Origin of the sequence: Paraburkholderia unamae (genome assembly GCF_003096875.1) — a bacterium.
Taxonomy (GTDB): domain Bacteria; phylum Pseudomonadota; class Gammaproteobacteria; order Burkholderiales; family Burkholderiaceae; genus Paraburkholderia; species Paraburkholderia unamae.
On the sequence record NZ_QEOB01000009.1, the window covers coordinates 341,037 to 385,146 of the forward strand.

Genomic DNA, 44,110 nt, shown 5'->3' on the forward strand with positions numbered 1-44,110 from the left:
GGTCCGGGGCGGCGACAATCTTGCCGTTCAGCCTCGCTAGAACCAGTTTTTCACCGAGCAGCGTGACGGCCATTGGTCCGTGGCCAGATGCGTTGGACCGCTCAAATTCGTCGAGGGTACAGACTGGGTGCCAGAAATGCCGAAGATAGGACTTGTCTTCCAGAAGTGGCTTGTACTGTTCACGCGCACTCATTCAATGCTCCTGTGGGTAAGGTGATACGTTCTTGAAATCTAAGACGCCAAAACACAAATCTGGTATACCAAAGTAGAGCGCAAAAAAAACGGATGCAATCAGGGATTTCCTGCATCCGTGGCAATTGGGGCTTCGGAGATACATTTTTCGTGCCAGCTACTCGTTACTCCCAATATGCGCTGTAGCCGCTTTCGTAGCAAAGGGCGCTAAAATGCGTATCCAGATAGCCAGCGGCGTCGCACGGTGCATTTTCGTGCGACTTTGGTGCATCGGGTTCATTTTGGTGCCAAAACGCCCATCTGGAGTACCATGGCATTGGTTGTTGAATTCCAACACTCACGCGCGGGCTCGCGCCTTTCCAGAACATGCTGACCCAGAAGATAGTAGGCGCAATCTCGGATGCAATCTATCATCGAAGACTACCGCCAGGCGCCAAACTGAATGAGCGCGACATCGCGGAGCTCTATGGCGTGAGCCGCACCGTGGTGCGTCAGGCTCTGATTCGGTTGTCTCAGGACGGCCTGGTTGAGATTTCGCCAAAGCGTTCCTCATCTGTCTGGCGCCCCACGTTCGACGACGCATTTGAGCTGTACCAAATGCTGCTCGTGCTCGAGAGTGGCGTAATCGACCAGTTGACCAAAAGCATTACGGCAGACCAGTTGAAAGCCTTGAGGGCGCACACGACGAAGGAGAAGGCCGCTTTCGAAAAGGGCAAGCATGACCTTGGCGATAGACTCGGACGAGAGTTTCATGAGTTGCTCATTTCCTTTCTGAACAACGCGACGCTGAACCAGATTCACCATCAGCTGAGGCGCCGCGAGGCACTTATCAATGCGATGTTCCGCGTGGGCTTCGACTACTGCCAGCTGCGCGACGAGCACTCACAACTCGTTGAATGTTTGGAGAACAGGGATGCAACGGCGGCTAAGGCGCTTCTCGCATCCCACTACAACCTCGTCATCCGGGGCTATCGATTCGACGCCATGGCTACACCGGAAGTAGACCTCTCGCTCGCACTAGCGCACTAAACGGCGCTCACACATCGGCCTGCGTTCGCGGGCCGAAAATCCCCTCCGCGGACCTTCTGAAGCGCACTCGCGTTTCGCCTCAGTGTTATCCCCGACAAAAAAACGCTTGGCGTCAGGAAATTTTTTAGTATAGATTCTGGTATACCAGATTGTGAATCTGACAAGCCAACGTAGGAGATACACGTGAATTTTGAGCAGCAACTGTTCGATGACTGGCACCCTGTGGCGGCGCTCGACGACATCGTGTCGGGTCATGTTTTCCATACGCGCCTGCTTGGTCGCGAGGTGTCGTACGAGAAGGTTGGAGACGTTGTCGCCGCGAAGTGGAACGACAATGGAACGCATAGACCGCTCTATGCGAAGGAGCGGTATGGAACTCTTTGGCTTTCCTTTGCCTCGAATCCGAGGGACCTCTTCCTAGTCCCTGAGTTTTCTGAAAGCGACCGCCGTATCGTTTCTGCCGGGTCGGCTCGCGTAAATACATCGGGGCTGCGAGCCATCGAGAATTTCCTCGATATGGCGCATTTTCCGTTTGTGCACACAGACATCCTCGGGGCGGAACCGTTTACTGACGTCGCGCCGTACAAAGTGACGCACGACGAGCAGGTCGATGAAATTATCGCCACCGAATGTCGATTCCCCCAGCCGCGAGGCTCGGCTACGGCCACCGAAGCGATTGACATGGAATACATCTATCGCATCACGCGGCCTTACATCGCGATTCTTTACAAGACCTGTCCGCTGGACCCTTCGCGCTGGGACGTACTCTGCCTCTTTGTTCAACCGGTAGATGAAGAATGGTGCGTCGCGCATACGTTGATGTGCTACGTCGACGACGTTAACAGTGACGAACAGTTGCGGCATTTCCAGCAGACCATTTTCGGCCAGGATTTGATGATTCTCATCAATCAGGTGCCGAAGCGACTGCCGTTGTCGGTCAACCGTGAGACTCCGGTCCGGGCCGACGTCCTTGCAACGGCATATCGCCGCTGGATGCGCGAAGGCGGCTTGAAATACGGCGCAATTGTGGATTGATATAGGGACTTCAGATTCATGACTTCTTTCGATGGAAACCGCTGGTACCCCGTTACCAGCGCCGAGGCTCTTAGCCAGCGTCACGTCTTTCAGGCATCACTCGCAGGGCAGGAACTCGCTATTTGGCGCGACGACAATGGCATCGTCAATGCCTGGGAAAATCGCTGTCCTCATCGCGGCCTGAGGCTTTCTCTTGGCGTGAATGTTGGCCACGAGCTTCGCTGCCAGTATCACGGTTGGACATATGAAAGCGGCTCTGGAGGTTGCACCTTCGTGCCGGCTCATCGGGACGCAACTGAGCCGAGCAAGGCCTGTGCGAAGACGTTTGCCGTTCGTGAATCTGCGGGTTTGATATGGGTCTCACTCGGAACCCCGGTCGGTGACCCTCCCATCATAAAGACACAAGTGGACGGCGTATCTGCAACTTTTCTGAGAAGCCTGCCGTTCAACGTTCCTGCACAAGAGGTCGCAAAAAGCCTTCTCGAAGATGGGTTGTGCTTTGATGAATGCTTCGGTGGCGAATCGAAGAGCGTTGGCTTTCGCCGGTATGGCGATGACATTGTTGAAATATCGACAGGGCAGGATGGTCAACCAGGGCTGCATTTCTATATTCAACCGCATTCGCAGGACAAAGCAGTGGTGCATGCGATGGCCGCGCGCATGCCATCCATCACTCTTGACTTCCTGACTCGCTTCTCACACGTGCTTGGAGAGTTCAGACGTGCGCTTGAGCGGGCAAACGCCAAAGAGCCTGTGAAGAAGGGCATTGTATCGGCAAAAGCTGCGCCTATTCCCGTGCAAGTTCCCGTCGTGGTCGCGACACCGCAAGCTAATTCAGCCGAGTATCGCTGTACGGTGAGCTCGCGCGTGCAGGAAACCGCAGACATTGTTTCGTTTGGTCTTACGCCTGTCGGCCGGCCGCTGCCTCAACTCACTCCCGGGATGCATGTGAGCGTGACGACGCCAGTCGGGCTCGTTCGGCAATATTCAATCCTCAATGCGCCCCACGAACGTGAGTCGTTTCTGATTGGCGTCAAGCGAGAGGTGCAGTCGCTAGGTGGTTCGCGTTCGATGCACGACGATGTGCAGGACGGCGTTGAACTCAAAATCACGGTTCCCCGCAATGGCTTCCCGCTGCGTCGGAACGGTCGTCGACCTGTCCTGATTGCCGGTGGCATCGGTATTACGCCTATCCTTTCGATGGCTCAGGCACTCAATGCGAGCGGCGATTCGTATGAGATGCACTATTTCGTTCGCACACCTGAGCATACTCCGTTCCGCGAGCGACTGCGCTCTCTTGGGAAAAACGTATATCTCCACACTGGACTCGACGCGTACGGAACCCGACAGCGACTCGAGGAAATTGTCGAGTTGCTTAATCCAGAATCGGCGGAGATATACACATGCGGCCCCGGGCCCATGATTGATACGGTGAAGGAAGTCGCAGTCGGACGCGGTTTCCCGGAGGAGTCGGTGCGCTTCGAGTACTTCAAGAACACAGACATCCCCACTGGCGGCGAGGCTTTCGAGGTGACACTCGCGAAGTCGGGCAAGACCGTCACTGTGGCAGCCGGGCAGACGCTTTTGCAGGCTTGCTGGGATGCTGGCGCACCCATTGAGGCGTCATGCGAGCAGGGTGTTTGTGGTACATGCATGACGGCAGTGCTCGATGGGGAACCGGAGCATCACGATACTTACTTATCAAAGCAAGAGCGTGCCAGCGGCAAGTGGATTATGCCGTGCGTATCCCGATGCAAGAGCAAGAAGCTCGTGCTCGATATCTAAAGTGAGTCTCACATGATAAAGCTCTACGATTACGAACTTTCCGGCAACTGCTACAAGGTACGGCTCCTGCTTAACATCCTTGGCGTGGAACACAAGCTTGAGCCCGTCGAGTTCTATCCGGGCAGAGAGCACAAAACCGACGTGTTTCTGAGAGTTAATCCTCTCGGGCAGCTTCCCGCGCTCATTGACGACCACGTGACGTTGCGTGACGCACAAGCGATTCTGGTCTATCTGGCGTCTCGATACGATACGGCCGGCACTTGGTATCCGGCATCGAATCCGCAACTCATTGGCGAAATTCAGATGTGGCTTTCGTTTGCCGACAGCCTCACTGGTTCTATCTCTGCGGCGCGTTTGCACGACCTGTTCTTCTTTGATTTCGACGACGACGCGTGTCGAAAGCGCGCGCACGAATTGCTGAGAGTCTTGGACGAGCATCTCTGGCTCCGCGAAAAGACGGGGGGGGAGTTCCTTTGCAGCCCATCGCAACCGACCGTCGCCGACATTGCCTGTTTTCCCTACATCGTATTGGCAGACGAAGGTGGAGTCTCGCTCGCAGACTACGGCGCAATCCGCCGCTGGACCGACCGCGTCAAACGCATACCGGGCTTTATCGTGATGTCCGGTGTCTTTCCCGCCTCGCCCTTGCCCACGTGACCGGGGCTGCGATTGCTTCAAGCAGCGAGTTGAAGCGATTGGCAGCCGCGGATTTGCCTGGGCGGCGGCCCCAGATTTTGCAGCCTCTTACTACCCCCTGAAGGGCTTGATACATGAAGACGAAAGCAGCTATCGCATGGAAGGCCGGTGCACCCTTGACCGTTGAAGAAGTAGACCTCGAAGGGCCGCGAGCAGGAGAGGTCCTGATTGAGGTGAAAGCTACCGGCATCTGTCACACCGACTATTACACGCTCTCCGGAGCTGACCCGGAGGGCCTTTTCCCCGCCATTCTCGGTCATGAAGGCGCCGGTGTGGTCGTGGATGTGGGTCCGGGTGTCGGCACGCTGAAGAAGGGTGACCACGTCATCCCCCTCTACACGCCTGAATGTCGTCAGTGCAAGTTTTGTCTGTCGCGCAAGACGAATCTATGCCAGGCCATTCGTTCGACACAGGGCAAAGGCCTCATGCCGGATTCGACGTCGAGATTTTCGCTCGATGGCAAGCCGCTGTTCCATTACATGGGTACATCAACTTTCTCGAACTACATCGTGGTACCCGAAATCGCGGTAGCAAAGGTGCGCGAAGACGCGCCGTTCGACAAGATTTGCTACATCGGTTGTGGCGTGACGACGGGCGTCGGTGCGGTGGTTTATTCGGCGAAAGTCGAAGCGGGCACGAACGTAGTTGTGTTCGGATTGGGTGGCATCGGCCTGAATGTAATTCAGGGCGCGAAGATGGTAGGCGCCGACAAGATTATCGGTGTTGATATTAATCCGGGGCGCGTCGAACTCGCGAAGAAGTTTGGCATGACCCACTTTATCAACCCGAAGGCGGTCGACAATGTTGTCGACCACATTGTGCAGTTGACCGATGGTGGCGCCGACTACTCGTTCGAATGCGTTGGCAATACCACATTGATGCGCCAGGCGCTCGAATGCACGCATAAAGGCTGGGGGCAGTCGTTTATCATCGGCGTCGCTGCCGCCGGTCAGGAAATCAGCACGCGGCCGTTTCAACTAGTGACAGGTCGCGAGTGGAAAGGCTCCGCTTTCGGTGGCGCGCGCGGTCGTACAGACGTTCCGAAAATCGTCGACTGGTACATGGAAGGAAAAATCAATATCGATGACTTGATAACGCATCACCTTCCTCTCGAACGAATCAACGAGGGATTTGACCTGATGAAGAAGGGTGAGTCCATCCGCTCGGTCGTAATCTACTGACAAGGAGGATTCATGCTCGATATTGTTGAATCACATCGTTGCTTTGGCGGCACGCAGGCGGTCTACAAGCATTCATCGAGCACGGTAAGCATGCCGATGAAGTTCTCGGTTTTCTTGCCCCCTCAAGCGGCTTCCCGAAAAGTACCCGTCCTCTTCTATCTTGCCGGCTTGACGTGCACGGAGGAGACTTTCCCAATCAAAGCGGGAGCACAGCGATACGCGGCAGAGCACGGAATTGCCTTGATTGCTCCCGACACCAGTCCGCGGGAAACCGGGATTCCATGGGAGAACAGTTCTTGGGAATTTGGGACAGGTGCGGGATTCTATGTTGATGCTACTGAATCGCCGTGGTCCAAGCATTTCCGGATGTACTCCTACGTTCGGGATGAGCTGCGTCGGCTAGCTATCGAGCACTTCCCGATTGACGGAACGAAGATAGGAATTTTCGGACACTCGATGGGAGGGCATGGCGCGCTGATTCTCGCGTTGCGGAATCCACATATTTACAAGTCAGTTTCAGCGTTTGCGCCAATTGCGGCACCGATGCGATGCGATTGGGGCCAAGGCGCATTCGCCGGATACCTCGGGCGGTTTCGGGATACCTGGAAGCAATACGATGCAAGTGTGCTGATGCAGACGATGCATAGCCCTTTCCCCACCGGGATTCTTATCGACCAAGGATTGGACGACAAGTTTCTAACGGATAAGCAGCTGAATCCTGAGATGTTTGAGGAGGCTTGCTTATCTGCTAAGCAGCCGCTGACGCTGCGTAGACATGAAGGTTACGACCACGGATATTATTTTATTTCCACGTTCATGGCCGACCATATTGCACATCACGCCAAGATTTTGAATGGTAGTGGTGCGGAAAACTGAGTTGTTAGGCGGGCGTCAACGCCCTTGGGGTGCGTTTCAGCTCCTGTCTCGCACCCTTTTTCGCCCCGACGTGTCGGGGCTTTTTTTTTCGTCCATGAAATTAATTGGAAGTTGGGCCCGTGGAAAAGACACGATTCAATCCCGTGCTTCCCGAGTGGTCGATGGCAGATAGGACATCTCCAGTGGGCAGGATTATGCGCGCGACGCTTGACCCATCGCGAATAGCCGACTTATAGATGCGCATCGACCCACGCGCGCGCCCATGCGAGACCCGCCTGCTCTGCTTCCTCCATAGTCTGGAATAAGCCGAGTACCCCGGAGGCTTCGACCAGCTTCTGTTCGCGAGTGATGGTCCCGCTCGAAGCAAACCGCCCCTGTTCAAGTAGTTCCTCCTGTTGCGCGATGGCATGTCCCCACAACACGCAGCCTTTGTACGTCTCTCTGTCCATTGCAGAACCACAGTCCTCGTGCGTCGTATTGACGTGTCGTGATTCTATGTGAAGCTGACGCCTAACGCCGCATTCATATGTCGCCGGCGATTCGCTTTGCACGTAGCGCGGTGTGCGTTTGCCGTCCGCGGCTATCGGTCGCGCCGCGCAGTCAAATTGACACAATCGTGGCATTGTCTGGATATTCGTCTAAAGAATGCCGGCGTTATCGCCGTTAGTGGTCTTCAAGGGACGCTGTAGACACCAAGACGAGGCGATTCTCGGTCGCTACACCTTCGCACAAGTGAGATTGATGGACCCATACGAAAACATTGTGATTGGAAACTTTCTTTACACCTTCGGGTTGTGCATCGGGCAACTGAGTGAAGAATCCGTGCGGCCGATGTGTGTGAATCTGCTACAGCAGTCACCGATTGACCAGGCGCTCGGTGACCTTATGGTCGCGAATACCGGTGTAACGCGGTTGATTGAGTTCAAGCGCGAGAGGAATGCCTCGGAAAAGGAAGAGACGAAGCGGCAGCTACTGTCGCGGGCATTGGTCGGAAATCCACATCTACAGGCGATTTCGCGAGAGATTCATTGGTATATCGAGACGTCGGATGAGGCGAATAGCCTGGTTTCGAGAGTTGTGCCCTACCTCGATTTTGCCGACACGCGAGCTGAGGCGACGACTATCGAGCATTTCACAGCTTCGAGTGCCGCTGATGCCGTGGCTAGGGTAATTGATGCGGAGACGCAGGCGGCATACAAGCAGTACGTGAATTTGGTCGCAGTGTCGCAGGGAGGCTTGCAGGGTGCATCGGGTGGACTAATCGTCAACTACAGTCAGAAGGATGGTCTCCGCTATGTCTTGGTGGCGGATATCCGAGACCTGCTCTTAAACCATCGCTTCGTCCGAGAGGCCTACTTCGAACAAGTGAGGCAACAGGCCATCGAGTTGAAACGTGAACAGGCCGTGAGGGAGCAGAGACTATCGCGAGGAAGGGGGAGGTAGCTGCCATGGGTTTGCGCTCTGATTCTGAAGGTCTCAAATACTCCTACGACGTCCTTGGGTCGTTGCTGGAGGCAGCTATCCGCGACCAGAAGCTTACAGGTGACGCCATCGTGTCTATGCAGCGCGTGTCGAACGAACTCGCGCAACACGGCAGTCGGTTGCCTGGAACGGTCGCCGCAGCCGTGAATAGCAACCTAAAGCAAACGATAGACAGCGCGGCGGAGGTACTGACCGAGCGGGTCAAGGACGCCAACGTGGAGGCTGACCGCGCGGCAGATGCATTTCGAAGGGCGACAAGACGAGCCACATTCTTTGTTTGCATTCCGGCGGTGTTCGCCACCGCGGCGCTTATGGCTACTTGGTATGGAGTTACCGCCCATTCAGTACACCAGCTAGAACAGGAGAAACTGAGTCTCCAACAAAGAGTGGACTATCTCTACAGTCAGGGCGGACAACTGGATGTTCGCAGTTGTCCTCTTTCCGATGGCAGGGCCGTTCCTTGCATACGAGTAGAGTCAAAAGGGCAAAACGGATACCACGTTCCCATTTGGGTGAGATAGGGCAGTTCGCGGAGTTGTCCTCCGCGTTGTTGCGCAAGAATCTGTGCGCTTTTAGCATTGAGAGGTAGCGCGGGTTTCTCAAGTTCGAGACGGTAGTGCTGACATTGGCTTCGCCTGCCGGCCTTCACGTGTGGCATAGTGCTTGAACTTCCCCAGTAAAGTGAAAGCAATGACCACACTTCAGTCTGTTCAGGCAAAAATCCTGAAGCTCCAGGCACAGGCGCAGGAACTCGCCGCTACGAAAAGCAAGGTCGGTCTCGAAAAGATTAGCGCGTTGATGGAAAAGCACGGCGTCACTGTCGCTGACATCGAGGCGTTTGTTGGCAAGCGACGTGGTCGTAAACCTCAATCAGGCATCGCAGCAAAGCAAGGCGGCGCCGCTGCGAAGTACGTTGACCCCAAGTCTGGTGCGACTTGGTCCGGCCGCGGCCGGGCGCCGGCGTGGATTGCAAACGCGAAAGACCGGACGAGGTTTCTGGTTGGAGGCGGCGCGGCGTCGAGCAGCGCAAAAGCAAAGGTACCGGCGAAGGCGGGCAACTACGTTCGTGGCCCGCAGCCAGCCCTATACCAGGACCCGGAGTCCGGCGCTACGTGGAGTGGCCGAGGACGCGCTCCAGCTTGGATTGCGGGGGCGAAAGACCGCTCCCGCTTTTTGATTGTGAAACCGTAAAGCAACGGACGCATTTGAATGGCGAGCGGACCTAGGTGGCTCCCCTAATCGTTGGGGACGAGTGAGCGTCGTTGTTCCACTTCCATCTGTCCGGACCACATCGATAACCCTTCGCGTCGCTATCAGTACATGTTTGACCTAGACTCCGTCCATACAGAATTGCTTTTTAATGCGCATATCGATGAGTTCCATGTTGTGGACAAGGACATGCTCTTCGGTGAATTGTCCAAAGGTAACTTTACGGATTTTCATCGAACTAGGGCGAGTGTGTACTTCCTGGCGAAGACACGGCGAGTTAAATTCTTGCCTGAGACGTTCGTTGTCGAGTCAGGCTTTTGTCTGAGTGGGAAGGTAAGGATTGGCAGTCGTGTCGAGACGGTGCGATTCAACGTCGCAAAGATTCTTTTTGAAGCAAGCGGAGTAAAGGAAGGCTTCACTTCTTGGGAGCATTGGGCTACCGAGGTAATGTCGGGCTGGGACGTGAGCGGTGCTTCGAACTTACCGGTAGACGAGATATATAGAAGGTTCAGTTCAATCGACTTTGAGCTATCCAGCGGCGCTTACTTGTACATTGATTGTAAGCTCCTGCAAGGTGCTAAGGGCGGTGAGTTGAAGGCTCGCACTGTCGTCAATCCGGTTCAGCTTGCCCACATGTTTGACTGGGACGTTTTCGACGACATCGAAGTCTTATATATTGGCAAAAGCAAGGGCAGCGTTCTCAATCGAACGTTGAACCACAACAAATGGGGGGCTATTACGAGTGCGGTCAGAGAAGACGAGATGGTGCTCGTATATTTCTTGAACATCTCGCATAGTCCGATTGCGAAGATGGTGCCTCACCAGATGTTAAGGGTGGTTGGTTCGATGACCGATGATGAATTGGACCGAGATGCGGTAAGCGTGATTACGGAGGCTGCTCTTATCAAGCATTTCTTCAAAGAGAAGGGTTTCAACGAGAAAATTGTGAATCAGCCGATAGAAGAAGTGGCCATGGTGAAGGAAATTCTCGTCGACCGTGGTTACACGGGAGTTTTAGTGGCGGTGCAACTTGAGGGCCCCTTGGGCGTGCTAGGTACAGACTTCACCGGGCATCATAATCATCACGTCGCTCGTTATACACTGCAGCAGCTGTAGTCGTTGAATTAAGCGCGCATTGTCTGTGGTGTTTCGGTGGGCGCTGTTCCAAGATGGTAGTCGACTGACGACTTGCCTGTTGCAAAGTACAACAATAGTTACAATAAGCACAGGGTCGGACATGGGCGCCATGTCGTCGGGCTGGAGCGCGCGCCGAAATGTGCTCGGAAATGCGTTTAAATTACTCATCGGATGATACACGGCATGGATGTCACCGAAGACCCGCAAGTCACCGTCTTCATTAGCTACTCGCACAAGGACGAGCGCTTCAAGGAGGCACTGGAGGAGCATCTCGCAGTTCTGCGGCGAGCGAAGAAGATTTCGCATTGGTCAGACAGAAAAATTGTTGCTGGGAGTTCGTGGGCAGCAGAAATCGACCGTAACATTGAGACTGCCGACGTCATTCTCTTGCTCGTTAGCCCAAGTTTCGTAGCGTCCGGATACTGCTACGAGAAGGAACTTGCACGTGCTTTGAAGAGGCATGAGGCCGAAAGCGCCGTCGTAATTCCGGTCTTTGTGCGTCCGTTGGACCTGATAGACGAACCTTTGATGGGTTTGCAGGGACTACCAAAGGACGCCATTTCAATCATCGAATGGCAGAACGAAGACTTAGGTTGGCGCGATGTCGCCCGGGGCCTTCGCGTCGTTATAGACGAACTACTTGAGCGGAAGCGCCGATATCATGAACCGTCGGGTTTCAGCACGCTTCAGGAAACATTGGCCGAAATGGTTGAGAGCCTCGACCGGCGTGACAAGTCCGGACCGATAAGCGGCATTTCCTTCGGCTTGCACGACGTTGACCATCTCACTGACGGAATACACGCTGGGCAACTAATAACAATCGCTTCTCGCCCAAGCATGGGCAAGACAAACTTAGCACTAGGTATAGTGTCATCGGTCGCTGTCTCCGGTCTGCCGGTGCTTGTCTTCAGCACCAAAACTCCGCGTCGCGACGTAATGAACAGGTTGATAACCATCACGGGCCGCGTTTCGCACACACGTTTCCAGGTTGGAAGGCTGAATGATGATGACTGGCCTCGCGTAACGCACGCGGTGCACCAACTGGCAGAAGCGCAGATTTTGTTTGACGATAGCACGGACTTGGCTTTCAGCGCATTGCGCGAAAGATGCATCTCCGCCAAGAGGAAGCTCGGCGCTCTCGGATTGGTGGTAGTCGACTCGGTCTCGTATATCAAAGTTTCTTCGGAGACTGGCGCCCATGAAGAGGTCATAGCTCGAGGACTCAAAGCGCTCGCCCGGGAGCTCGATTGTGCGGTTCTCGTGACAGCGCCGGTTTCCCGGACCGTCGAAATCCGTCCGAACAAGCGACCAAACTCACCTGACCTCCAAAACTGGCGCGAACTCGCAGACGAGTCCGATTTGGTCGCCTTTGTGTACAGGGACGAGTTCTACAATTTTGATTCGCCGGATAGGGGAACGGCGGAACTCATTATCGCTAAGAACCAGTATGGTCAGGTTGGTCCGGTGCGGCTTGTATTCGCGCCGGAATACGGGACCTTCTCTGACCTTACCTTTAATCCCTGAGCAGTCAATGTAGCGATACGTCGGATGCATTCGGTTTGGTCCGAAACTATGCGAGCTATCGCCGAGAAATTCCCGAGCTAGTAGATATCGTTTGAGAGTTGGTTAAGCCTTGTTTTCATCGGTTAGCGGTGAAACTGGTTGGTCCCAGATAGCGGCATCAAGGTGGGGTGCGCACTCTACGGTGATGTAGAACCACGGCCTATCGTCGTCGGATATGGAAAGGACCGGCATCAAGCGGTGTTTCACTGAGCGCTTCAGGAAGTCTAGCTGCGGTGGAGATGAAAAATACGACTTAGCGTTTTCGGCAAGACCCTCAAGACCCGAGTACAGAGGTAAGCTACGCACGAGTTTGTCTTCACCTGTCTCCGTCAAGACGACCGCGTTTTCCAGTGCCCCGTCAAAAAAGACCTTTAGTATGTGTTCGTCGACTATGGGTACGTCTTCGACGGGGAATCCGACGTGTATCGGATTGTTGAGAACCACCAGAGGTAGTACCTCGAAGCCTTCAGGACATTGGACGCCACGTGCTGCCAATTGTTCGCGAAACGCGGTTGCGTTGTCTCTAACAAACGCAGCTTTTCTGGCAATCTGATTTGCGGCCAGCTCAACTTTCTGTCTGTGGCGGGCGGTTTCTTGGGACTCGGTGGGCTGCAGCATGCACTTCACTTCGCCGACAAGAACGAGATTTTCGATTACAACGACGAGGTCTATCTCTTCGGGGCGCCGGCCCGGCACAGTGAAGTTCAGTGCTTCAGGGAGTACGGACGCTGATTCGGAAAGCGTCGGTGACTCCGCAGCAGACTCTGCAACGTGCGCCCGTATGAACCGTTCGAATACTGGTCCGCGCTGCTCGAGCTGTTCGCCGAGTTCGCGCAGCCACACATCTGTCAGGCGATGGATGTTCGGCGAATAGATGCCGGCTAGACATGGTGACACAGCCGTCCTGCTCACAGGAACGAGCGGATGTCCGTACAGTTCTTGGTGATATGCGCCGCTGTATGTGAGGAACTTGACGATGCTCGTGGCGCGACTCATCGCGACGCGCGCCGCGACCGATATCGCGCGAGCGATGGTTGCGACGTCGATAACCGGCAAGTATTGCGCAACCCACGCGTGAGGCTCACGGTCATCGGTGGTGTCGCTCTCAAAATCGAATAGCTTCAGCGAGATGGACTGGAGGACTGCCCATGCGGACATCAGGTTATATATGGTGCCACCGCTAAGTAGCGGACGCGGCCTGCTTAATAGCTCTTCGTAATAAGGCTCCTGTGCGTAGGATGCGGACGCAAGCCATCGTATGGCATCGTCGCGATTCGAGCTATGGTCATTGAGTATGTCGATGACGTAGTTGCCGTCCCTCCGGGAAATCCGCTTTACAGAGCGCGGCGCGGCCGCGAAAAGGGCGTGGTCTGGCCACAATTTCAGATTCTCAATTGAATTGTGGTGATACTGAAGGAGCAGGTTATCGAGTCTACGGCCTGAAACCCGATTCCGGACAATCCAGTCGTCATCCCGGGGCACAATCAGCGTTGCGTCACGCTTCTCTTCAATCCGGTAGCCGTTCCAAGCGAAGTCATCCCACTGCTCGCTCAGGTCATCGAACTGCGCACCAAGGTTGAATTCGACGAGCAAACGGTCCCAATCGACTTTTTTGAATGATGCGTTTCCGGTCAAGCCATCGGGTCCACTTCCCACGGAGCGAAGTGTTTCGCCAATCGAAAGTCTAACGCCAACCTCTGTCGCCTGGATGAGTTCATCAGGTGAGAAGGCGCCTCCTGGGGCCTCAATTTTTATGTTTAACTGATTAAGGGGAACGGCCGGCTTGCCATTACCCTGGGCGCCCGCGAGGAGGGTCTTCATGCGATGAATGATGGCGCGTGCGGCATGGTTGCCGACTGCCAGCGCGGCTCGAATCTTGGTAACGTCATTCAGACCGGATTCTGGGAGATAACGCATCGACCAGAGCCGTAGACACTTCTCATGTACCATCAAACCCGCGCGATACAGGTCGGCATCTGCGTCATCGGTGCCGAGACGCTCAAAGTCCCTAGTCCAAGTCTCTTCGCTGAAACGTTGCAGGTTCAATGGACTTGGCAGGTCGCGGTGTCGATAGGCCAGCAGGAAATCCATAGCTTTCGAGAGACGGGCAGTTGATGTACGCAAGCGTGATTCGGCCAGGGACCCCAGACCTGCTTGCATTGAAATTCTTGGCGGCCAGTGGTAGACCGCCAGGTTGGGCTAACATATTTTCCTCGGAACTGCATGCAGCCAATGGCCTGAGCGACGACGTGATATGGAAACGACCATTTTCGACAACGATGATACTGCCTACCTTGCGTGGGCCCAAGCCAATCCACTGGGATTCGTGCTTAACCGATATAGAGTCGGCACTTCCACAAGCTATCTCGTATTGCATCGAGCGACGTGCAATGCCGTCACGAAGCCGCGCCAAAGCGAACCGGGCGAATTCACGCAACGCGGCTACATCAAGGTTTGTTCGACAGACCTCGAGGAACTCCGGACATACGCGCGCTCAGTTGGTCGTATCGACGGCTCGTTTTCTAAGGTTTGCAAGCTCTGCGGCGTGGGCTGACAAGACGCGGGGGCGCAAACTAACGCATCTCATGCATTTCGCATAATGCGTGGCGGTTTGCGCGGTATCGAAGAGTGACGGCAACTAGCTACCTAAGCCGCCTCGTGCCTGCCAAAGAGTTGGAGACTGGGAGAATTGCTCCCCGGATTTCCCGGATTTCCCGGATTTGTGACTGCCACTTGGGCGTCGACGTCTCTCATGCGAGGTCAACGTCGAGCCACCGCTGCGCGAAGGGCGAATGGGGCAGCTAGTCGTTCCCTCCGGTGTCTTTAGAATTCGGGCTTTTAAGCGCGAGAAGGGCTCCGGCATCAGCAATCCGGATTGTCGAATCGTGGCGCGCGTCGCTGGCCCGTAGTCTCCGATGTCGCCGGACAATTATGACCGGGGTGCTCTCTGGCGGTTTGCCCCTGTGGCGCGAAAATACCTGAAACTCACGTTCGTCGAGCGGGTCGCTATCGCTTTGGGTGCGCAACTCATCGAATATCGGCTCTCGACGTCGCTTGTTGCAGAATGATGGGCGTTCTGTTGGCATCCACTCGTCGAGTAGCTCGCGCAAGTCTTCCGAGTGAAAACCGAGTACCTCCGAGAGTGCGCTTTCCTGCATTCTCTTCCGCTGGGCCAGTTGCTCTCCGGTTAGCCTGTCATCCCAATGCGCTTCGCCGTCAACGGTTCCGCGCTGAGTCGCTGCATTCAGTTCCCGGTAGCTTCCGAAGCCGCACATTTGCGCAGTGAGAGAAAGTGTAGCTGTGTGCGTCAATCGCCCCGGTGGGAGCAATTTCTTTAAATCCCTAGTCCGTCGCTTTACATCTGACGGGAGACAAGCAGAGTTGGGGGATAGAACCTAGGAGCGGTAAATTAAGACCATCGAAGTAGGCGGCAGGCTCCGGTACGGGACAGACGCCCCATGGCGATTCTTTCATAACGAGTGGAGGCTGAGGGCGGAATGTGTCGGCCAAGCGGTCCATGTAGTCCGAGTGGTTCCTTGGGGCGAATCGCTCCAATTCGCGCTTTGCTTCGTTCATTCGTTCTGTGTTCGTGGACCAAGTCGCCGAGGGATGCCGAGACGAGGGGCGCCACAGTTTGAGTAGATTCCGTGCTTCTTCAATCGTTACATTGAGGCACTTTTTTAGCGCGACTGCCTGCAGTTGTACTCGGTCGGTCATCGTCGGCTCGTCAATGTCCTCGTCCCATTTGTGCGGGTAGCCCCAGTCAAAGGCAAGGTACTCGAGCAAATTCGCATACGAGGCGTAGCCGAATACCTTCGCAGTCACCTCCAACGAGGTCGCTTCGCTCAGATTGACCGGTGAAAGGCGACGCAGTCCGTTCGCGATGCGTCGCGTATCTCTTGCAGATGCAGGAAAAAATGTGAACCACTCCGTATCGCCAAACATGGGCAATCTCCATTGGCGTCTGGATGCACACCAAAGCATTAGTTGAGAAGATTAATTAATCAAGATTTGAAATTGGAATATAAACCGTGTCGTTTCCCGCCTGATTTCGCTACCAGAAGGACCCCGCACCGCGAGCTCGATAATCGAAACGATGGAATCTTATAAACTCCTTTGTGCTCCCTAATCGTAGCGAAGCGGAGGTACGAGCGCATGATAGATGGAGTAGAAAGAGAGCGCAAGCGATTTATAAATATGCTTTTTGTTGATTTTTATAGCAGATGTAGATTCTTAGATAGCAGGTGTAGATATTTTTTGGTTTGGGGGAGGAAGCGGAATCTCTAACGTATCACATTCCAGAAGAATTAGATGATTCCCCGATATTCTGCAAGATGTTCTATTGCGAGAATTCACCCCATAATCTGGGCGGGGAATCGTACCTTGGGTACATGCATCGGCGATGCAACCGACCCACGAAGCTAGATATGTGAAATGCCGCGCAGCGATGATGGGCGGCGAGAGCCTACTCCCGAACGTTCTATTGCGAGCGCGAAGAGATTCTGTTCATGTTGAGTGATGAGGTGTTACATGCGCACTGTGGCATCAATCGACGCCAGCCCGAGTTCGATATACGCGGCGTGTCGGGCAGTGATGGTCAACAATCAAAGTCCTTACATGCTAAGTGACAGTCGCAGAATCGTATCAGACGGGCGCATGGAGCGACTCCCCATCATGATTCACCGCAGTACACGCATACCGCCGGTCCTTGCAAACATCCGTCTCTTACGCAGACGCACAGCTCTGGCGTCAGAATCGCGTATGAAATTGGGTGCGCACTTCTGTCACATATATTGGTGGACAGATGCCTTCATGCCAGATTTTGAGCAGCGCCTACTGAAGGGCGAAGTGCCAAACATACAGCTCATCCGTGACGGACTTATCAACTGGCTCAGGCACGCGTCGATAACACAAAGCATGAATCGAACCGCTCAGATGTTCGTTGGTGTAAATACATACAATGCCAGAGTGAGGGCATTGAGGGGCCTCATTGATGAAGCTTTGGATTTAGCGATTGCTGATGCGAACAAATCGCTTGAACAAATTTCAAAAATAAAGATGCAACGCGAGGCATTGGATAATATCTTTGAAAGTAATCTCTTCGCACCGCAAGACGCGGACGAGCGAGAAGCGCTTAGCAAAGTTGAGCTCGAATTGCTTTTAGATGCTTCCAGGCCAGTATCGAGATTGAACCCTTGGCGCGGGTACATTCCGAAAATCAGAAACTACCCAATGACGCTCCTTCTCTTTAGACAAGGAATTAGGAGAGGTGAACTTGCGGGGATGATGAAGGATGATGTGTTGGAAATCGAAGGGCAACACTACATTCGGGTTTTTCGCCGCCCGGACGATGATAGAGACCCGCGAAAACGCCAACCGGCAGCGAAGACTCAACCAAGAGTGCTTCCGATTTCTATAGAGACATGGACAGTTCTTCAGCATTACATTCGAAAGGTCAGACCGATGACAAAGGCTGCTCTCGAGCATGATTATCTTTTCGTCAGCTCTCGCACGGGAGCGCCGCTGAGTTTGTCCGGAGTCAATATAGCAATAGCTCAGTTAGGTTTCGTGTTAGGCAGGAGAATCTTCCCCCATATAGGGCGCCATACGGTCGCGAGCGATTATCTTGCCGACGCGCGTGAGGATGGCAAGACAGAAAAGGAAGCACGCGGAGGCCTAATGTCCCTTTGCGGCTGGAAAAGTGAAGGAAGCGTGGAAAGATATACGAAGCGGGAAAGAGACCGGACCCGAGACGAAGTTCTCAAAAAGCATCAAAGGAAGGTATTCGACGAATGAATCTGACACTCGATTTGTTTAGCTCAGAAGCTTATCGACTCCCACCCGTTCCTGAGTCAACGGTCGACCGAGCTAAGCGGGTGGTCGACACGTCATCTGATATTTGGAAACTGGATGACGACCACAGATATGTATGCTTGAGGTGGAAAAAACTCGAGCTTGGTGAGTCGTTGTTTCTTGCTTCGATTCAGCACTATCTTTTTAAACTGATTGGAGGAAACAGTCCACAGTATTTGCGGAATATTTTTGGTACGTTCAAGTATTGCCTGTCGATAACGGACCAGCGGATTTGGCCGTCCGGCCAAGATGCAGACCCGGACGCATTTGAGCAACAACTTTGGGACTGGCTTCGTGAGGTCGTCAGGGCGCTTAGGGCAAAGTCTTCGCTGCATCGATTCTGGAATGTCCGAACATGGCTCATCTACGCGGCTGACAACTGGCCGGAGCTTGGGTTCAGCGCAGAGCTATGTATGGCGTATGCAGGCCTGGAACTGCCACAGAATCCGACCGGATTGAACGTCCACAGCGACGACCCCGATGTGGGACCTTTGTGGCCGGACGAATTACACGCATTAAAAATGGCCTTGCTGAAAGACGCCTGTCGAGAACATCGGTCAGTCCAAGAGCGTGCAGCTGTGCGGCTCTGTCTCGGTTTCGGGAGAAATCCAAGAAACTATTGCTTGCTGTTGCAGAGCTATCTCTCGAACAAGCTTAAGCGCCGGCTGCCTGAGGACGAAGGGTGGATTTTGAAAATTCCTCGCATCAAAAAGGCGGCCACTAAACACGGAAGGCACAAACTTAAGGAGGTTTATTGCGGAAAGAATATAGTCGCCTCTGTTCTTGAGCTTGTGAAATCCAACAGAGAATTGAAGGTGAATAGAGTCGACCCGCCGCTCTTCATTTCAGAGAATGCCAGGCGAGATGGAAGTCTTACCGAACTGTGCATGGACAGCCATGAGTTCTCAGATTTGCTTCACTCATTCGTGAAGAGAATGGGGGTTCCTTCGCGAGTGAACGATAAGCTTTTGCATCTGACTCCCCGGCGACTCAGATATACGTTTGCAACGACGCTCGCGCGGTCAGGCATATCCAAGCAGGCTTTGGCAGATGCGCTTGACCACTCAAACACTAAATGCGTGCATGTCTATTTCGCGATGGGTAAAGATATGCTTCCTCAAATAGACGCTGCTTTCGAGAGCAACGGGGGGCAGTTAGTGTCGTGGTTCTCGGAGCCAATTTGGCCGGGCGAGGAAACTAATGTCAATGTGCCCGGAATGCGAATTCGGGTGGCAGGCGCCGATGAGTCTACGGAGGATGATGGAGGCGCGTGTGCTCGCGAGGTGGGAAGCAGTTGCGGGTTAGACGTTCCACTAGCATGTTACGGCTGCCACAAATTTCAGCCATTTTGGAACGGCCCGCACGAGCAAGCCTTGAGACAGGTTGAAGACAGGATTGACGGCATCAGAGAATTTAAGAACGCGGAAGCGGAGCTTTCAGCGCTGAAGCATCGAGTGGAGTCACTTATCAAACGATGCGCGGGAAAAAAGAAATGAGAGGAAAGAAGAAGCGGTCACGTACGCCTCGGGAGAGTCTGCAGTTTATTTCGGAGCTCTCAAATGACCCCAATCTCAATCTAGAGCGCGTGGTCGCCAAGGCGAAACAGTTGAATCCATTCTCGCACGACTGGGAGGTGGATGTTTGGGCACTAGGGCATCATTTCAATCCCAGTGGTACGTTCATACCTGACGCCGTTCCGATAACCTCGTTCGACCCTGGTTCTCGAAGGATAACAAGTGTCACGTTGATATTTGATGATTTGTATAGGGGAGGTAAGGATAAAACCAAGGTGGTCGATACAATTGATTTTTCAAAGGCATTCGTGGCTCTTCGCCAGTTTCTGAGCGCTCGTGGGAAGTCGATGGTAACGCGCGACAACGACGTGCTGAGGGCGCTCTTTGGGCAGTTGAAGGATATTGACTATCGTATCGAGATGATTTCTCGCCGTCACTTTGAACGAACCCAAAGATATCTTTCAGAGAAGTACAAGCACGCGACCTGCTATGTTCGGTGTTCAGTGCTCACCTGTATCGCAAGGTTTATTGATAACAATGGATTGTCACGGTTCAGGCTGGACTGGAAGTCGAGATTGTCTTCAACAGAGCCTTCCAAGATTCAGGAGTTGATTGACCCGACGGTTCCCTCGGAGAAGCAAGAGCGTTTTGCTGAGGAGACGGCTGTGAGGGCTATTGGATACATGTATCAGACCATCCCTCGAGAGAATCATCGTGACCGGCTTCTCATTTGCTTGATTTCGCTTGCAGTAATCTTCGGGCTACGTGCGCGGGAGGTCGTGACGCTACCTATCGCTTCACTGTATCGAGATGGGGATGGGATTTTGCAGTTGCGGTACTTTCGCAGAAAGCGGGGCACCGGCGGCGGCGATTTCGCGCAGTCTTCCGAGGAAGAGGTGGATTTGAATGGAAAAATTGTTACCTATGTTGGACTGGATGAGAAGGTTGTTCCAACAATTTGGTGTGACATCGTTGTTGCTATCTTCGAGGAATTGTCATTGCTCACGGCTGAGGCAAGGAGAGTCGCTTTGGAAATTGAGGCGAGTGACTTTGTTCCATTTATGGAAAATAAATTGCCGAAGGAGCTTCTTACTTTCGTAGATATTGAAGAATTCTTTGGTCTTGCAGTGCACTCAGGCCGTGATTTTTGCGAGGCGCGCGGCATAAAACACTGTGGGAAAAAGGGAAGGGCGTTCGTGTTTAGCAGCGTTGACGTTCTCGACGCGCTGGCGCGGGATGTGTTTGTTGGGCCGATAATGTATGGGAGGAATGGCAAACCTATCATGCTCTCGGAGGTAGTTGGAATTGTTTTTCCAAATCAAATGCGAAGAAAAAGTGCAACCAATTTCACCTACGCTGTTTTTCCGCTGAATACCAACGTGCTTCGAGAATTTCTAGGCAATCGTCGGGAAATAGCTTCGGGGTTCGAGGCGTATGACGTTGGTGGAAAGGATGGGGATTTTCCGACGACGCGACCACATGCCTTGCGAAGTTTCATCAATGACTTGCTCGACAAAGGGGGGCTTAGTGAACTCGCACAGGCTGAGTGGTTTGGACGAAAGCTAAGTCAGAACGAGGCATATCATTCAAAAACCAGCTATCAGAGAGCGGACGAGTTACGCCCACAACTTACTAGTGGACGATTTGCGGGAAAGTTGGTGGATGCACTAGCGAGCGTACCCCAGAACGAAGTCGACGCCTACGCAGCTGCACGTGTGCAGACAATTCATGTGATTCCTGGCGGATTTTGCGTCCGCGAGTTCTCGCAGGAGTCATGTGACCTTCATTTTGACTGCAACAACGCGTGCGGTGACCTTTTGCTGGACGCAGAAAGCGAGCAGCGCCCGTTTTTTGTAAGCGCGACAAAAGCGCTAGAAATCAATGTCAAGGCAATGAAGGCTGCTATGAAGAGAGGGGCGGAAGTGTCGCTTGATGCGTTTGAGCACCAAATTCGCAAGCTGAAGACCTATCGAGAGGCGATTCGCCTCATCGATGAGCGGAGCAAGCGTGAGCAAAGCTGACGTGAGTGGCCGCCGCAGAATAAAGCGGAACAGCAAGATGACGCAGGCGGATATTGATGCCGCGGTCGAGCTTCTGGACGGCTGGGCGGACTCCCATCCGAGTACTCCCCTGAATTGGTCGCGCTTCACCAGCATCACGGGCTTTACTAGACCCGCGCTTTCGGCAAAGGAGTCTATTCAGGCGGCGTTCGTGCGGGCGAAGGAGGTTCAGCGGGACGTGAAAGCGCGGTCAAAGGCGTCACCGAACGAGCTGGAACGGCTGAGAGGCCGAATATCCGAACTTGAAGACCAGGTTGACACTCTTCGTGCAGCCGAAGAGAAGTGGCTGACCGACTGGCAGAAAGTGCTTTGTAATCTAATGGAGATGGGCATAAACGCAGCCGATGTTTTGGCTCCTATTTCTGCGGCCCATTGGCTGCATACAGAGGACGCCATCGATGCCTTCAAAAAGGAGAGGGGGCGGGGCGTCTACCAAAAGCGGGGCCGTTCAGACAAAAAGTGAAACTTTTGCCAAGTGTCCGAAACGACGGTTACGGCTTGAAATCCACATTGAATCAAATAGTTACGTCAATCTTGCACGATTTTCTGGCGGCGGACCGTTATTAAATCGCACGCTTCAAGCCTGATAAAAAAACCGCACGCGCCTGCCAGGGCCGTGCGGTTTTTTCATGCGCCCGCGGTCGAGCGCAGTCGGACTCAGTCCAGCTCGGCTACGTCCCGCACGACGTCCAGCCGCACGGGCCTACCCACGCCATAGCCCTGCGCATAGTCCACGCCCATCGCGATCATGCACGCCAGAATGGCGGTGTCTTCCACGCACTCGGCAATCGTGAGCTTGCCGGCCGCATGCGCGACCTCGTTGATCGATCGCACGATGGCCTGATCGAGCGGGTTTTCGATGATGCCGCGGATGAAGCTGCCGTCGATCTTCAGATAGTCGACGTTCAGGTGCTTGAGGTAGTTGAACGACGACATGCCCGCGCCGAAGTCGTCGAGCGCGAAGCGGCAGCCTTGCGCGCGCAGGCGCTCGATGAGCGTGATGGCGTCGTGCAGGTTGGTGATGGCGGCGGTTTCGGTGATCTCGAAGCACACGTGCGCGAACGGAATGGACCAGATGCGCTGCTGCGCCTCGATATAGTCGGCGAGTTGCCCGTCGCCGAGCGAAGCGCCGGAGAGGTTGATCGACCAGGTGCCGTGGCGGTGCGTGCCGGCGGCGATCATCGCGAACGCGCTCGCGATCACCCAGCGGTCGATCGCGGGCATGAGGTCGAATCGCTCGGCCGCGCCGATGAACGCCGACGGCTCCACGAGCTCGCCCGAGGCGGAGTGCATGCGCAGCAGCAGTTCGACGTGCGTGTCGTCGGGCGCGTTCGCCGCGGGCCGATGCGCGAGCGGCAGAATCTTCTGCCCGTACAGGCAGAACTGGCCGTTTTCGAGCGCCGCCTTGATGTCGGAGACCCACGCCATCTGCGCATGGGTTTGCGAAAGCTCCTCGTCGTCGTAGCGAAAGCGGTGCACGCGGTTGCGGCCCTTCTTCTTCGCCATATAGCAGGCCACGTCCGCCGTCTTCATCACTTCCTTCACGGACACGAGGCCCGCCGCGTCGCTCACGAGACCGATGCTCACGCTCGTCTGCACGATACGCCCCGCGCCCGTGAAGCGGATCGCGGCAATCGCCGCGCGCAGGTTTTCGGCGAGCAGCGAAGCGTGCGCCGCCGGGCAGTGCGGCATCACCACGCCGAACTCGTCGCCGCCCAGGCGCGCGATGATGTCCTCGCCGCGCAGCTCGCTCTTGAGCACGCGGCAGACCTGGCGGATCAGTTCGTCGCCGGTCGAGTGGCCGCACGTGTCGTTCACCACCTTGAACTGGTCGAGGTCGAGGAACATCACCGCATGGCCCGGTTGCGCGGGTTGCGCGCTCTCGCCGTTTTCGAGCAGCGTGGCGAGGCGCCGCTCGAATTCGCGGCGGTTATAGATATCGGTGAGCTCGTCGTGAGTGGCCTGGTAGGCGAGGCGCGCCGCGTGCTCGCGCAGCGCGCTCACGTCGTAAAGCACGATCACGGTGCCGATCACGCGGCGCTGCGCGTCGCGCAGCTTCGAGACCGAGTAGTCGACCGCGAGGCGCGAGCCGTCCGGGCGCATGACGTGGAGATTCGCGCTACCGGCATTCCCGGCGCTCCCGGCGTCGCCCATCGCGTGCGCGGTGTGCAGGACGTCGCGGCTGCGCGATGCGTCGGCGTCGTCGCGCAGATCGCAGATCGCGTCGAACGGCTGCATGACGATGTCTTCGGCCGCGCGGCCCAGCATGCGTTCGGCAACGGCGTTGCAGTAGGTCACACGCGCGGTGTCGTCGGTGCGGATCACGGCTTCGCCGATCGAGGCCAGCGTGACCTCGGCCAGCTCGCGCTCCGTGTACGCGCTTGCTTCGGCCGACTTAAGGCCTGAGATGTCGAAGAGGCAGCCGACCATGCGCACGGCGCGCCCGCGCGCGTCGCGCACCGCCTGGCCGCGCGCGCGGCACCAGCAGTAGCCGCCCGCGAGCGTGCGCAGGCGAAACTCCACGTCGAAGGTCGTTGCGCGCGCAAGGTGTTGGCGCAGCGCATGGCGCACGCGCGCGAGGTCCTCCGGGTGCACGAGCTGCGTGAGGCCGGTCTCGCTGTCGAAGCGGGTGCCCACGTCGTAGCCCAGCTGCTCGTAGAGCCAGTTCGAGAAGTAGCACTGGCGGCTGCCGATCTCCCAGTCCCACAGTCCGGCGTTGATGCCTTCGAAGCCGAGCGCGAGGCGTTCCTCGTTCTTGCGCACCTCCGTTTCGAGGCGGTCGCTGCGGGCGAGCGCGCGGCGGATGAACTCCGAGAACACGCCGAGCAGCACGATGGCGGCCGCGGCGAGCGCGAGTATGAGGATCGAGCGGATGGCGTGCGCCGCGTCGTCGAGCGAGCGCGAGAAGCCGCTTTCGATCGGCGCGAGCTGGCTGTCGATCTCGCGCAGATCGCGCACGAGGCTCGCGGCGTCCGGGGTATCGAGCTTGCCGGCGCGGGCAAGCGCGTGCAGTCGCTCGCCCGTTTCGGCCAGGCGCAGGATGTAGCGGTCGCCGATGTCCCAGAACGCTACCGCCGGGCGCATCCACGGTGTGTTTTTCAGCGTGCGGTAGCCCCACGTCATGCCGTCCATGTCGTCGCGCGCGATGTGGCCTTGCTCGAAGCCGCGCCGGATCGCCGTCGTATCGGGCTCGGTCCGGTTCATCTGGAGCTTGGCCGCGCGGTCGCCGAGCGGTACCGCAACGCCCGCGAGAAAGGCGCGGTAGTCGGCCTCGTCGCCCGAGCGCGCGTAGCGTTCGAGCGCGTGCACCGCGTCCTTCTGGCCCTTCGACCAGTTGCTTTCTCCGGCCACGTAGGCGAGCAGGATCGCCATGATCGCCACGCTGATCGAGGCGATCACACCCATGACTGCCGCGAGCAGCCATAGCGGCAGCAGGGCTGCGGTCGTGCGCCGCAGTCCATGCGCTCCTGGGGCTTGCCGGCTGGTCTCCGTCTTCTTCGGTCTCTTCATGCTCCACCGGTCCCGTCGGCCTGCAAGGTGAAATGCGAGGGGCGAGGGCACGCCGGGGGCAAAGACCGGCGTCCTGAGCGGGATATCGGCGGTGCGAGAAGGGGCTTTAGGCCTTTAGCGCGGGTGCTCGCTTAAAAAGCGCGGGACGGCTTGGCGCAAACGCTTGCGCGCCGGCCGCCGGGTTGAGCCAGGCTCAGCCTGGCGCTTCCTCTTGTGGTTCTTCGCTCACCGGTGGCGCGGGCAGCACCGATTCGAGCGTGCGCGCGCCCGCCGCGAGCGCGCGCTTTTCGGGCGGGCGCAGGCGCTTGACCCAGTATTCGGCGCTCGAAGCGCTCGCGCGGTCGGCGAACTCGAATTGCGCGAGCACCTGCACCGGCTTGCGCGAGCGCGTATAGCGCGCCCCCGTGCCGCTCGCGTGCTGGGCGAAGCGGGCGGCCACGTCGATGGCGATGCCCGTGTAGACGCTGCCGTCGGTGCATTCGAGGAGATAGAGGAACCACGGCATAGTGCTGGAAGCGATGATCGTTGGGGCAGGGGCGTTGCGGGAAGCTCGGGTGCGTCTCAAGTGCGTAACTCAGGTGCGCAGCTCACGCACGAAAAGGATTGCGCTCGTTGAGTTCGTGCATATAGGCGTGAATGTGGTTCGTCTCGCTTTCGAGAAAGCGCGCGACGGCATCGGCGAACGCCGGGTGCGCCAGCCAGTGCGCCGAGCGCGTGACGGTGGGCAGGAAGCCGCGCGCCATCTTGTGCTCGCCTTGCGCGCCGCCTTCGAACACGTCGAGCTTTTCCTCGATGCAGAACTCCAGCGGCTGGTAATACGCGGTTTCGAAATGCAGGCAGGGCACGTGTTCGAGCGCGCCCCAGTAGCGGCCGTAGAGCGTGCCGCCCCGACCGTCTTCGCCACGCTGCCACACCACGAGCGAACTCGCGATCGGCTTGCCGTCGCGCTCCGCGATCACGAGCAGCAGGTTCTCCGGCATCGTTTCGCCGAGCATGCGGAAGAAGTCGAGGTTCAGATACGGCGACGAGAAATGCTCGCGGTAAGTCTGCCGGTAGCAGCGGCTGAAGAAGCGCCATTCGGCGTCGCTGATGTCCTCGCCGCGCACGCGCCGCAGGGTCACGCCTGCGTCGCGCACCTTGCGGCGCTCGGCACGGATGTTCTTGCGCTTTTTCTGCTCCAGCGTGGCGAGGAAGTCTTCGAAGTCGCGATAGCCTTCGTTGAGCCAGTGAAACTGCACGCCCTCACGCTGCATCATGCCGAGGTCGGTCAGCGCTTCGGCGTCTTCCGTGGTCGGGAAAAGCACGTGCAGCGACGACACGTCGGCCTGCTCCGCGAAGGCGAGGAGCGTCGCGGCCAGGTGGCGGCGCGCGGTTGCGTCGGCGGCGATCAGGCGCGTGCCCTGGACCGGCGTGAACGGCACGGCGCACAGGAGCTTCGGGTAGTACTCGAGGCCGTTGCGCTTGTAGGCGTCGGCCCAGGCCCAGTCGAACACGTACTCCCCGTACGAATGCCCCTTCAGGTACACCGGCGCGGCGGCGGCGAGGCGGCCCGTGCGCGTGTCGGTGAGCGTGACGAACTGCGCCGCCCAGCCTTCGCCGGGCGCGGCACAGCGCGCGGCGTCGAGCGCCGTGAGGAATTCGTGGCGCAAGAACGGCGTAGGCTGCGCCTGGCGCGCGAGCAGCGCGTTCCATTCGGCGGCGTCGACCTCGGACGGTGAGCCGAGGATGCCCGTGCGATAATCGAAATGTTCCTGTTTCATGCGTGAACGTTGGCGTGGGTCGCGGCGACGGTGCTTGCCGCAGCAAACGGTCATGGTAAAGCAAACATCCCGGGCGGGTGAGAGCCGCCGCGCCTGCCGCACTGGCGCGAGCCATGCGGCGCGAACCCTGCGGCCCGAACGTCAGCGCGCGCCCCGTGCGCCGCGCGCCCGCCTCAAGGTTATCGAAATGAAAGAGCGCTTCTTCAATCTGTATACGCACGGCTTTGCGCGCGTGGCCGTGGGCATGCCCCGTTGCCGCGTGGCCGATCCCGCGTTCAACGCGAACGAAACGCTCGCGCTTGCGCGCGAGGCCGCCGCACAGGGCGCGGCGCTCGTCGCGTTTCCGGAGCTGGGCCTTTCGGCCTACACGTGCGACGACCTGTTCCATCAGCAAGCCCTGCTCGACGCCTGCGAGCACGCGCTCGCGCAGATCGTCGAAGCCTCGGCCGCGCTGCCGCTCGTGATGATCGTGGGCTTGCCCGTGCGCGTGGGCCACTCGCTCTTCAACTGCGCCGCCGTGGTCTCGGGCGGTCGCGTGGCGGGCGTCGTGCCGAAGAGCTATCTGCCGAACTACGGCGAATTCTACGAGCCGCGCCAGTTCAGCCCCGCCGATCACGCCAGCGCCGATACCGTGCGGCTCGCCGGCGCGCAGGTGCCGTTCGGCGCGTCGCTGCTGTTCGAGGTGCCGCAGGTCGCGGGCCTGCGCTTTCATGTGGAGATCTGCGAGGACGTCTGGGTGCCGATCCCGCCGTCGTCGTTCGCGGCGCTCGCGGGCGCTTCGGTGCTCGTCAATCTATCGGCCTCGAATGTCGTGGTGGGCAAGGCAGGCTACCGGCAACAGTTGGTGTCGCAACAATCGGCGCGCTGTCTCGCCGCGTATCTGTACACCTCGGCGGGCAAGGGCGAATCGACCACGGACATGGCCTGGGACGGTCACGCCCTCGTGTGCGAAAACGGCGAGCTGCTCGCGCAGTCGGAGCGTTTCTCCGACGACTCGCACCTCATTTACGCCGACATCGATCTCGCGCGCCTTCAGCAGGAGCGTATCCGCCAGACTACCTTCGGTGATTCCATTCGCCGCCATGCCGACGAAGTCGCGAAGTTTCGCGTGATCGCGTGCGAGGTCGCGGGCAAGCAGGCAGGCGAGGGCGCATGGCAGCGCGAAACGCTCGCGCTGTCGCGCCGCGTGGAGCGTTTCCCCTATGTGCCGGCCGATCCGAAGCGCCGCGACGAGCGCTGCAACGAGGTCTACAACATTCAGGTGCAGGCGCTCGTGCAGCGGCTTTCGCAGGCGGGCATCAAGAAGGTGGTGATCGGCGTGTCGGGCGGGCTCGACTCCACCCATGCGCTGCTCGTGTGCGCGAAGGCGATGGATCGCTTGAAGCTGCCGCGCGCGAACATCCTTGCCTACACCATGCCCGGCTTCGCGACGAGCGAGCGCACGCTGCGCCAGGCGCGCGAGCTGATGACGCTCGTGGGCTGCACGGCGCGCGAGATCGACATTCGCCAGAGCTGCATGCAGATGCTCGAAGACCTGGGCCATCCGTATTCGGAAGGCAAGGAAACCTACGACATCACTTTCGAAAACGTGCAGGCCGGCGAGCGCACGAACCACCTGTTCCGCCTCGCCAACTTCAATCACGCGATCGTGATCGGCACGGGCGACCTCTCGGAGCTGGCGCTCGGCTGGTGTACTTACGGCGTGGGCGATCACATGTCGCACTACAACGTGAACGCGAGCGTGCCCAAGACGCTCATCACGCACCTCGTGCGCTGGGTGGCCGAAACGGGCCAGATCGGCCAGAACGGGGAGAGCGGGCGTGACGTGCTCGAAGCGATTCTCGCGACCGACATCAGCCCGGAGCTGATTCCCGGCAAGTCCGATGGCGCGCCCGAGCAGAAGACCGAGAACACCATCGGACCGTACGAGCTACAGGACTTCAACCTGTACTACACGCTGCGCTTCGGCTTCGCGCCTTCGAAGGTCGCGTTCCTTGCGCGCCACGCGTGGGGCGATCGCGAAGCGGGGGCGTGGCCCGAGAACGCGAAGGTCGCGCGCAATCAGTACGATCTCGCGGCCATCAAGCGAAATCTGCGTATTTTCCTCGACCGCTTCTTCCGCCAGAGCCAGTTCAAGCGCACCTGCATACCGAACGCGCCGAAGGTCGGCTCGGGCGGCTCGCTCTCGCCGCGCGGCGACTGGCGCGCGCCGAGCGATTCGGAATCGGTCGTGTGGCTCGCCGATCTGGAGTGCGTACCCGACGAGGTCGGTGCGGCGAGCGCGGCGCCTGCGGGCAAGCCCTCGGCATGAGCGCGGGCCGCACAGCGTAGAATCCCCCTATATTCTGAAATTTTCGACAAATTCGATAACGAGACGAGGTCCGCCATGAAACGCATTACTGCCGTCATCAAACCGTTCAAGCTCGACGAAGTGCGCGAGGCGCTCGCCGAAGTGGGCCTCACGGGCCTGACCGTGACCGAGGTCAAGGGCTTCGGCCGCCAGAAGGGCCATACGGAGCTGTACCGCGGCGCCGAATACGTGGTTGATTTCCTGCCGAAGGTGAAGATCGAAGTGGTGGTCGCGAGCGACCAGGCCGACCAGGTGATCGACGCGATCATCGGCGCGGCGCGCACGGGCAAGATCGGCGACGGCAAGATTTTCGTGACCGACGTGGAGCGCGTGATCCGCATCCGCACGGGCGAAGAGAACGAAGCGGCCGTGTGAGGCCGCGCGCCTCGCGTCAGCGCCGCTGAAACACCCGTAGCACCTGAAGCACGCGAAGCACCAATAGAAAAGGGGACGGCGCCGCTCGCGCAGCCCGTCCCCGGAATAAAAAACGGTGCGATACCCTTGCGGACATCGCACCGATACGCGCCTCTCGCAGCAGCGTGAAAACGTTGATGTTGCTGTTCTGTCTACACTCGCTTCGAATTAGAACGAGTGCTGGATACCTGCGTACACGCCGGTCTGGCTGTGGCCCGGCAGCGGGTTGCCGGTTGCAGCCGACGTACCGAAGTTGTTGGCGTTCAGACCGAAGTTGGCCGTCTTGCTGTTCTGCACGGTGGCTGCCTGGATGTCGAGCAGCGTGCGCTTGGACAGGTTGTACGAGCCGCCGATCGTGTACATCGTGGCGTTGCCGCCGCCGTTGTTCGCGTTCACGTGGTAGACCGCGCCGATCAGCGCTGCCGCCGGCGTCATTTGCCACGTCACGCCGCCCCATTCGTGGTCGAGCGTGGTCGGCTGACCGATGATGCCCGGGTTCATGCCCGACGAACGGATGGCTTCATAGCCGCCCTGGATCTTGAACGCGCCGAGGAACACGTTGACCATGGCCATGTAGTCACGCGAGTACGCGAACACGCCCTGGCCGGTGTTGCCCGAGTTCACGCTGGTCGGGTCGTATGCGCCGCCGAGCTGGCCGTTGAGCGGGTTGCGGATTTCGTCATACAGGCCGCGGATCTGGAACAGCGAGCTCGTGTAGGTGAGTTGCAGGCCGGCTTCGCGGCCTTGCGGCGTCGTGCCGTTGCCGTTCCAGCTCGTTGCGTTCGAGAACGCGTACTGGCCGTACATGTCGAAGCCGTACCAGTTCGGCGACTGGTACGAAATGTTGTTGCTCGATTGCGGCCAGTTGCGGCCACGCACCATCGAAGCCGACGACCAGTTCGACTGACCGAACGGGTCGAAGTCCCAAATGCCGTTCGAGATGAACAGCATGCGGCCAAGCAGCAGGGTACCGAACTGGTCGTTCGCCATGCCGATGGTTGCCCAGCGATTCCAGAGAGAGCCGGCGGAGCCGAGCGAGCCGTTTGCGGTGCTGAAGCTGCCTTCCAGGTGGAACAGAACCTTGTTGCCGCCACCGATGTCTTCAACGCCCTTCATGCCCCAGAGGCTGGTGCCCCAGTAGCCGCTTTCGAGCTGAACCTGGCTCGTGCCGTGAGTTGCCGGACCCGTGCCGCCACCGGCACCGATGCCGTTCATATACGCCACACCCATGTCGAGGCGGCCATACAGCGTCACGCTGCTTTGCGCATGCGCGATCACGCCAGCCGACATCAGTGCTGCGGCGAGCAATACTTTCTTCATCTTCTCCTCCATACCCTGTCAAAGAGTCAACCTTAGTACTGCGAAAGAAGTCCGTGCGCTTGGCGGCGCTGCGAACAGAAATCGTCGCGTAAAGGGAGAATTACCCCGAGGACCGGCGTTACGGGCTGGTGCCGCTGCACGACCCGCGCCGGGTCGTCTTGCAGGTCCCCTGGTTGACTGGCATCTCCCGTTCTTTTTGAAGTGAAACTACTTTTAATGAACTTTGTTTTGCTACTTTGGTTACTAATTTAGCAAAAAAGGTCCGCGCTGGCGAACTAATTCGTGCGTGGCCCATGGGGTGTCGTCAAATTGCAATATGACCTTCCTGGATGGTGGTCAGAGAGGTACGACAAATGGATCAGAGGCCTTACGGAGTAAGGGACTCACGGTTGTTGACGGGCAAGGTTCAGGATTGCCACTATTGACGAACGATTTCACGAGGAGTAATGCGGAAATCGCTGTTTTTGCGCCGAAATCGGACGTTTTTTGCGGGGCGGAGAAGAAAAAAGAAAAGGCGCTGTAAGCGCCTTGTAAAACTACTTTTACTACATCGCCGTAGGGTGGCGATCCTTAAGGTCGTCTTACTTGAGGCTGCCTGAAAGGAACTGGCGCAGGCGCTCACTCTTCGGATTGCCGAAGACTTCGGCGGGCTGGCCTTCTTCTTCCACGCGCCCCTGGTGCAGGAACATCACGTGATTCGAAACGTTGCGCGCGAAACCCATTTCGTGGGTGACCACAATCATCGTGCGGCCTTCCTCGGCGAGCTTCTGCATGACCTTGAGCACTTCGCCCACGAGCTCGGGGTCGAGCGCCGAGGTCGGCTCGTCGAACAGCATGACGTCGGGGTGCATGGCGAGCGCGCGGGCAATCGCCACGCGCTGCTGCTGGCCGCCCGAGAGGTGCGACGGATATTGCGTCTCCACGCGCGGCGCGAGACCGACCTTCTCCAGATAGGTGCGCGCACGGTCTTCGGCTTCCTTGCGCGACAGGCCCAGCACGTGCACCGGCGCCTCGATCACGTTTTCGAGCACCGACATGTGCGACCACAGGTTGAAGTGCTGGAACACCATCGCGAGCTTGGTGCGCACGCGCTGGAGCTGCTTCGCGTCGGCCGCGTGCAGCGCGCCGGAGCGCTTGTCCACGCGCGTGGCGACTTCCTCGCCGTCCACCACGATGCGGCCTTCGTTGGGCTGCTCGAGGAAGTTGATGCAACGCAGCATCGTGCTCTTGCCCGAGCCCGACGAGCCGATCACGCTGATCACGTCGCCGGCATTGGCCTTCAGGGACACGCCCTTCAAGACTTCGTTGTCGCCGTACTTCTTGTGGATGGAGTCGACGAACAGCTTCTGCTTCTGGGAATTCATCTGTTTACCTCTAGCGGGCTCACTTGCCTTGCGGTCGCAGGTATGCGAGCCAGCGGCGCTCGGCGCGGCGGAACAGCCACACGAGCGTGAAAGAAATGATCAGGTACAGCAGGGCGGCGATGCCGAACGCGCCGAACGACTGGTAGGTCGCCGAGTTCACGTCGCGCGCGATCTTCAGGATGTCGGGCACGGTGGCCGTGAACGCCACGGTCGTCGCGTGCAGCATCAGGATGACTTCGTTGCTGTAGTAGGGCAGCGCGCGGCGCAGCGCCGAAGGCAGGATCACGCGGCGATACAGCGTGAATTGCGACATGCCGTAGGCGCGCGCGGCCTCGATCTCGCCGTAGGGCGTCGCCTTGATCGCGCCGGCGAAGATTTCGGTGGTGTACGCACAGGTGTTGAGCGTGAACGCGAGCAGCGTGCAGTTCATGCCGCTACGGAAGAACGCGCTCGTGAGTTCGTGGTTGCGCACGACCTCCAGGCTGTAGAGGCCCGTGTAGCAGAGCAGCAACTGCACGTAGAGCGGCGTGCCGCGGAAGATATACGTGTAGAGCCACACCAGCCCGGCGAGCCACTTCTTCTTCGACACGCGCGCCACGGCGAGCGGCACCGAGAGGCAGAAGCCGAGCCCGATCGAGATGACGAGCAGCCACAGCGTGATGGCCACGCCGCTGAAGTGGTAGCCGTCGGAGTAGAGATAGTTGCGCCAGTACTGCTGGATCAGTTGGACGAAGTCTTGCATGGTCTTGGCCTCGCGCGATTCAGAGATCCGCCTTGCGCACACCGGTGGAGTAGCGCTTGTCGAGATACATCAGCACGAAGTTGGAGACCGTGGTGATGACGAGATAGATCGCGCCGGCGAGCAGCGTGAAGAAGAAGAAGCGCAGCGTGCCCTTGCCGGCGTCCTGGCTGGCCTTCACGACGTCGGCGAGACCGATGATCGAGACGAGCGCCGTGGACTTCACGAGCACCTGCCAGTTGTTGCCGATGCCGGGCAGGGCGAAGCGCATCATCTGCGGGAACATGACGCGCGTGAACACCTGCCAGTTCGTCATGCCGTAGGCGTGGCCCGCTTCGAGCTGGCCGCGCGGCACGGCGAGAAACGCGCCGCGGAAGGTCTCGGTGAAGTACGCGCCGTAGATGAAGCCGAGCACGACCACGCCCGCGAGGAACGGGTCGATGTCGATCTGATCCCAGCCGAGCATGTCGGTGAGATTGTTCAGCCAGATCTGGATGCTGTAGAAGAGCAGCAGCATCAGCACGAGATCGGGCACGCCGCGAATGAGCGTGGTGTAGAGCGTGCCCGCGCCGGAAGCGACGCGGTTTTTGGAGAGCTTCGCCGCCGCGCCGATCAGCCCGAGCACGAACGAGAGCACGAGCGACAGCACGGCGAGCTTGACGGTCTGCCAGGTGCCGGCGAGGATCAGCGGGCCGTAGCCTTGAAGAAACATGGGCGAGTCCTTGACGGGGCGCTTCTCGCGCACCGCGAAAGGCGCGGCGCTGCTCTGCCGCGGTTCAAATCCGTACATGGGCGCGCGGGGGCTCTTGCCGGTTCGCGCGCCGCCGATGTCATTGCGCTCGTGAGCGCGCCTGTGACTGTATACGAAGCCCGGCAGGGGTCCATCGGGGCTTTCATGCGTCGTGGCGCGAGGCGCGAGCGGTGATGTCTCGTGGTTTATTTACCTGCGTGTGCGTTCCCGTTCACTTGCCTTTGTAGATGTCGAAGTCGAAATACTGCTTCGCGATCCTGTCGAACGTGCCGTCGGCATGAATCGCGGCGAGCGCCGTGTTGAACTTCGCCTTCAGGTCGGCGTCATCCTTGCGCAATCCGATCGCGGTGCCGTCGCCGATCGTCGCCGGATCTTCCACTTCCGGGCCCGCCCACGCGAAGCCCTTGCCGCGCGGCGTTTTCAGGAAGCCGAAATCCGCCTGGACCTCGTCTTGCAGCGTGGCGTCGAGGCGTCCGGCGATCAGATCCTGGTAGACCTGATCCTGATTCTGGTACGAGACCACGTTCACGCCCTGCGGCGCCCAGTGCGCCTTCGCATACGCTTCCTGGGTCGAGCCCTGCTCGACGCCCACGTTCTTGCCCTTGAGCGAGGCGGGCGTGGGCAGGAGCGGCGAGCCTTTGCGCGCGAGCATGCGTGCGGGCGCATCGAACATCTTCGCGGAGTAGTCGATTTGCTGGGCGCGCTGCGGCGTAATGGTCAGCGACGAGACGATCGCGTCGAACTTGCGGGCCTTGAGCGCCGGGATGATGCCGTCGAGGTCGTTCTCGACCCAGACGCACTTCACGTTCATGCGCGCGCACAGCGCTTTCGTGAGGTCGACATCGAAGCCGACGATCTGGCCGTCGGGCGCTTTGGACTCGAACGGCGCATAGCTGGCGTCCACGCCGATGCGCACGGTTTTCCACTCTTTGGCGGCGGCGCTCCCCGCGATCAGGGCGAGCGCCACGCACACTGCGAACTTCTTCATCATTCTCCTGATACGGGCGGCGCGGCGCTCCGGGTGGCGCGCGGCCGGCGCAAGGCGGCCCGGCTCGTGGCCGTTGGCCGCCATTCTAGGCGATCAAAAATGCGGGTCGGAGGCGCGATGCGCTCCGGCACCCCGGCGGCCTGCGCAACGCGCCGGGCGCGTCGTCAGTCTCGCCGGCAGCGCGCAATGGCGGGACGGGGTATCCGTCCTGGGGGTGTTCCCCCTGAGCCTCAGGCTCGCGCTGGCCGAAAAGCGCGGTATTTTACCCGAAGCGGGAGGGTGCGCCAGTCTGACGGAGGGCGATGGCGGTGGTGCAGCCCATTGATGTTGCTGGCGAAACGATCCGGTGCGCCGTTGCGGATTGTGCTGGCGGGCCGCCGCCCTTACCTTCGGACATCGACTTGATTGAGCGGAGAACGCCATGCTGACCATCCGACACGCCAACGAACGCGGCCACGCCAACCACGGCTGGCTCGACTCGTATCACAGCTTTTCGTTTGCCGACTATTTCGACGAAGCGCATATGCATTACGGCGCGCTGCGCGTGCTCAACGACGACCGCATCGCGGGCGGCCAGGGTTTCGGCGCGCACGGCCACCGCGACATGGAGATCGTCACTTACGTGCTTTCGGGCGCGCTCGCGCACCGCGACAGCATGGGCAACGGCTCGACCATCCGCCCCGGCGACGTACAGCGCATGAGCGCCGGCACGGGGGTAATGCATAGCGAATTCAACGGCTCGAAGGACGAGGAGGCGCACCTGCTGCAAATCTGGCTGCTGCCGCGCGAGCGCGGCGGGGCGCCCGGCTACGAGGAAAAGCGCTTCGACGACGCCGACAAGCGCGGCCGCCTGCGTCTCATCGCTTCGCCCGACGGCCGCGACGGCTCGGTGACGGTGCGGTCGGACGCCTCGATCTTCGCGGCGCTGGTGGACGGCGAGGAGCGCATCGAGCACGCGGTGCCCGCCGGGCGGCGGGTGTACCTGCACGTGGCGCGCGGTGCGCTGGAGGTGAACGGCCAGCGCCTCGAAGCCGGCGACGCCGCGTTGATCGAAGCCGAGCCGGGTGTGACGCTCGCGGGCGGCGAAGCGGCCGAAGTGCTGCTGTTCGACCTCGCCTGATTACCTGGGCGCAGCGGGCGGGGTGGGCGCAGCGGTCCCGGCCGGGCCGCCGCCGCGCTTGCCAGAGGGCCGTCGCGTTCGCCATGAAAAAAGCGCCGCGGGATGCGAATCCCGCGGCGCTTTGCCGCATTGGCGCGCCGCCCGCAGGCGGCGCGTTTGCCGCACGCCTTACTGCGGCGCGGCCGGCGCCGATGCGCCGCCCTTGTGGTGCTGCTCCCAGCGTTCGCGCATCTTCTCGTGGCGCTGCTCCATCTTCGCGAAGCGCTCCTTGATCGCCGAGCTCACGGTCGTCTTCTGCTGGTCGTTCAGGCCGTTGTAGAAGGCGAGCCACGCCTGCGTGGTCTGCTCGCGCAGTTGCTGGTTCTGCTGCTCGACCTGCTCGTGCGCCGTGTGCATGGCGTTCAGGTCGAGGATCGGCTGGTTCTTCATCGAATCGAACTGCTGCTTCATCTGTTCATGATTCTTGCGCATGGCCTCGCCGTTCTGCTTCATCGTGTCGAGCGCGGCCTGCCATTGCTTTTCCTGTGCGGCGTTCAGATTCAGCTTGTCGTGCAGCTTCTTGAAGCCGAGCATGAAGTCGCCGTGCATGCCGGGGCCGCCGTGCATGCCCGGACCGCCGTGCATCATGCCGGGGCCGCCCGGGGGCGGCGGCGGGGTTTGGGCGTTGGCGGCGGTGGCGCCCACGGTGAGCGCGAGCGAGGCGGCGGCGATGGCGAGAAGGCGCGAAGTCGTCTTGTACATGGTGATGCTCCTGACAAATCCATGAGGGTTTTATCCGGTCTGGCGCGGCGCCTGGATCAAGTGGTGGCGCTCGCAACCGGTGTCCCTAGCGTATCGGCCCGGCGGGTGCCGCGTGTTACCGCACCGCACGCCGTCATTACGCGACATTACACACGCCTTTCGCCGTAACACCTGGTAACTCAGGTGGCAGGCCTGTAAGCAAACGCCACCTGCGCGCGCGTTACACTTCGATCCATGGCTACTCAAATCCTTGTCGTCGACGACGACCTCGAACTACGCGACCTCCTGCGCGACTATCTGGCGCGCCAGGGCATGGAAGTCTCGGTGCTGCACGACGCCAGCTCGCTGGAGCGGCGGCTCGAGCGCGAGCGCCCGGACCTGATCGTGCTCGACCTGATGATGCCGGGTGTGGACGGCCTCACCGCGCTGCGCAAGCTGCGCGCGGCGGGCGACGACATCCCCGTCATCATGCTCACGGCGCGCGCGGACGACGTGGACCGCATCGTCGGTCTGGAACTCGGCGCGGACGACTATCTCGGCAAGCCGTTCAACCCGCGCGAACTGCTCGCGCGCGTGCAGGCCGTGTTGCGCCGGCGCCGCACGCTGCCCTCGGCGGCCGCGCCCGAGCAGCGCGAGCCGTACTCGTTCGGCCGCTTCACGCTCGACTTCCAGTCGCGCACGCTGCAACAGGAAGGCAAGCCGATCATGCTGTCGGGCAGCGAATTCGCGCTCCTCAAGATCTTCGTGAACCACCCCATGCGCACGCTCACGCGCGAGCGCCTGCTGGAATTGCTGCACGGTCCCGAGTACGACGGCACCGACCGCGGCATCGACGTGCAGGTGTGGCGTCTGCGCCGCATTCTCGAATCCGACCCGTCCACGCCGCGCTTCATCCAGACCGTGCGCGGGCGCGGCTATGTGTTCGTGCCCGATGGAGAGCAGGGCAACCATGCGCCGGCCGGTTGATTCGCTGTTCGGGCGGCTCGCGCTGCTTTTCATCGGCGTCCTGCTGATTTCGCACGTCGCCTGGTTCGCCCTGATGCGCCTCGAGCGCAACCAGATGCAAACGCGCTACGCCGTCGAGGAAGCCACCTTCCTCGTCGACGCGGTGCGCCAGCACGTCGCGCGCGAGCCCGGCACGCCGCTGCCTTCGCGTGTGAAGCTCGTCGACCCGGCCAGCGCTGAAGTGCCGGCCGTGAGCGACACCATGCCCGAGCCGCTGCGCCGTTTCATCGACGATGTGCGCGACCGCATGCCGCCCGGCACCGACGTGCGCGCCGGGCCGCCCGGCCGGCCGCCCACGCTCTGGGTGCGCGGCCCGCAGGACGCGTTCTGGATCGTGGTGCCCGGCCAGCCGCTGCGCATCATGCGCCCGCTCGACAAGCTCGTACCGTGGTTCGTCATCATTTTCGCGGCGGCGGTGATCGCCGCGCTCGTGGCCGCGTGGATGCTCCAGCAGCCGTTGCGCGCGCTCGCCCAGGGCGTGGGACGCTTCGGCCGCGGCGAGCCGGTGCCGCCCGTGCCCGAGCGCGGGCCGCGCGAGTTGCGCCAGCTCACGCGCGGCTTCAACCAGATGGTCAAGGAAGTCGAGCGCACCGAGAAAGACCGCGCCGTTATGCTGGCGGGCGTCGCGCACGACCTCAAGACGCCGCTTGCGCGGCTGCGCCTGCGCGCCGAGATGATGGACGAGCAGAAGGTGCGCGACGGCGTGGTGCGCGACGTCGAGTCGATGGCGCATATCGTCGACCAGTTCCTCGTGTTCGCGCACGACGGCGCCGACCGCAGCGAGCCCGTCGAGGTCGACGACCAGTGCGAGCGCATCGTGCGCAACTACCGCACGGTGGGCGGCGCGTCGATCGCGATCCAGACGCGCCTGCGCGCGGGGCCGGAGTTTCGTTTGCCGGCCGCCACGCTCGAGCGCGTGGTCTCGAACCTGCTCGACAACGCCCATGCGTATGGCGCGCCGCCCGTCGTGATCGAGAGCGAGCGCGGCGCCGACGGCTTTTCGCTCACGGTGCGCGACCACGGTACGGGCATCCCGGACCAGGATCTCACGCAGGCGAGCCGGCCCTTCGTGCGGCTCGACCCCGCGCGCGGCGGCAACGGCCACAGCGGTCTCGGGCTCGCGATCGTCGAGCGTCTCGTGCGCCGCGCGGGCGGCGAGCTTGCCATCGGCAACGGCGAAAGCGGCGGCCTCGCCGTGCGCATGACGTTCGCGTTCGACGTGGTGGCCCGCACCGTGTCGGAAGCGGCGCAGGTCTGGTAAAGCCGGGTCGGGTGGGTAGCGGGGCCAGCGCCGCAAGGGGCGCGGCTTCGCGAGGCGGGGAGCGGGGCGGGCCGAACTAGCCAAGGGCGCCGTAATCACGGCGCCGAATGAGAGGCCTGGCGGCTTCAGGCCGTGAAAAGCGTGTCGAGCGCGGCGGCGGCCTCGCTGTCAACCGTGTTGTAGGTCACGCTGCCGGCCTCGAAGATGTAGTGCGTCGTGTACTTGCCGAGGCGGGCAAGAATCTCTTCCTGAATCAACTCGGGCGTGGCGTCGAGCTTCAGATACCACGCGGTCGATGACAGGCGCGTCTGGAACGCGCCGTACTCGACCATCAACTGGTCGAACGCGATCGCATCCTGATCGCGGCAGACAATGACCAGATTTCCCTTCATGCATGCCTCCAGATTTTGTGCGGAACACCGAGATGGCGCGGCGGCTTCATGCGCTTCGCGTGAAGCCGCGCACACCGTTCGTTCCATGATACCGCGCCTCGTCCTTCTGGCCGGGCGAGTCCCGCAAGCGCGCGCGGACCTGGGCGTCGCGAGTCACCAGGTCGGCGCGGCCGTGCGCGGCGGCACGACGCCTTCGCCGGTCAGGGCTTCGCAACGGTCGCGCCCGGCCGCCTTGGCCATGTAGAGCGCGAGATCGGCGCGGCTCATCAGGCGCTCGGGCTGGTCCTGCGCGGCGGCGAGTTCGGTCACGCCGATGCTCACGCTCACGCTCGCCTCCTCGGGCAGTTCCGCGCAGATGCGCATGCCCACCTGCTGGCGCAGGCGGTCGAGGACGGCGAGGCCCGTGGCGAGCGAGGTCGCGGGCAGGAGGATGCCGAATTCCTCGCCGCCGAGGCGCCCGACCGCGTCGTCCGCGCGCAGCTCGGAGCGGCACGTCTGCACGAAATGCTGGAGCGCGCGGTCGCCCGCCGGGTGGCCGAAGCGGTCGTTGATCTGCTTGAAGTAGTCGAGGTCGGCGATCGCCATGCACAGCGGCTTGCCCGCCGCATAGGCTGCGTCGATCTCGCGGCGCAGCAGGTCGAGGAAGTAGCGCCGCGAGAGCGCGCCGGTCAGCGCGTCGTGGCGCGCCTCGGCTGCGAGCAGCGCGTTGGCGTCCTGCAACTGCTCCGCGAGATCGCGGCTCGCGCGGTGCAGGCGTTTCTCGCGCACCCACGACACCGTGATCACCGCCGCGAGTGCGGCCGTGCCCGCCAACGTGAGGAAGATGAGGAGCCGGTTGCGCTGGTGGTTCGCGAGCAGCTCGGGCCACGCATTGACCGGGTCCACGAGATGGGCGGAGAGCCCCGAGTTCAGCCCGCCGCGTTGCTCGTAGAGCGCGGGGGCCCGGTGGCCCGGCAGCTCGACCATCTGCGCGGCTTGGGTGTGCGGCAGCCACGGCGCTTCGCGCGTCGCGGCCTGCGCGGCCGATTGCAGACCGAGCGTAGAAAAGCGCTCGCGCAGGTAGGTGTTCACGCGGTCCACCGCATTCATTTCGGCGACGTGCGAGCCGGGCAGGGCGCGGCCTTCCAGCGCGCTGTCATGGGCCATGATGACGACGCCGTTGCTGTCCGCGACGAAGGTGCCCGGATGGGTGACCCAGTGGCGCAGCCGCGCGATGCTGACCTTCGCGACCACGGCGCCGACCAGCAGGCCTTCGTCATAAACGGGCGCGGCGACGAAAATGCCCGGTTCGCCGCTTGCCGTGCCCACGCCATAGGCTTCCGAAAACGCGCCGAGCAGCGTGTCGTTCAAGTACGCGCGCGGGCGCATGTCCACGCCCACATAGGAGATTTGCTCGAGCGCATTGCTCGACGCGATGCAGATCCCGTTCCCGTTCACGAGCCAGATTGCGTCGAGCCCGGAGAAGCCTTGCGCGTCGTGGAGGAAGCGGTCGACGGCGGCCAGTTGCGGCACCGCTTGCAGTTCCTTGCGCCGCGCCAGTTCCGTCGAGTCGTGCGACGCGGCATAATGCGCGGCCTCGGTGAGCGCTTGCTGGACTACGCGGGTTTCGGCCATGGTCGCCGGAATGGCGCGCGACATCGCCAGGTCGCTCGCGATCACTTCGGCCATGTTGTCCACGACCGAGCGCGTCATCTGGCGTTGTGCGTTGAGCGCGGCCACGAACTCCTGGCGGACCATGCGGTCCGCGATCCAGTCGGCCGCCGCCCAGCAGACGAGCGCGACCACCAGGACCCCGATGGGTCCGGCTGCCTGACGCAAGAGTCTCCTGTTCATCGGCCTTCTGATTCGTGAGTGGGCATTGAGGCGTGGAGCCGGCGCCTGTGGCGTCGGAGCGCCGCCGTCGGCGCGAGTCGATTTTACCCCTCGAACGGCGCCGGCGATCCCGCTCTCGTAGCCGCGCAGCGGCGTTGTGGCGCGGCGAGCGCAGGCGGCGGCGCGTGGACAGATCGCTAACATGCAAGCGGCATGCCGTGCGCGTGGACTTGCGCGCCCTGGCGGGCGTCGCGAACCCTTCGCGCATGAGCGTCGCGTGGTGGCCAACTGATGGCCGGGTTGTGGCGCGCAAGCGACGTTTGAGGTCCGCTGACGAATGCCGGCTGGCGTTTGCGGCCGCCATGATGCAGGCGTGCCGGCGTTGTGTCATCACGGCGTCATCGATGTGTCATCACGATGTCGTGCGGATGCCGCGCGCGTGTTGCGCTGGAAGCTCTCCAGAAGGCCTGCGAAAGCGCCGCGAAAGCCCGTGTGACGGGGATTTCACGCTGCCCCGGGCGCGGTTGTGCCTGTCATGAAGGTTGTAGTAGTGTCGTGCCGTTTTCATCGAGGCAAGCATGCGGCGGCCAGCCCGGCCGTCGTCAGAGCGTCGGTGGCGCGAGCGCTTTTTTGTCTGCTTATCTGAATCCCGCCGCGGAGGGCGTCTGAATGGAGTTCGGCTTCAACCTGAACCGCACGGCCAACGCTTCGGCGTGGCGCGTGCTGCCCAATCGCTGGGATTTCGTGGCGTTCCCGCTCATGATCGGCCTGATCGCGATGGCGGCCGTGGGCTTTCACGAAACGATGGCGCCCATTGCCACGCTGAAGGCGCAGCCCATCTCGCTCGATCCGGCGAACCTGCCCGAGTACGCCATGCGCACCACGCTGCGCATGCTCGCGGCGATGGTGGCCTCGCTCATCTTTACGCTGGTGTACGGCACGCTCGCGGCGAAGAGCCGCCGCGCGGGCCAGCTGCTCGTGCCGATTCTCGACATCCTTCAGTCGGTGCCGGTGCTCGGCTACATCTCATTCACGGTCACGTTCTTTCTCGCGCTGTTTCCGTCGCGCGTCCTCGGGGCCGAGCTTGCGGCGATCTTCGCGATCTTCACGAGCCAGGCCTGGAACATGACGTTCAGCTTCTACCAGTCGCTGCGCACGGTGCCGCGCGACCTGGACGAAGTCTCGCGCGGCTTTCACCTGACCGCATGGCAGCGTTTCTGGAAGCTCGAAGTGCCGTTCTCGCTGCCGGGCCTCATCTGGAACATGATGATGTCGATGTCGGGCGGCTGGTTCTTCGTGGTGGCCTCCGAGGCGATCACGGTGGGCAACAACACGATCACGCTCCCGGGCGTCGGCGCGTATCTGGCCCAGGCGATCTCGGAAAAGAACCTGCACGCCGTGGGCTGGGTGATTCTCGCGATGGTGGTGGTGATTCTCGCCTATGACCAGTTCCTGTTCCGCCCGCTGGTGGCGTGGGCCGACAAGTTCCGCATGGAGAACACGAGCTCGGGCGACGCGCCGGAGTCGTGGCTGCTCGACCTGATCCGCCGCACCCACCTCATTCATCAACTGCTCGTGCCGCTTGGCTGGCTGCTCGCCAAAACGGCGCGCATCCCGCTGAAACTGCCGTCGTTCCCGAACATCTCGCGTGCCGCGCCGCTCCCGGCCGGCCGGCGCGACTTGCGCGCGCGTATCAGCGACGCCGTGTGGGCCGTGCTCGTGATCGCGCTGACCGTGTTCGTGGTGTGGCGCGTGGTGGCCTACGTGCGCACGGGCGTGACGCTCGACGAAGTCTGGCATGTGCTCGTGCTCGGCCTCATCACGCTCCTGCGTGTGGCGTTGCTGATCGCCGTCGCCTCGGTCATCTGGGTGCCGCTCGGCGTGCTGATCGGCTTGCGCCCCGCGCTCGCCGAGAAGGTTCAACCGCTCGCCCAGTTCCTCGCCGCGTTCCCGGCCAACCTGCTGTTCCCGGTGTTCGTGATCGTGATCGTGCGCTTTCACCTGAACCCTGACATCTGGCTGTCACCGCTGATCGTGCTCGGCACGCAGTGGTATATCCTGTTCAACGTGATTGCCGGAGCCAGCGCCTATCCGAACGACTACAAGGAAGCGGCGAAGAACTTCCATATCCGTGGCTGGCAGTGGTGGCGCCAGGCCATGCTGCCGGGCATCTTCCCGTACTACGTCACGGGCGCCATCACGGCTTCGGGCGGCGCGTGGAACGCGAGCATCGTCTCCGAATTCGTGCAGTGGGGCGACACCAAGGTCGTCGCGCACGGTCTCGGCGCGTATATCGCGCAGATGACGGCGGCCGGCGACTATCCGAAGATCATTCTCGGCATTGCCGTGATGTCGCTGTTCGTCACGCTGTTCAACCGCGTGATCTGGCGCCCGATGTACACCTACGCCGAGTCCCGTCTGCGGCTCGACTGAACGAACAACGAAGGATCGAAGGTAACGCGATGCAAAACCCCAAGACGCTGAGCGCCGCGCACGGCGATGTGCAGACGGCCCCGAACCCGCCGCGCCTCGGCGCTGAAATCCTGAACGTGAAGGACGTGTGCCGGGGCTTCAACAAGTCCCAGGGCGAACTGCTCGTGCTCGACGACGCCAACCTCCAGCTTCGCGAGGGTGAGATCGTCGGGCTGCTCGGCCGTTCGGGTTCGGGCAAGTCCACGCTGCTGCGCATCATCGCGGGCCTGATCTCGCCGACTTCCGGCGACGTCACCTGGCGCGGCAAGCCGCTCGATGGCCCGGCCGAGGGCGTGGCGATGGTGTTCCAGACGTTCGCGCTGTTCCCGTGGCTCACGGTGCTGCAAAACGTGGAAGCGGGCCTCGAAGCGCAGGGCGTGGGGGCGCGCGAGCGTCGCGAGCGGGCGCTGGCGGCGATCGACCTGATCGGTCTGGACGGCTTCGAAAACGCCTACCCGCGCGAGCTTTCCGGCGGCATGCGCCAGCGCGTGGGTTTCGC

At 60.2% G+C, this 44,110-nt stretch carries 37 protein-coding genes (1 of these 37 running past the window's edge); 23 read left to right on the forward strand and 14 right to left on the reverse strand.

Annotation, left to right across the window (positions count from 1 at the left end; translation table 11 throughout):
- A protein-coding gene (locus tag C7402_RS20730; RefSeq protein WP_116611886.1) for an aromatic ring-hydroxylating oxygenase subunit alpha crosses the window boundary here: on the reverse strand, positions 1-193 show its beginning. Its footprint begins 884 nt before the window's first position; the window shows 193 of its 1,077 coding nt (coding positions 1-193); its start codon is at positions 191-193; its stop codon lies off the left edge, out of view.
- A gap of 365 nt (positions 194-558) precedes the next feature.
- Between C7402_RS20730 and C7402_RS20735 the strand changes: the two genes are divergently transcribed.
- From C7402_RS20735 to fghA, 6 genes are all read left to right on the forward strand, one after another.
- Positions 559-1,221 (forward strand): GntR family transcriptional regulator, encoded by a 663-nt coding sequence (locus tag C7402_RS20735; RefSeq protein ID WP_116611887.1) that lies wholly within the window; start codon positions 559-561, stop codon positions 1,219-1,221.
- A 183-nt stretch (positions 1,222-1,404) separates the two neighbouring features.
- Positions 1,405-2,256, forward strand: a complete 852-nt coding sequence (locus tag C7402_RS20740) for an aromatic ring-hydroxylating oxygenase subunit alpha (protein WP_116611888.1) — start codon at positions 1,405-1,407, stop codon at positions 2,254-2,256.
- An 18-nt stretch (positions 2,257-2,274) separates the two neighbouring features.
- Positions 2,275-4,041 carry a Rieske 2Fe-2S domain-containing protein gene (locus C7402_RS20745; protein WP_116611889.1) on the forward strand — a complete coding sequence of 589 codons (1,767 nt, stop codon included), beginning with the start codon at positions 2,275-2,277 and terminating at the stop codon, positions 4,039-4,041.
- A gap of 12 nt (positions 4,042-4,053) precedes the next feature.
- On the forward strand, positions 4,054-4,698 hold the full coding sequence (locus C7402_RS20750) for a glutathione S-transferase family protein (protein WP_116611890.1): 645 nt from the start codon (positions 4,054-4,056) through the stop codon (positions 4,696-4,698).
- Between the two features lie 113 nt (positions 4,699-4,811).
- Positions 4,812-5,918, forward strand: coding sequence for an S-(hydroxymethyl)glutathione dehydrogenase/class III alcohol dehydrogenase (locus tag C7402_RS20755; protein WP_116611891.1), 1,107 nt, complete (start codon positions 4,812-4,814; stop codon positions 5,916-5,918).
- Between the two features lie 12 nt (positions 5,919-5,930).
- Positions 5,931-6,794, forward strand: a complete 864-nt coding sequence (fghA, locus tag C7402_RS20760; protein ID WP_116611892.1) for an S-formylglutathione hydrolase — start codon at positions 5,931-5,933, stop codon at positions 6,792-6,794.
- A gap of 230 nt (positions 6,795-7,024) precedes the next feature.
- Here fghA and C7402_RS47735 read toward each other — a convergent pair whose 3' ends face one another.
- A complete protein-coding gene (locus tag C7402_RS47735) occupies positions 7,025-7,243 on the reverse strand; it encodes a hypothetical protein (RefSeq protein ID WP_116611893.1) in 219 nt (72 codons plus the stop codon).
- Between the two features lie 292 nt (positions 7,244-7,535).
- Here C7402_RS47735 and C7402_RS20770 point away from each other — a divergent pair, with 292 nt between their 5' ends.
- The 5 genes from C7402_RS20770 to C7402_RS20790 all read left to right on the forward strand — a co-directional run bounded on the left by C7402_RS20770 (position 7,536) and on the right by C7402_RS20790 (position 12,146).
- On the forward strand, positions 7,536-8,237 hold the full coding sequence (locus tag C7402_RS20770) for a hypothetical protein (protein ID WP_116611929.1): 702 nt from the start codon (positions 7,536-7,538) through the stop codon (positions 8,235-8,237).
- Positions 8,238-8,242: 5 nt separating this feature from the next.
- Complete coding sequence (locus C7402_RS20775; RefSeq protein ID WP_116611894.1) at positions 8,243-8,797, forward strand: hypothetical protein; 555 nt, start codon at positions 8,243-8,245, stop codon at positions 8,795-8,797.
- 142 nt (positions 8,798-8,939) lie between these two features.
- Positions 8,940-9,467, forward strand: a complete 528-nt coding sequence (locus tag C7402_RS20780; protein WP_341869252.1) for an H-NS family nucleoid-associated regulatory protein — start codon at positions 8,940-8,942, stop codon at positions 9,465-9,467.
- Positions 9,468-9,596: 129 nt separating this feature from the next.
- Positions 9,597-10,601, forward strand: coding sequence for a hypothetical protein (locus C7402_RS20785; RefSeq protein WP_116611896.1), 1,005 nt, complete (start codon positions 9,597-9,599; stop codon positions 10,599-10,601).
- 204 nt (positions 10,602-10,805) lie between these two features.
- Positions 10,806-12,146: a DnaB-like helicase C-terminal domain-containing protein gene (locus tag C7402_RS20790; RefSeq protein WP_165841935.1), complete on the forward strand. Its 1,341-nt coding sequence runs from the start codon at positions 10,806-10,808 to the stop codon at positions 12,144-12,146.
- Between the two features lie 102 nt (positions 12,147-12,248).
- On the opposite strand, the gene C7402_RS20795 is transcribed toward C7402_RS20790, so the two are convergent.
- Positions 12,249-14,276: a hypothetical protein gene (locus C7402_RS20795; protein WP_116611898.1), complete on the reverse strand. Its 2,028-nt coding sequence runs from the start codon at positions 14,274-14,276 to the stop codon at positions 12,249-12,251.
- 163 nt (positions 14,277-14,439) lie between these two features.
- On the opposite strand from C7402_RS20795, the gene C7402_RS46330 reads away from it, so the two are divergent.
- The 5 genes from C7402_RS46330 (at position 14,440) to C7402_RS20815 (ending at position 22,075) form a co-directional block, all read left to right on the forward strand.
- Positions 14,440-14,739 (forward strand): hypothetical protein, encoded by a 300-nt coding sequence (locus C7402_RS46330; protein WP_133254515.1) that lies wholly within the window; start codon positions 14,440-14,442, stop codon positions 14,737-14,739.
- Between the two features lie 2,258 nt (positions 14,740-16,997).
- Positions 16,998-17,981, forward strand: a complete 984-nt coding sequence (locus tag C7402_RS20800) for a tyrosine-type recombinase/integrase (protein WP_165841936.1) — start codon at positions 16,998-17,000, stop codon at positions 17,979-17,981.
- A complete protein-coding gene (locus C7402_RS20805; RefSeq protein WP_116611900.1) occupies positions 17,978-19,534 on the forward strand; it encodes a site-specific integrase in 1,557 nt (518 codons plus the stop codon). The genes C7402_RS20800 and C7402_RS20805 overlap by 4 nt, the downstream gene beginning before the upstream one ends.
- Positions 19,531-21,573, forward strand: a complete 2,043-nt coding sequence (locus tag C7402_RS20810) for a hypothetical protein (RefSeq protein ID WP_133254516.1) — start codon at positions 19,531-19,533, stop codon at positions 21,571-21,573. Before C7402_RS20805 ends, C7402_RS20810 begins: the two co-directional genes overlap by 4 nt.
- Positions 21,560-22,075, forward strand: a complete 516-nt coding sequence (locus C7402_RS20815) for a hypothetical protein (RefSeq protein WP_133254517.1) — start codon at positions 21,560-21,562, stop codon at positions 22,073-22,075. Before C7402_RS20810 ends, C7402_RS20815 begins: the two co-directional genes overlap by 14 nt.
- Positions 22,076-22,269: 194 nt before the next feature.
- On the opposite strand, the gene C7402_RS20820 is transcribed toward C7402_RS20815, so the two are convergent.
- The 3 genes from C7402_RS20820 to C7402_RS20830 all read right to left on the reverse strand — a co-directional run bounded on the left by C7402_RS20820 (position 22,270) and on the right by C7402_RS20830 (position 26,882).
- Positions 22,270-25,122: an EAL domain-containing protein gene (locus C7402_RS20820; RefSeq protein WP_116611903.1), complete on the reverse strand. Its 2,853-nt coding sequence runs from the start codon at positions 25,120-25,122 to the stop codon at positions 22,270-22,272.
- Between the two features lie 193 nt (positions 25,123-25,315).
- On the reverse strand, positions 25,316-25,627 hold the full coding sequence (locus tag C7402_RS20825) for a GIY-YIG nuclease family protein (RefSeq protein ID WP_116611904.1): 312 nt from the start codon (positions 25,625-25,627) through the stop codon (positions 25,316-25,318).
- An 82-nt stretch (positions 25,628-25,709) separates the two neighbouring features.
- Complete coding sequence (locus tag C7402_RS20830) at positions 25,710-26,882, reverse strand: GNAT family N-acetyltransferase (RefSeq protein ID WP_116611905.1); 1,173 nt, start codon at positions 26,880-26,882, stop codon at positions 25,710-25,712.
- A 187-nt stretch (positions 26,883-27,069) separates the two neighbouring features.
- On the opposite strand from C7402_RS20830, the gene C7402_RS20835 reads away from it, so the two are divergent.
- The gene (locus C7402_RS20835; RefSeq protein ID WP_116611906.1) at positions 27,070-29,193 is read left to right on the forward strand and encodes an NAD(+) synthase; all 2,124 of its coding nucleotides are present in this window, start codon (positions 27,070-27,072) and stop codon (positions 29,191-29,193) included.
- 75 nt (positions 29,194-29,268) lie between these two features.
- Positions 29,269-29,607 (forward strand): P-II family nitrogen regulator, encoded by a 339-nt coding sequence (locus C7402_RS20840; protein ID WP_028207721.1) that lies wholly within the window; start codon positions 29,269-29,271, stop codon positions 29,605-29,607.
- Positions 29,608-29,814: 207 nt separating this feature from the next.
- On the opposite strand, the gene C7402_RS20845 is transcribed toward C7402_RS20840, so the two are convergent.
- The 5 genes from C7402_RS20845 to C7402_RS20865 all read right to left on the reverse strand — a co-directional run bounded on the left by C7402_RS20845 (position 29,815) and on the right by C7402_RS20865 (position 34,808).
- Positions 29,815-30,966 carry a porin gene (locus C7402_RS20845; RefSeq protein ID WP_112172646.1) on the reverse strand — a complete coding sequence of 384 codons (1,152 nt, stop codon included), beginning with the start codon at positions 30,964-30,966 and terminating at the stop codon, positions 29,815-29,817.
- A gap of 581 nt (positions 30,967-31,547) precedes the next feature.
- Complete coding sequence (locus C7402_RS20850) at positions 31,548-32,330, reverse strand: ABC transporter ATP-binding protein (RefSeq protein ID WP_116611907.1); 783 nt, start codon at positions 32,328-32,330, stop codon at positions 31,548-31,550.
- A gap of 19 nt (positions 32,331-32,349) precedes the next feature.
- Positions 32,350-33,072: an ABC transporter permease gene (locus tag C7402_RS20855; protein WP_112172648.1), complete on the reverse strand. Its 723-nt coding sequence runs from the start codon at positions 33,070-33,072 to the stop codon at positions 32,350-32,352.
- 19 nt (positions 33,073-33,091) lie between these two features.
- Positions 33,092-33,781: an ABC transporter permease gene (locus tag C7402_RS20860; protein WP_112172680.1), complete on the reverse strand. Its 690-nt coding sequence runs from the start codon at positions 33,779-33,781 to the stop codon at positions 33,092-33,094.
- Between the two features lie 250 nt (positions 33,782-34,031).
- Positions 34,032-34,808 (reverse strand): ABC transporter substrate-binding protein, encoded by a 777-nt coding sequence (locus C7402_RS20865; RefSeq protein ID WP_116611930.1) that lies wholly within the window; start codon positions 34,806-34,808, stop codon positions 34,032-34,034.
- Between the two features lie 421 nt (positions 34,809-35,229).
- Between C7402_RS20865 and C7402_RS20870 the strand changes: the two genes are divergently transcribed.
- Positions 35,230-35,928 carry a pirin family protein gene (locus C7402_RS20870; protein ID WP_116611908.1) on the forward strand — a complete coding sequence of 233 codons (699 nt, stop codon included), beginning with the start codon at positions 35,230-35,232 and terminating at the stop codon, positions 35,926-35,928.
- A 168-nt stretch (positions 35,929-36,096) separates the two neighbouring features.
- On the opposite strand, the gene C7402_RS20875 is transcribed toward C7402_RS20870, so the two are convergent.
- Positions 36,097-36,669: a Spy/CpxP family protein refolding chaperone gene (locus tag C7402_RS20875; RefSeq protein WP_112172650.1), complete on the reverse strand. Its 573-nt coding sequence runs from the start codon at positions 36,667-36,669 to the stop codon at positions 36,097-36,099.
- A 234-nt stretch (positions 36,670-36,903) separates the two neighbouring features.
- Between C7402_RS20875 and C7402_RS20880 the strand changes: the two genes are divergently transcribed.
- Together C7402_RS20880 and C7402_RS20885 are read left to right on the forward strand one after the other, a co-directional pair.
- On the forward strand, positions 36,904-37,635 hold the full coding sequence (locus C7402_RS20880) for a response regulator (RefSeq protein WP_112172651.1): 732 nt from the start codon (positions 36,904-36,906) through the stop codon (positions 37,633-37,635).
- Positions 37,619-38,935: an ATP-binding protein gene (locus tag C7402_RS20885; RefSeq protein ID WP_116611909.1), complete on the forward strand. Its 1,317-nt coding sequence runs from the start codon at positions 37,619-37,621 to the stop codon at positions 38,933-38,935. Before C7402_RS20880 ends, C7402_RS20885 begins: the two co-directional genes overlap by 17 nt.
- Positions 38,936-39,060: 125 nt before the next feature.
- Here C7402_RS20885 and C7402_RS20890 read toward each other — a convergent pair whose 3' ends face one another.
- Together C7402_RS20890 and C7402_RS20895 are read right to left on the reverse strand one after the other, a co-directional pair.
- Complete coding sequence (locus C7402_RS20890; protein WP_112172653.1) at positions 39,061-39,327, reverse strand: double-stranded DNA-specific endonuclease; 267 nt, start codon at positions 39,325-39,327, stop codon at positions 39,061-39,063.
- Between the two features lie 153 nt (positions 39,328-39,480).
- On the reverse strand, positions 39,481-41,160 hold the full coding sequence (locus C7402_RS20895; RefSeq protein ID WP_112172654.1) for a sensor domain-containing diguanylate cyclase: 1,680 nt from the start codon (positions 41,158-41,160) through the stop codon (positions 39,481-39,483).
- A gap of 648 nt (positions 41,161-41,808) precedes the next feature.
- On the opposite strand from C7402_RS20895, the gene C7402_RS20900 reads away from it, so the two are divergent.
- Positions 41,809-43,572: an ABC transporter permease gene (locus C7402_RS20900; RefSeq protein ID WP_116611910.1), complete on the forward strand. Its 1,764-nt coding sequence runs from the start codon at positions 41,809-41,811 to the stop codon at positions 43,570-43,572.
- Between the two features lie 29 nt (positions 43,573-43,601).
- Positions 43,602-44,110 (forward strand): ABC transporter ATP-binding protein (locus C7402_RS20905; RefSeq protein WP_116611911.1); only part of this gene is annotated, 509 nt, incomplete at its 3' end.

Bases quoted from the DNA above. Each gene is read 5' to 3' on its own strand.
- C7402_RS20750 (WP_116611890.1), top strand. From the start codon at position 4,054: ATGATAAAGCTCTACGATTACGAACTTTCCGGCAACTGCTACAAGGTA.
- C7402_RS46330 (WP_133254515.1), top strand. From the start codon at position 14,440: ATGGAAACGACCATTTTCGACAACGATGATACTGCCTACCTTGCGTGG.
- C7402_RS20825 (WP_116611904.1), bottom strand. From the start codon at position 25,627: ATGCCGTGGTTCCTCTATCTCCTCGAATGCACCGACGGCAGCGTCTAC.
- C7402_RS20785 (WP_116611896.1), top strand. From the start codon at position 9,597: ATGTTTGACCTAGACTCCGTCCATACAGAATTGCTTTTTAATGCGCAT.
- C7402_RS20745 (WP_116611889.1), top strand. From the start codon at position 2,275: ATGACTTCTTTCGATGGAAACCGCTGGTACCCCGTTACCAGCGCCGAG.
- C7402_RS20800 (WP_165841936.1), top strand. From the start codon at position 16,998: ATGCCAGATTTTGAGCAGCGCCTACTGAAGGGCGAAGTGCCAAACATA.
- C7402_RS20885 (WP_116611909.1), top strand. From the start codon at position 37,619: ATGCGCCGGCCGGTTGATTCGCTGTTCGGGCGGCTCGCGCTGCTTTTC.
- C7402_RS20845 (WP_112172646.1), bottom strand. From the start codon at position 30,966: ATGAAGAAAGTATTGCTCGCCGCAGCACTGATGTCGGCTGGCGTGATC.
- C7402_RS20790 (WP_165841935.1), top strand. From the start codon at position 10,806: ATGGATGTCACCGAAGACCCGCAAGTCACCGTCTTCATTAGCTACTCG.
- C7402_RS20795 (WP_116611898.1), bottom strand. From the start codon at position 14,276: ATGGATTTCCTGCTGGCCTATCGACACCGCGACCTGCCAAGTCCATTG.
- C7402_RS20770 (WP_116611929.1), top strand. From the start codon at position 7,536: ATGGACCCATACGAAAACATTGTGATTGGAAACTTTCTTTACACCTTC.
- C7402_RS20850 (WP_116611907.1), bottom strand. From the start codon at position 32,330: ATGAATTCCCAGAAGCAGAAGCTGTTCGTCGACTCCATCCACAAGAAG.
- C7402_RS20860 (WP_112172680.1), bottom strand. From the start codon at position 33,781: ATGTTTCTTCAAGGCTACGGCCCGCTGATCCTCGCCGGCACCTGGCAG.
- fghA (WP_116611892.1), top strand. From the start codon at position 5,931: ATGCTCGATATTGTTGAATCACATCGTTGCTTTGGCGGCACGCAGGCG.
- C7402_RS20900 (WP_116611910.1), top strand. From the start codon at position 41,809: ATGGAGTTCGGCTTCAACCTGAACCGCACGGCCAACGCTTCGGCGTGG.
- C7402_RS20820 (WP_116611903.1), bottom strand. From the start codon at position 25,122: ATGAAGAGACCGAAGAAGACGGAGACCAGCCGGCAAGCCCCAGGAGCG.
- C7402_RS20775 (WP_116611894.1), top strand. From the start codon at position 8,243: ATGGGTTTGCGCTCTGATTCTGAAGGTCTCAAATACTCCTACGACGTC.
- C7402_RS47735 (WP_116611893.1), bottom strand. From the start codon at position 7,243: ATGGACAGAGAGACGTACAAAGGCTGCGTGTTGTGGGGACATGCCATC.
- C7402_RS20805 (WP_116611900.1), top strand. From the start codon at position 17,978: ATGAATCTGACACTCGATTTGTTTAGCTCAGAAGCTTATCGACTCCCA.
- C7402_RS20870 (WP_116611908.1), top strand. From the start codon at position 35,230: ATGCTGACCATCCGACACGCCAACGAACGCGGCCACGCCAACCACGGC.
- C7402_RS20840 (WP_028207721.1), top strand. From the start codon at position 29,269: ATGAAACGCATTACTGCCGTCATCAAACCGTTCAAGCTCGACGAAGTG.
- C7402_RS20875 (WP_112172650.1), bottom strand. From the start codon at position 36,669: ATGTACAAGACGACTTCGCGCCTTCTCGCCATCGCCGCCGCCTCGCTC.
- C7402_RS20865 (WP_116611930.1), bottom strand. From the start codon at position 34,808: ATGAAGAAGTTCGCAGTGTGCGTGGCGCTCGCCCTGATCGCGGGGAGC.
- C7402_RS20810 (WP_133254516.1), top strand. From the start codon at position 19,531: ATGAGAGGAAAGAAGAAGCGGTCACGTACGCCTCGGGAGAGTCTGCAG.
- C7402_RS20755 (WP_116611891.1), top strand. From the start codon at position 4,812: ATGAAGACGAAAGCAGCTATCGCATGGAAGGCCGGTGCACCCTTGACC.
- C7402_RS20835 (WP_116611906.1), top strand. From the start codon at position 27,070: ATGAAAGAGCGCTTCTTCAATCTGTATACGCACGGCTTTGCGCGCGTG.
- C7402_RS20895 (WP_112172654.1), bottom strand. From the start codon at position 41,160: ATGAACAGGAGACTCTTGCGTCAGGCAGCCGGACCCATCGGGGTCCTG.
- C7402_RS20830 (WP_116611905.1), bottom strand. From the start codon at position 26,882: ATGAAACAGGAACATTTCGATTATCGCACGGGCATCCTCGGCTCACCG.
- C7402_RS20855 (WP_112172648.1), bottom strand. From the start codon at position 33,072: ATGCAAGACTTCGTCCAACTGATCCAGCAGTACTGGCGCAACTATCTC.
- C7402_RS20735 (WP_116611887.1), top strand. From the start codon at position 559: ATGCTGACCCAGAAGATAGTAGGCGCAATCTCGGATGCAATCTATCAT.
- C7402_RS20880 (WP_112172651.1), top strand. From the start codon at position 36,904: ATGGCTACTCAAATCCTTGTCGTCGACGACGACCTCGAACTACGCGAC.
- C7402_RS20890 (WP_112172653.1), bottom strand. From the start codon at position 39,327: ATGAAGGGAAATCTGGTCATTGTCTGCCGCGATCAGGATGCGATCGCG.